The sequence below is a fragment of the Pseudomonas sp. SCT genome, assembly GCF_003864275.1.
Classification (GTDB): Bacteria; Pseudomonadota; Gammaproteobacteria; order Pseudomonadales; family Pseudomonadaceae; genus Stutzerimonas; species Stutzerimonas stutzeri_AE.
The window spans coordinates 168,616-224,082 of the sequence record NZ_BDJA01000001.1 but is presented as its reverse complement, the minus strand read 5'-3'; the positions used below and the strand labels follow the sequence as shown (position 1 = coordinate 224,082).

The window sequence follows — 55,467 nt, the reverse complement described above, 5'->3', positions numbered from 1 at the left end:
CTGCTCAACCTGGATGCCGACCTGCGCACCCAGGGCAACAGCGAGAAGGCCTGGATCGACAACCTCAACGGCAAGGTCGGCTTCATCATCGACAACGGTGTGCTGGTCGATGCCAACCTCGAGCAGCAGCTGTGCCGCGCCATCGCCACGCTCAATCGCAAGCCACTCGCCAGCGACCCACGCAGCAAGGACACGCCGTTCCGCGAACTCAAGGGCAACCTGACGCTACGCAACGGCGTGGCCAGCAACCCCGACCTCAAGGCCAGCATTCCCGGCCTGACCGTCAACGGCAAGGGCGATGTCGACCTGCGCGTGCTGGGCATGGACTACCGCGTCGGCATCCTCATCGAAGGCGACAAGGGCGCCATGCCGGACCCGGCCTGCCAGGTCAACGAGCGCTACGTCGGCATCGAATGGCCGCTGCGCTGCCGCGGCCCGCTGGAGCTGGGCGCCAAGGCCTGCCGCTTCGACAACGACGCGCTAGGCAAGGTCGCGGCGCGGCTGGCTGGGGAAAAACTCAACGAGAAGATCGAAGAGAAGCTCGGCGACAAGGTCAGCCCGGAACTCAAGGACGCGCTCAAGGGCCTGTTCAAGCGATGAGTCCGGAGCAGTTCGGCACAGCGGTCCTCGACTGGTTCGACAGTCACGGCCGCAAGGATCTGCCCTGGCAGCAGGGCATCACGCCGTACCGGGTGTGGGTGTCGGAGATCATGCTGCAGCAGACCCAGGTCAGCACCGTGCTCGGCTATTTCGACCGTTTCATGGACGCGCTGCCCAGCGTCGAGGCGCTTGCCGCCGCCGAGGAAGATGAAGTCCTGCACCTTTGGACCGGCCTCGGCTACTACAGCCGCGCACGCAATCTGCACAAGACCGCCAAGCTGATCGTCGTCGAACATGGCGGCGTGTTTCCGGCCGACGTCGACAAACTCGCCGAACTGCCTGGAATTGGCCGCTCCACGGCCGGCGCCATTGCCAGCATCAGCCTGGGCCTGAGGGCACCGATCCTCGACGGCAATGTCAAGCGCGTGCTGGCCCGCTACGTCGCCCAGCAAGGCTATCCCGGCGAGCCGAAAGTGGCCCGCCAGCTGTGGGAGGTGGCCGAGCGCTTCACCCCGCAGCAGCGCGTCAACCATTACACCCAGGCGATGATGGATCTCGGCGCCACGCTGTGCACGCGCAGCCGCCCAAGCTGCCTGCTCTGCCCGCTCAAGGACGGCTGCCGCGCCCATCTGCTCGGGCGCGAAACCGACTTTCCAGTGCCCAAACCACGCAAGGCGCTGCCGCAGAAGCGCACGCTGATGCCGCTGCTGGCCAATCGCGACGGCGCCATCCTGCTCTACCGGCGCCCATCCACTGGCCTGTGGGGCGGACTCTGGAGCCTGCCGGAACTGGACGACCTCGCCGCCCTCGATCCGCTGGCCGAACGGCATGCGCTGCAGCTGGAAGAGCGCCGCGAGCTGCCCGGACTGACCCACACCTTCAGCCATTTCCAATTGGCTATCGAGCCCTGGCTGATCAGGGTCAAGTCCGCGCCTGACGCCGTGGCCGAGGCCGACTGGCTCTGGTATAACCTCGCCACCCCGCCGCGCCTCGGCCTCGCCGCGCCGGTAAAGACACTGCTCAAGCGCGCCGCCGCTGAATTGCATGCAGGAGAAAACCCATGACCCGCACCGTGAATTGCCGCAAGTACAACGAAGAACTCCCCGGCCTCGAGCGCCCGCCATTCCCCGGCCAGAAAGGCGAAGACATCTACAACAACATCTCCAGGCAGGCCTGGGACGATTGGCAAAAGCACCAGACCATGCTGATCAACGAGCGCCGGCTGAACATGATGAACGCCGAGGACCGCAAGTTCCTTCAGGGCGAGATGGACAAGTTCTTCTCCGGCGAGGATTACGCCAAGGCCGAAGGCTACGTACCGCCGAGTGAATGACCTTCGGCTGCGCTAAGCGCCCGTCCGGATTAAATATTTTTCCGGCGCGCGCTTGACAGGCAAAAGGCAAATCCGTCTAATAGCGCCCCGTTGCCCAGGTAGCTCAGTCGGTAGAGCAGGGGATTGAAAATCCCCGTGTCGGCGGTTCGATTCCGTCCCTGGGCACCACCTTTCGTTTTCAGGTGGTGTCAGCACCACCCGAAAGCCCACAAGAAGCCCGCCCCGTGCGGGTTTTTTGTTGCCTGCAATTCCCTACCCTTCCCTTGTAAGCCCGAATTTTTAGGGGCATTCTTGGGGGCATTCGAGTTCGGTCGAATTTATGCCCCTACGAGGTGCGCCCCATGCCAAGGAAAGCCACGCCGCTGACGGACAGCGCGATCAAGGTAGCCAAGCCCAAGGACAGCCCCTACAAGCTGACGGACGGCCAAGGACTATATCTGGAGGTGACGCCCAACGGCTCGAAGCTGTGGCGCCTCAAGTACCGTTTCGATGGAAAGGAAAAGCGGCTGGCCTTGGGCGCTTACCCTGCCGTGTCTCTACAGCAAGCCCGCCAGCGCCGCACAGACGCACGCGAGCTGCTGGCCCAAGGGGCAGACCCCAGCGCAGAGAAAAAAGCCGCCAAACAAGCGCAACGGGCCGATGGCGTGACATTCGAGACGCTGGCGCGGGAGTGGTACGCCTACAACGCGCCACGCTGGGCCGAAAGCACCGCCTACAAGGCGAAGCTGTACATGGAAAACGACCTGATCCCCGGCATCGGTGCGCGCCCGGTTAAAGCCATCACCCGCCCGGAGCTGGTCGAGCTGGTGCGCAAGGTCGAAGCGCGGGGCACGCTGAACGCCGCTGGCAAGATTCGCCAATGGCTACACCAGATATTCCGCTTCGGGCTGGCGAGTGGCGTAGTCGAAGCCAACCCGGCCACCGATCTGGACGTGGTAGCCGCACCGCCGAAAGCCACCCGCCACCATCCGCACGTTGCTTTCGATGAGCTGCCGGGGCTGCTGGAAATCCTAGAAGTCACCAATCTAAACACTCTGACCCGCTGCGCCATCCGCTTGCTGGTGCTGACCGCCGTTCGCCCTGGTGAGCTGCGCCAGGCGCCGTGGTCCGAGTTCGATCTGGACGGCGCCACCTGGACCATTCCGAAAGCGCGCATGAAAGCCCGCCGCCCGCATGTGGTGCCCCTGCCCCGCCAGGCCGTTGCCATCCTGCGCCAGCTCAAGGAAATCACGGGCGATTACCCGCTAGTGTTTGCAGGCCAGCAGAACCCCGACCGGCCAATGTCAGAGAACACGATTAACAAGGCGCTGCGCCTGATGGGCTACGAAGGCCGCCAGACCGGCCACGGCTTCCGCCACCTGCTGAGTACCGAACTGAACGGACGCGGCTATAACCGCGACTGGATCGAACGCCAGCTAGCCCACGGCGACAACGACGAAATCCGCGACACTTACAACCACGCCACTTACCTGGAGCAGCGCCGGGAAATGATGCAAGCCTGGGCAGATTCGATAGACGCGCAATGTGGCGGCACAAACGTGGTGAGCATCAAGCGCAAGGCTTAACGGTTTTTGGCTGGCCTAGCTCGACGGAGCGAAAAGCGGATTTCCCACCCGCCTGACCAGCCGATTTATTCAGGATGGGAGCGCCTGGGAGGGCGCAATTATGGAGAAGGTATACCGGCTGCTTTATTGGTTAGACATGGCCCAAGCGATTGAATACCTGGAGTCGCTAACCAAGACCCAAGTTACCGAGCGCCTGTTGTTACAGCTCTGCGAAGCTCAGCAGTGTCGAGCATATGCAGATGTGGATGGCGTTTCAGGACGCACGTGGGAAAGTTTTGATCAGGCGATAGCCATAGGCATACATCTCGTAACGAACCCAATGGACGCTTTCGGCTCCGGCTGGTCGTCATCTCTATTAACCAAGGGCGACATTGTTGGCAGCACGGAAACCGAATGGATGGGGGAGTTGCCTGTCTGGAAGCGAGGCCCAATTTTCCAACCACGAGACATCGAGTCACTAGCTGGCATGTTGGGGGATGGCGAGAACCTTTCGAGCCAGAGCGAATTGATTGCTTTGCGCTGCCAACTGGAGCAAGAGCGAGATGCACGAGAAGCTGCGGAACTCCGCGCAATGCAAGCAGAGGCCGATGCCAGCAGCCTGCGCCAAGAAATCGAAGCCGCTTATTATGCGCAGAAGGCCGATGAAGAGCTTGCGGCGAGGGAGGCACACCAGCGATACATAGAAGGCGATCCTGCCTACCAACTATCTAATGCCATCGACGGCCTAATCTTTCCATATTCGACAAAACATTTAGAAGCCATGCGAGACGCCGCCGTTGAATTTTGGCAGGGGCATGACATTACGAAGCCAGCCCCATACGGCATACAGAAAACGGTTCAGAACTTTCTGGCAGCACGAACAGGCGAGAATGCGCGAAAACTCGCGGAATTGGCTGCTGCAATAAAACCGGACGGCTTGCCGAAGTCCTGACAACAACCATGACATAGCGACATGACGCTATGTCAGCTCTTTCTGACATAGCGCCTAGCTCGACAGCATTGCAACCGTTGATTCCTGACAACGCTTTGCACTGCCCTGGAGGGCTTAAACGATGGCCGCACATATCAACCCCACCCAACTTCCCCGCCGCTTTATCAAGCTGGCCAAGGTAAAGGACTACACCAGCCTTTCCACATCCGAAATTTACCGGCGCATTGCTGCCGGAACTTTCCCGGCTCAAGTCACCCTTGGTCCGAAGTCCGTTGCCTGGATCGAATCGGAAATTTTGCAATGGTGCGATTCGCTCGCCGCCCAACGTGGGGAGGCTGCATAAATGGCCGACACAAAAAAGGCCGACCAACAGGCCAGCCCCAAGAAAACGCCAGGCCATAGTACCAGCACCGAAGCGCAGCGCGCCCGCTTGCTCGCCAGGCTGAAGGCTGGCCCCGTCGACACCATCACGGCACGTCGAGAGCTAAACATCCTGATGCCGGCCGCACGCATCAAGGAGTTGCGCGAAGCGGGCTACCCTATCGAAACCCAGCGCATCACCTTGATTGACGACCACGGGCGCAACCACAGCGGCATTGCCCTGTACTACCTGCGAACCAACCCCGAAGCAGGGAGGGCCGCCGCATGACTGCCTCGACGCCCCTTCCCTGCCTTGCCAGCCAGCACCAGCGGCGCTATGGTTCGCCCGTCACGGTCAATCCCGTGGCCGGGTTTGGCGACCTGAACTTCAAGTTGGCGCACGTGCGCCCCAAGACCATTGCTGGCGCATTTTTTGTGCTCGCAATGCCGCTCTATGGTGGCCGTGCGCGGGAGACCGAAAGGTCTGCCGGGTGCCAACTTGCCCGGTTCGCCAACCTGCGCACGGCTGCCACCCTTAACCGTTTGGCGACGGTTCCTGGCAGCTCCGTTACTCAAGTTGGAGCACCACCCATGCAAACCACCCGCAATCCGTCCACCCATGCCGCTGCCTGGAAGGCCCGCGCCTTCGCCGCGCTGCGCGCTGATTCGTCCCTGTCCGTCCGTCTGCGCCGCTACAACGAAGCGATGGCCCGCGCCCGCTCCCTGGAAACCGTAGGGGGTGTGCAATGAAGCCTGTTTGCTGGGGACACCTGCTGCCCGATCCGATGGTTCTTAACGATTACTCGGATGACAAGCTCGAAGCCGTCGAGCGCACCGCCGATTGCGAGGTTCTGAACCTGACGCTAGGAATCGCCGCAATTGGCGAGCTGCTGGCCTTCACCGCCGACGCTGGCGAACTGGAGAAGGACACCGCCCGCAACATCGGCTGGCTGATTAACTCGCTGGGCAAGCTGTCCAGCCGGCTGGTCGATACCACGAACGGCGCGGTGGACGAACAACATAGCCGCAAGGCCGCCGCACCAAACCCGTCCGCAGAGGGCTAAACCATGACCATTCAAAACGGCGCCCGTGCGCCGAGGGGATCGGCTTGCCTGGAGAAAGCCGAACTGGCCTTCCGCGACGCCCTGCAAGCCACGTTCGGGGCGCTGGATTGGCTGCCAGTAGCAGACGGCACCATTCACCGTTTCCGCGTGCCAGACGACAATCCCGGCACGCTTAACGGCTGGTACGTCCTACACCTGGACGGCATCGCGTCGGGTGCGTTCGGTAGCTGGAAGGCAGGAGGTTCGAGCACCTGGAGCAGCCGCAAACCAGCCGACCCGATGGAGGCCGAATTGATCCGCCAGCGCGTCGAGCACGCCAGAGAGCAGCGCGAAGCGGACCAGACCCGGCGCCAGATTGCGACAGCCAGCTATGCGGGCACGCTATGGAGCGATGCCCAACCGGCTGCGCCCGGACACCCCTACCTGACCCGCAAGCGCATTGCCCCGCATCGCCTGCGCCAACGTGGTGACGTTCTGCTGGTGCCGCTGTACGCCGATGGCTACCTGTGCAACCTGCAACGCATCGCAGCGGATGGCAGTAAGCGCTTCCTATCTGGTGGAAGGGTGAAGGGCGCCTATTCGCCTATTGGCGTACTGGAGCCAGGCCAGCCTCTGTATGTCTGCGAAGGCTGGGCAACCGGGGCAACCATCCATGACGAAACCGGCGCCGCCGTGGCCTGCGCCATGAATGCGGGGAACCTGCTGGAAGTCGGGCGCCAGCTTCAACGGCACCACCCGGACAGCCCGTTGATTATCGCGGGGGATGACGACCGCCAGACCGAAGGCAACCCCGGACGCACCGCAGCCACTCAAGCCGCCGCCGTGCTGGGCTGTGGGCTGGTGCTGCCACCCTTCCCCGCCGATGCCCCGCTGGCGCTTTCCGACTTCAACGATCTAGCCAACTGGAGGGCCGCACAATGAGCGCAGCCATCGTCACCCCGCTTGTGCCGGAAGCCGTCGCGCCAGCCATCGAGCGCCCCTGTTATCGGGTGTATGAACACACCATCACACTGGACGGCGTGAAGCTGCGCCCCGGCGTCTGGTATCACGGGCAAAGCCTGGACAAGCAAAGCGGCGAGTATCTGCCGTTCGATGAATGGCTGTGCGGGCCGTTGCATGTCGAAGCCGTCACCCGCAACGAAGGCCAGGACGGCGATTACGGGCGCCTGCTGCGATTCCGCAACGCCGACCGCCGCGAACTGACCTGGGCAATGCCCAACGAGCTATTGGCGGGCAAGCCCGATTCGATCCTGTCCGTTCTGCTGGGCATGGGCCTGGACGTGGATTACCAGCGCCGCGCCAAGGTCTGCCAGTACATCGCCGCGCAATACCCAAAGGACCGCGTGATAGCGGCCACGTCTACCGGCTGGCACACCCGCGAACTTTTCATCATGCCGCGCCAGAACATCGGCAAGGGCAAAGCGATCTTCCAGAGCGAAGCCGCCAACGGTGACGATTACCGCCAAGGTGGAACGCTGGAAGGTTGGCAAGACAGCATCGGCGCCAAGTGTGAGGGGAACCCGCTGCTGGTGCTGAGCGTGTGCGCATCACTGGCGGGACCGCTGCTGTATCACGTCCAACGGCAAGGCGGGGGCTTTCATATCGTCGGCGATTCCAGCACCGGCAAGAGTTCCGCCATTCTGGCCGGGGCTTCGGTATGGGGGCACGGCGAGGACTTCAAGCGCACTTGGCGGGCTACCGGCAACGGCCTGGAAGGTATCGCCAGCCAACGCAATGACACGCTGCTGGCGCTGGATGAGATCGGCGAGGCCGACCCAAGGGAGATAGGCGCCGTGGTCTACGCAATGGCGAACGGCACCGGCAAGGCCAGAGCCACCCGCAACGGTTCGGCACGGGCTGCAAAGCGATGGCGCGTCATGCTGTTTTCATCCGGTGAGCTGGGGCTATCGGCGCTGATGGCCGAAGGGGGCAAGCGCAGCCGAGCCGGGCAGGAGATCCGCCTGCTGGATATACCCGCCCGCCGCGCCTTCGGAGCCTGGGACAACTTGCACGGCATGACCGGGGGCCGGGAGTTCTCCGACGCGATCCAGCGCGCCAGCGTGACCCACTACGGGCACGCCGGGCCGCAGTTCATCCGCAAGCTGCTGGAGCTTGGCGAGCAGGACGACTTGCCCGCGCTGCTGGCGCAACTCTGCAACCAGTACCCGAGCACCAGCGGACAGGAAAGCCGCGCTGCCGAACGCTTCGCCCTAGTGGCTATGGCGGGGGAACTGGCTATTAGCTTTGGCATTCTCCCCCTTCCGACTGGCGCCGCCCGCGACGCAATGCTGGGGCTGTTTGAGGTATGGCGGGCAGGCCGGGGGCAAGGCCCAAGCGAGGATCGGCAGATATTGCGCGCCATCGCTGACTTCATCGCCCGCCACGGTGACACCCGCTTTTCATCTGCCGATGACCCCGAAGGCGAAGCCAGGGACCGCGCCGGGTATTGGGAGGACAGCCCCACCGGACGCCTGTACCTGTTCAACCGCCCCGGCCTGGAGGAAGCCGCCAAGGGTTACGACCTGGGGCGCGTGGTGCTGGCGCTGGAGTCGGTCGGAGCGATTGCCAAGCGAGACACCGGCAAGCATCAAGCGCTAAAGCGGCTGCCAGATGGAAGCCGGCAACGGCTGTACTTCATAGACCCGGCCAAGCTGGAGCCGGAAACCTGATCGCAGTTTGCATTTTCGACGGGTGACAGAGGTGACACGGGTGACAGCCTAGAGCCACGGGGCTTGCAGCCGTCACCCCTGCAAAAGTGACACGGGTGACAGAGGTGACAGACCAGTGAGTTGTCACCCCTGTCACCCCGGCACAAAACCATCGGGTGACAGCTACAACCCGCGCCGTTCGGGCTTGTCACCCTTGTCACCCTTGTCACCCCGGCAAAACACGAAAGGGAAGCGATATGAGCGCACTTGCACAGCTTGCCGAACACCTGGGGCTATCGAGCGATCCGCGACCAGCACCAGCTACCGCACCCGTTCAACCCGCTGCCAACGATCCGCAGCAACCGACCAGCGCACCAGCACGACCAACCGAACCAGAGGCCACCAGCGAGCCGAAGCGCGCCGCCTGGAGGATCACCAGAGCAGGCCAGCCGATTGGCTACATGGTTGGCCAGCCAATGACCTATTCCGAAGCCATCGCCGCCGCTCGCTGGCGCTGGGCTGATGCCGAACTAGACGGCGCACCAAAGGAGCCGAACCCATGAAAGCCAGCCAGATTCGCACCCTCGCCAACATAGCCGACAAGCCAGGCGCCAGCGTGAGCGCGCAACTAATCGCAACGCGCCGGATATGTCGCATTTTTTGTCATGAGCGCGCAACGATCCACCAAGAGCGGCGCGCACTGAGACGCAAAGCCGCGAAACTGAAAGCCTTTCTGCCATTCACTGCCGCAGCCATTGCCGACCTGGAGCAGCAAGCCAGCGACCATCTAGCCGAATCGCTGGAAGGTATGAACCGGGCGCTGATCGGGATAGGCCGGGCCGTCATCCTGCAAAGCACCAGCACCACGGCGGCACTTGGCTTTGACCGGCTGTGCGATCTGCTGAGCGTGAACCCAGCGCATCGAGCGCAAGCGATCCGCGACGGCGACACCAACATTACGGCGCTGGTCTTTATTGCCTGCCTGGAGGACAGCACGACAGGGCACGGCGCAGCCTGGGGCAATGGCGGGCCACTGTATCAAGCCTGCCTACTGGCAATGGCCGACTTCATCCACCACGCACCAGAGGACGCACTACCCGATCCATTCGCACCCGGCGCCCCCTGCGGGCCGAAGCTACCGCCCGTGCTGCGCGTGGTTTGATCGCTGGCGCCACGGACGGCGCTACCCCACCCCCATTAGGTTCTTCCCCACCCCGGCACCCATCACGGGTGATTCGTGCCCCGCCTTTTCACTTCATACGGGCTTTTCCAGACAGCACCCGCTTCCGGTTCCGCTTTCCGCTGGAAGCCCCGCCAGCAAGCCCGCAACGATTAGCAGCCACACGGAAACGACCGGCGCAAGTTGGCCTATTGCCCAGCACCAGCGCGCGACCTGCGAAGCCTGGAGAGAGACAACGAAACAACAACCAACCCGCCAGCCAGCGCCGTACATAGCGAACGGTCACGGCACGAATCACCCGCAATGGGGGCGCCCCCTTGGGAGGACCCAAGACCACGGGGAGGGCCGGTTGAAAGTCTGAGCAAGCGCAATGCCCGAACGAAGGGGGGAGCCAGATTTTCGCGCCGTCATAATTCAGATTAGAAAACAGGCAATGCGGTGGTTAGTTCGCAAGCTGGTACGCACGGAAAGTACGCATTTCTCACGCGCACTTTTCACGCACTACCCCGTTTCGGGGAAACACCCCATGAACGCCGGTTTAGTGACCAGTACGCGCGCGACGCCGAAGGGTGATATCAGGGTTAGGCGGACGGCAAGGTTAGGGCAAGGGTGACCAGCCGCAGCGGTAGGACGGGGCGAGATTAGGGCGAGGCAACCCCAAGATCACCGCAAGGCGAGACGGTAAGGTCACGGTAAGGGTGACGGGGTGATTACGGGGAGGCACCCCAAGGTTGCCCCAAGGGGTGAGGCCGAAAAACAATCAACGCCTATCAAACGCCCCCACGGTTTCCAAAGTAGATCGGTTTAGATTCCGATCACCTGACAGCAGGCCGGAGCAGGCCACGAACCGTCACGCCGAAACCAGCCATTGAAGCCAGAACGGGGGTACTTTTCGTTTTGGGGGCATTTTTGGGGGCATCGGCAAATCAGCGAACCATATAAAGCCAGAAACTACGCGGCCTGTAGCGATTAGTTCGATTCCGTCCCTGGCACCACCTTTCGTTTTCAGGTGGTGTCAGCATCACCCGAAAGCCCACAAGAAGCCCGCCTAGTGCGGGTTTTTTGTTGCCTGCGATTTGTTCTCCTCTGGCGCCGCAACGCTCTACGTGACCGCCTGCCCGTTCGTTGAAGCAAGGCGAGCCATCTGAGACCTGGCTCCGGTCTGACGGAAAGGTGCGCTGTTACCCTCGCCTGCCTTTGAACCGCACGGACGCCATCATGCAGCGCTATCTGTTCGCCGCCTTGCTCATCACAACGATGCCCGGCAGCGCCGAGGTAATTACCTGTCGCGTGATCGGTATCGCTGATGGCAACGCCTTCAGCTGTCGCACCGCCGAAGGCCAAAGGCTCAGGGTGCGGATGGCGGAGATCGACGCGCCCGATCTCAAACAGCCGTACGGCAGCCAGGCCCGGCAAACGCTTTCAAGCCATGTATTCGGCAAGGATGTCTTTCTCACGATCAAGGGCCGCGACGATCAGGGGCGAACCCTGGCCCGCGTCAGAGCAGGAGACGTCGACGTCAATTCCGACATGGTCAGGACCGGCACGGCGTGGGCATACCGCGGCCAGCTGAATGACCGTACCCTGCTCGATCTCGAGGCTGTCGCAAGGGAGTTCAAGCGTGGCATCTGGTCCCTGCACAAATCGGAACAGCAGCCACCATGGGAGTGGCGCAAGCAAACACGCAGCGCCGCTCGTTAGCCACGCCTCGACGCTGCTCAAGGCGTCAATTTCAGCCGCACCGCATAGGCGTTTGCCACGCCCGGGTCGCGTTGCCGCCAGCGAAGCGCTAGCCTGGAACAATGACGGACAAGCGACCGCACCTGTCGCCGCTCGCCCTGGAGCTATCACCATGCCTGTACGCTGGACTGCGATGTTGCTGGCGCTCGCCCTGCCTGTCGGCTACAGCCACGCCGAACAAGTGCGATTCGTGACCGAGGATTTCCCGCCGTTCACCTTCGCAGCGACGACTGCTCCAATTGATACGCCTGCCGGCCCATTCGTCGACGTCATTGGCGCGGTATGCGCCCAGCTGCGAATCGACTGTCCGATCCAGCTGCTGCCCTGGCGCCGCGCACTGGCGCTGGCCGAGGGCGGCGAGGTGGACGGCATCTTCACTGTGATCCGCTCGCCGGAACGCGAACGCGCCTTCCACCTAACCCGCATGTTGGTCACCTCGCGCTATGGCGTCTATGCGCGCTCGGCCAGTCGCTTCGTGTTCCATCGCCCGGAGGATCTGGCCGGGCGTACCGTGGCGGCCTACGGGCCGTCCGGTACCTCGTTCGTGCTGGGCCAGCATCTGACGAAAGTGGCCGATGTGGAGCTCATTCTTGAATCGGACAACCGCCGGCTGATGCGCATGCTGCAGGCTGGACGCTTCGGCGAGCAGGGCGTGGCGGTGGTCAACCAGGACGTGGCCTGGCACCTGATCGAGCAGGAGCGGCTGGCGGATATCCACGAGGCAGGCGAACTGCAAGCGGTGTCCTATGCCATCGGGCTTTCTCGTGCAGCGGTGAGCGAAGCTGAGTTCAAGCGCTTCAATCAGGCCCTGGAGTCGCTGATCGCCGACGGCACGGTCGCCCGTATCCTGCGCCGCTACGGGCTGCAACCCGCCTTCTAGCGGCTACCGCCGGCCCGATCGACTACCCATCGCATCTTTTCGCTGAATCATTCCGTGCCTCTGGCCGTCTACCCAGAAGGCAGCGTTCGGGCAATCCGGAGGTTTCGCCGCGTACATCCCGCTCATCACCCGCGCAAACGGAGGCTGACCGCCCATGGACGCCGCTAGGAAATTGCCCAAGGCCATCATTCTGTTCCCCGTGTTCATTCCAGCAGTGATCGTCACACTGCTGCTGGTGATCGGAACCATCAGCAATCCGGAACTGGCCGGTGAAGTGTTCAGCTCGACGCTGGCTTTCATCACCACCAACTTCGGTTGGTTCTACATGCTCTCGGTGGCCTTTTTCCTGGTGTTCATCGTCGGCATCGCCATGACGCCCTGGGGCAGCATCAAGCTGGGCCCGGATCACGCCGAGCCGCAATACAGCTTTCCGGCCTGGTTCGCCATGCTCTTTTCCGCCGGCTACGGCATCGCCCTGCTGTTCTTCGGCGTGGCCGAACCCGTGCTGCACTACGCCTCGCCACCCGCCGGAGCTGGAGAAACCGTCGACGCGGCCAAGCAGGCGATGCAGATTGCCTTCTTCCACTGGGGCTTTCATATCTGGGCCATCTATGGCCTTACCGGTCTGGTGCTGGCTTACTTCTCGTTCCGCCACGGTCTGCCGCTGTCGATGCGCTCGGCGCTGTATCCGATCATCGGCGAACGTATCCACGGGCCGATTGGCCATGTGGTGGACATCTTCGCCATTCTCGGCACGCTGTTCGGTATTGCCACCACGCTGGGTCTGTCCGTTACCCAGATCAACGCGGGCATCAACTACCTCTGGCCGTCGATACCGATCAGCATCAACGTGCAGATCATCGCCATCGCGATCATCACCGGCCTGGCGATCTGCTCGGTGGTCGCCGGCCTGGACAAGGGTGTGAAGAACCTTTCGCTGTTGAACATGGTCCTGGCGATCGGCCTGATGCTCTTCGTGTTTCTGGTCGGGCCGAGCATCTTCATTCTCGAAACCTTCCTGCAGAACACCGGCAGCTACCTGAACAACATCATCGAGCGCACCTTCAACCTGCAGGCTTACAGCCGCAGCGACTGGATCGGCAACTGGACGCTGTTCATCTTCGGCTGGACCATCGCCTGGTCGCCCTTCGTCGGCCTGTTCATCGCCAAGATCAGCCGTGGCCGGACCATTCGCCAGTTCGTGTTTGGCGTGATGTTCGTGCCGACCATCTTCACCTTCCTCTGGTTCTCGGTGTTCGGCGACACCGCACTGCACATGATCATGGTCGAGGGCTATACCTCGCTGATCTCGGATGTGCAGGCGGACAACGCCATCGCGCTGTTCAAACTGTTCGAACTGCTGCCGATGACGTCCATCGCCTCGTTCCTCGCGGTGGTGCTGATCATCACCTTTTTCGTCACCTCGTCGGACTCCGGCTCTCTGGTGATCGACTCGCTGGCCGCAGGCGGCGCGCTGCACACGCCAGTATGGCAACGAGTGTTCTGGGCCAGCATCGAGGGCATCGTGGCCTCCGCCCTGCTCCTGGCCGGCGGCCTCAGCGCGCTGCAGACCATGACCATAGCCAGCGCGCTGCCCTTCGCGATCATCATGATGATCGCCGCGCTGGGCATGTGGCGCGCACTGGTCATCGAAGGCCACCACGAAACCAGTCTGCAAAGCCACATGCAGGGCAGTCGGCTGGCGAGCAACGCCGGACCCGGGCTGTGGAAGAAGCGCCTGGCTGGGATGGTCAGCTTCCCCAGCCGGGAAGAGGTCGACGGCTTCATGAACACCACGGTGCTGAAAGCCATGCGCCGCGTGCAGCGCGAACTCAGCGGCCAGGAATGGGCTGCCGAAGTGCACACCGATGAAGCCCATTCGCGGCTCTACCTGGAGGTCATCAAGGACGACCAGGTGGACTTCATCTACGAGATCCGCGCGGTCGGCTACGCGATGCCAGCGTTCGCGCTGACCGAGGATCCGGAGACCGACGAGCAGTACTACCGCGCCGAAGTGTTCCTGCGCCGCGGCGGTCAGCATTACGACGTCTACGGATACGACCAGGCGGACATCATTAGCGACATACTCGATCAGCTCGAGAAGTATCTGCACTTCCTGCACATCTCGCCGGGGAGCTTGCCGTGGAAGATGGCCGAGCACGACGAAATGCTTTCCGACGAACAGGACGCGCCGAAGCCGGAAGCGAGCTGAGACCGTTTCAGCTTCCGCCCGCACAGAACGGGCCGATCCTGCCATTTGCGCCACGCGCCGGAGTGCGCCTGCGCGTGCAGCGTCGATTTCATCTATACAGATGGAGTCGCATTGTTGGCCAGGGAAACGTGACCGATCGGTCATACCGCTCAACGCCGCATCGCGCTTGGCGCATGCCGCATCGCATGCTAGGTTTGCGCCTCGCCAGGACGGCGAGCAGTTCGCGCGGAGCGCACCATCAGATATCTAGACCATGGCGGCCTTCGCCGGTCTGTAAGAGGACCCCTCATGGCCGAGGCCATCCCTGCACTGGAAATCCGCAACCTGCACAAGCGCTACGGCGATCTGGAAGTTCTCAAAGGCATCTCGCTGACCGCCCGTGACGGCGATGTGATTTCCATCCTCGGCTCTTCAGGCTCCGGCAAGTCCACCTTCCTGCGCTGTATCAACCTGCTGGAAAACCCCCACGAGGGCGAGATTCTGGTGGCTGGTGAGCAGCTCAAGCTCAAGCGCGACAAGCAGGGTGACCTGGTCGCCGCCGACGGCAAGCAGCTCAACCGGATTCGCAGCGAGCTGGGCTTCGTGTTCCAGAACTTCAACCTCTGGCCACACATGACCATCCTCGACAACATCATCGAGGCACCGCGCCGCGTGCTAGGCCAGAGCAAGGCCGAAGCCACCGAGGTGGCCGAAGCCCTGCTGGCCAAGGTCGGCATCGCCGACAAGCGCCACGTTTACCCCAATCAGCTTTCCGGTGGCCAGCAGCAGCGCGCGGCGATCGCCCGCACCCTGGCGATGCAGCCCAAGGTGATCCTGTTCGACGAGCCCACCTCGGCGCTGGACCCGGAAATGGTACAAGAAGTGCTTGCAGTGATCCGGTCGCTCGCCGAGGAAGGCCGGACTATGCTGCTCGTCACCCACGAAATGAATTTCGCCAAGCAGGTGTCCAGCGAAGTGGTATTCCTCCACCAGGGTCTGGTCGAGGAACAGGGAACGCCCGAGCAGGTATTTGACAATCCTCAATCGGCGCGCTGTAAACAATTCATGTCCAGCCATCGCTAAATGGAGCAACACCGCATGAAGAGCTATAAGAAGATCCTGCTGACCGCTGCTGCCTCGCTGATCATCGGCACTCAGGCATTCGCGGCGGAAAAACTACGGATTGGTACCGAAGGCGCCTACCCACCCTTCAACCTGATCGACGCCAGCGGCAAGGTGGTCGGCTTCGACCTGGATATCTCCCACGCCCTGTGCGCCAAGATGAAGGTCGAGTGCGAAGTGGTCACTTCCGACTGGGATGGCATCATCCCTGCGCTGAACGCCGGCAAGTTCGACTTCCTCGCTGCTTCCATGTCGGTCACCGAGGAACGCAAGAACGCCGTCGACTTCACCGACCATTACTACACCAACAAGCTGCAGTTCGTGGCGCCCAAGTCCACCGACTTCAAGACCGACGAGGGCTATCTGAAAGGCAAGGTGATCGGTGCGCAGCGCGCGACCATCGCCGGCACCTGGCTGGAAGACAACCTGGACCGCGTCGTCGACATCAAGCTCTACGACACCCAGGAAAACGCCTATCTGGACCTGGCCTCCGGTCGCGTCGACGGCATCCTCGCCGACACCTTCGTGCAGTGGGAATGGCTCAAGAGCGACGCCGGCAAGAACTTCGAGTTCAAGGGCGAGCCGGTATTCGATGACGACAAGATCGCCATCGCCGTACGCAAGGGCAACGATGAACTGCGCGAACGGCTGAACAAGGCGCTGGCCGAGATCATCGCCGACGGCACCTACAAGCAGATCAACGACAAGTACTTCCCGTTCAGCATTTACTGATCCAACCGAACCGAAGCCCGATCGCCAGCCTGCTGGCCGATCGGGCTTCGGTGTTTGAGTTCCTATGATTCCTGACCTTCACGGATTCGGTCCGGCCCTGATCGCCGGCACCTGGATGACCATCCAACTGGCCCTCGCCTCCCTGGCGCTGGGGCTGGTGCTCGGTCTGCTCGGCGCACTCGCCAAGACCTCGCCCTACAGCGCGCTGCGCTGGCTGGGCGGTACCTATTCGACCATCGTGCGCGGTGTACCCGAACTGCTCTGGGTGCTGCTGATCTATTTCGGCACCATCAGCATGATTCGCGGCATCGGTGAGCTGTTCGGCATCGAGAACCTCGCGCTCAGCCCGTTCGCCGCCGGTACCATCGCCCTGGGTCTGTGCTTCGGCGCCTACGCCACCGAGGTGTTCCGCGGTGCACTGCTGGCCATTCCCAAGGGCCACCGTGAAGCCGGCCTGGCGCTGGGCCTGGGCAAACGGCGCATCTTCACCCGCCTGATCCTGCCGCAGATGTGGCGCCTGGCCCTGCCGGGCCTCGGCAACCTGTTCATGATCCTGATGAAGGACACCGCGCTGGTCTCGGTGATCGGCCTCGAAGAAATCATGCGTCGCTCGCAGATCGCGGTGACGGCCAGCAAGGAGCCCTTCACCTTCTTCCTGGTGGCGGCCTTCATCTACCTGTGCCTGACCATCGTCGCCATGGTCGGTATGCACTTCCTTGAAAAACGTGCCGGCCGCGGCTTCGTGCGGAGCGCAGCATGACCTGGGAAATCTTCATCAAGTGGCTGCCTAGCTTTATCGACGGCGCCTGGCTGACTCTGCAACTGGTCGGTGTATCGGTCATCGCCGGCCTGATCGTCGCCGTGCCACTGGGCATAGCCCGTTCATCCCGGCACCTGGCGGTGCGTGCATTGCCTTACGGCTACATCTTCTTCTTCCGCGGCACGCCGCTGCTGGTCCAGCTGTTCCTGGTCTACTACGGCATGGCGCAGTTCGACGTGGTGCGCCAGAGCGCGCTCTGGCCATACCTGCGTGATCCATACTGGTGCGCGATCATCACCATGACGCTGCACACCGCAGCCTATATCGCCGAGATCATCCGCGGCGCGATCCAGAACGTGCCCCATGGCGAAGTCGAAGCCGCCCGCGCGCTGGGCATGTCGCGCAGCCAGGCACTGCTGCACATCATCCTGCCGCGTGCCACGCGCATCGGCCTGCCGGCCTACAGCAACGAAGTGATCCTGATGCTCAAGGCCAGCGCGCTGGCCAGCACCATCACCTTGCTGGAACTGACCGGCATGGCGCGCAAGATCGCCGCCCGCACCTACCTGCACGAGGAAATGTTCCTCACCGCCGGCCTGATCTACCTGCTGATCGCCTTTATCCTCATGCAAGGCTTCAAGCTGCTTGAGCGCTGGCTGCGAGTCGACGCCTGCCAGGGACGCTGACTCCCGCACTGCTTCCTGCGCAAGGAGGCAGTGACCCTTTGACCGCTCCGGCTGAATCCCGCCTTCACTCTGCGGTCAGACGCAAATCCGAACCCTTACGAGATTCCCCATGCCTGTCGATATCCAACGCATCGAAATGAACCAGCTTGCCTGCTGGCGAGTACGTCGCGGTGAGGACGAACTGCTGATCGCCGAACAGGGCGCGCAGATCCTCAGCTATCGCCAGGGCGATGCGCCGCCGATCATCTGGCTCAGCGAAGAGGCCGCCTTCGAACAGGGCCAATCGGTACGCGGCGGTGTGCCAGTGTGCTGGCCATGGTTCGGCGATCTGGGGCGCAACCCGCAAGCCGTGCAGGCGAATTACAGCGGCGAGCAACCTGCGCCCTTCCACGGCCTGGTACGCGCCCTACCCTGGCAACTGCGGGAACAACGCAGCGAAGGCGATACGGCGATTCTCGAGTTCCACTGCTCGCAGGCGCTCGGCGCACTGCCGGACTGGCCACACCGGGTCGAACTGACGCTGCAGATCCGTCTGGCCGATGAGCTTGAGCTCAGCCTCAGCAGCCGCAACGTCGGCGCGGAGGCGATCAGTATCAGCCAGGCCCTGCACAGCTACTTCGCTGTCAGCGACATCCATCAGGTGCGCGTAGAAGGCCTGGCCGGCTGCCCCTACATCGATACGCTGCTGGATTGGCAACAGCGCCAGCAGCAGGACGGCGACCTGGCGTTCAACGGCGAAACCGACCGCATCTACTTGCAGCTTCCGGCAACCCTGCAGCTCATCGACCCGGCATGGAAACGCAGCATCCGGCTGACCACTCGCGGCTCGCGCTCCGCCGTACTGTGGAACCCGTGGATCGACAAGGCCAAGCGCCTGTCCAGCTACGCCGACGACGCCTGGCAGCGCATGGCCTGCATCGAGACGGCCAACGTGCTGGACGACGTGGTGGTATTGCAGCCAGGTCAGCAGCACCTGTTGAGCGTGTCCATCACCGCAGACCCCGCGCACTAACCAGCCGCCGCTATCGGCTATAACACTACCAATCATCTTTCTGTGATCGAGTAGATAGTTGCATGTAAGTGATGACTTACATGCAACTGGGTTATTTCGCACACGCTTAAATAGATCGCCGAGGCAACTTTCCCTGCACTTTTGAATTAGTTCCGTCGATAGTCAGCTAATATTTCTCACTGCAACAGAGATCACACTTCTCGCCTTGAATGAGGCATACCCCCCGTCTAGGATGCCCACCCCATAAGGGCCTGTGCAATTAGTTGCGCAGGGAAGGTGCGCAAGAAGTTGCGCACTCCTTTCTCGAAACATGCTGTTCTTATTAGTTACGGCTGTTTCAAAAGTTCACGGATCGAACTTGAGCGTCACGGAAGACTCAATGCACGCCAGCGCACTCAGCAAGCATTATCTGGAACTTGCCAGAAAGCCGGTCAATGACAGCAATTTCGCTGGCGACGATATTCGTTACAGCAGCGAGTTCGAACTGCTGGAAACCGAGCTGGCCAAGGCCGGGGCGCTGCACCAGACCACCGGTATCGACTGGCAGAAGGTCCGCGAAGGCAGCGAGATGCTGCTCACCTCGCTGTCCAAGGATCTGCGCGCCGCCGCTTGGCTGACCTGGAGCCTGTTCCAGCGTGAATCCTTCGCCGGTTTGCAGGCCGGTCTAAGCGTTCTGCAGTACCTGTGCAGCAATCACTGGACCGAGCTGCATCCGCGCAAGCCACGCACCCGTGCCGCCGCGATCAACTGGTTGCTGCCGCGTCTCGAACAGACCTTTTCCGAAGACGTCCCGGTCGGCGAGCAGCTACCGCTGTTCCGTGGCCTCGCCGAGCAGCTGCATGCACTGGAACAATGCCTGTCCGGCCATCTGGGCGAAGACGCACCGCTGCTGCTGCCGCTGTGCCGCCAGCTCGACGGCATGGTCAAGCGCGCCAGTCAGGGGCAGGCCCAGCCCGGACCGGTAGGCGCGGCCCTCGCCCAAGTCAAGCAGGTCGCCAGCCAGGTCTTCGCTCCCGGTTCACCGATCGAGAATGACAAGGAAGCGCTCAAGGCCGTGCGCAATCTGCAGGAGCAGGCGCGCCCGCTGACCGCCTGGTGGCTCAAGCAGCGCACCAGCGATCTGCGCCCGCTGCGCCTCTCACGCACGCTCCTGTGGCTGAGCATCGACAGCCTGCCGGAGCACAACGGCGAGCAGATCACCGCCCTGCGTGGGATACCTGCCGACAAGCTGGCCAACTACCGCGAACGCTTCACCCAGGGCCTGTACGCGGACCTGCTGGTGGATCTGGAGAACAGCACCGCGCGTGCCCCGTTCTGGCTGGACGGTCAGCGCCTGGCCTGGGAGTGCCTGCAGGAGCTGGCGGCCGAACAGGCCATGCGCGAGGTGGAGATTCAGCTCGCGCTGTTCCTGCAGCGGCTGCCGCGCCTGGAGGAGCTGCGCTTTCACGACGGCATCCCGTTCGCCGACGCCGAAACCCGCGCCTGGATCAGCGGCCAGGTCATGCCCCATGTGCAGCCGTCCACAGCCGCCAGGCAGGACGAGCCGCCTGCTGCTGGCGGCGTGCAGCCGAGCTGGGAGCTGGCATTGCAGGAAGCGCTGCCGCTGTTGCGCAAAGAGGGACTCAAACCCGCCGTGCAACAGCTCAAGCAGGGCCTGGCTCGCGCCCGTGGCGGCCGCGAGCGCTTCTTCTGGCAGCTGAGCCTCGCCCGCCTGTGCTACCAGGCGAAGAAATACGAGCTGGCCAAAACCCAGCTCGAAGCACTCGACCAGCAGCTCGAGGCCAGTGGCCTGGGCAGCTGGGAACCCGATCTCGCCCTCGAGGTACTGCGCCTGCTGCACAGCTGTTGCGAGCTGCTGCCGCAGAACCACGCCGTGCGTGAAAGCAAGGATGAGATTTACCGCAGGCTGTGCCACCTCGATCTCGAAGTGGTGCTGGATTAACGCAAAGGAGAACACCATGGCCAAAGAAGGCTCGGTTGCACCCAAGGAACGCATCAACGTCACGTTCAAGCCGGCCACCGGCAACGCTCAGGAAGAGGTCGAGCTGCCCCTCAAGCTGATGGTGCTGGGCGATTTCACCCAGCGCGCCGACGACCGCAAGATCGAGGACCGCAAGCCCATCGCCATCGACAAGAACAGCTTCGACGAGGTCCTGGCCAAGCAGGAGCTGAACCTGACCTTCGGCGTGCCGAACCGTCTGCAGGACGAGCAGACCGATGACGAGCTGGCCGTGCAGCTGCGCATCAATTCGATGAAGGACTTCAACCCGGCCAATCTGGTCGAGCAGGTTCCGGAGCTGAAGAAGCTGATGGAACTGCGCGACGCCCTGGTCGCCCTGAAGGGCCCGCTGGGCAACGCCCCGGCCTTCCGCAAGGCCATCGAAAGCGTACTCGCCGACGATGATTCGCGTGACCGCGTACTCGGCGAACTGGGCCTGGCGGCCAAAGAGAAGCTGGACGCCTGATATCACCGACAAGGAAGCAGATTCATATGACCACTAGCGCAGCCGCCGTCGAGCACGGCACCCCCCTCGCCGAAGGCGGCATCCTCGACCGCATCATCGCCGAAACCCGCCTGACCCCGGACGACGAGGCCTACGACATCGCCAAGCGCGGCGTCTCGGCCTTCATCGAAGAACTGCTCAAGCCGCAGAACGAAAACGAGCCGGTTAAGAAGGCCATGGTCGACCGCATGATCGCGGAGATCGACGCCAAGCTCAGCCGGCAGATGGACGAGATTCTCCACCACCCGCAGTTTCAGGCGCTGGAATCCTCCTGGCGCGGCCTCAAGCTGCTGGTCGATCGCACCAACTTCCGCGAGAACATCAAGCTCGAGCTGCTCAACGCCTCCAAGCAGGACCTGCTCGACGACTTCGAGGATAGCCCGGAGATCGTACAGTCCGGCCTGTACAAGCACATCTACACCGCCGAGTACGGCCAGTTCGGCGGCCAGCCGGTAGGTGCGCTGATCGCCAACTACTTCTTCGACCCCAGCGCGCCCGACGTCAAGACCATGCAGTACGTCGCCAGCGTCGCCAGCATGTCCCACGCGCCGTTCATCGCTGCTGCTGGCCCGAAATTCTTCGGCCTGGAAAGCTTCACCGGCCTGCCGGATCTGAAGGACCTCAAGGATCACTTCGAGGGCCCGCAATTCACCAAGTGGCAGAGCTTTCGCGAACAGGAAGATGCCCGCTACGTCGGCCTGACCGTGCCGCGCTTCCTGCTGCGCAACCCCTACGATCCGGAAGACAACCCGGTGAAAAGCTTCGTCTACAAGGAAAACGTCGCCGGTAGCCACGAGCACTACCTGTGGGGCAACACCGCCTACACCTTCGCCAGCCGCCTGACCGACAGCTTCGCCAAGTTCCGCTGGTGCCCGAACATTATCGGCCCGCAGAGCGGCGGCGCAGTGGAAGACCTGCCGCTGCACCACTTCGAGAGCATGGGCGAGATCGAGACCAAGATCCCGACCGAGGTGCTGGTTTCCGACCGTCGCGAGTACGAGCTGGCCGAAGAAGGCTTTATCGCCCTGACCATGCGCAAGGGCAGCGACAACGCCGCGTTCTTCTCCGCCAACTCGGCGCAGAAGCCGAAGTTCTTCGGCAACAGCGAGGAAGGCAAGACCGCCGAGCTGAACTACAAGCTCGGCACCCAGCTGCCCTACCTGTTCATCGTCAACCGCCTGGCTCACTACCTGAAGGTGCTGCAGCGCGAGCAGATCGGCGCCTGGAAGGAGCGCACTGACCTCGAACTGGAACTGAACAAGTGGATCCGCCAGTTCGTCGCCGACCAGGAGAACCCGAGCTCCGAAGTACGCAGCCGTCGTCCGCTGCGCGCCGCCCAGGTCAACGTCAGCGACGTCGAGGGAGAACCGGGCTGGTACCGCGTCAGCCTCAGCGTGCGCCCGCACTTCAAGTACATGGGCGCGGATTTCACCCTGTCGCTGGTCGGCAAGCTGGACAAGGAATAAGCACTTGAACGGATATGGCAGCCTTTTCGAACGCCTCGGCGGCGACGCCGCGCGGCGTTCCGGCTGGAGCCGCGAAGTCGCGGCAATGGCCTCGGTGGCTGCCCATCTGGCGAAGATGCTCAGCACCCGGGCGGGCAGCGTGCAGACGCTGCCCGACTACGGGTTGCCCGATCTCAACGATATGCGCCTGTCGCTGCACGACTCGCTGCAGCAGGCGCGTATCGCCATCGAACGCTTCATCGAAGCGTACGAACCCAGGCTGACCCAGGTGCGGGTGCTGTCACTGCCGCGAACCCACGACCCACTGAGCCTCGCCTTCACCATTGAAGGCCTGCTCGAAGTAGATGGTCTAAAACGTCAGGTCAGCTTCTCCGCCAGCCTGGATGGCAGCGGACAGGTCAAGGTCCAGTAAGGAGACAACGGATGTCCGGCAAACCCGCAGCCCGCCTGGGCGACCCCACAGCCTGTCCGAAGACAGGCCATGGCACCAACCCCATTGCCGTCGGCTCACCCGACGTGCTGTTCGACGGCCTGCCGGCCGCGCGCCAAGGCGACGCCTCCGCCTGCGGCGGTGCGATGGCCAGCGCGGTGATTCCCAACGTGCTGATTGATGGCAAACCAGCGGCGGTGGTGGGCAGTGTGGGGAACCACGGCAATGTCGTCACCGCAGGCTCGGGGACGGTGATCATCGGCAGCGGTCACAGCCCGGCGCCTTTCCTCGCACCCGAAGCGCTTGGCATTGCGACCGCTGCAATTGCTGCGGCAACCAGCGCGGTCAAGTCCCTTCTTCCGGCCACACCGCTAGCCCGCGCCTGGCAGGAAGAGCCGGGGGACCTCGCGCCTTTGGGCCTGGAAGAAGAAGACGAGGAAGAGGAACTGGTCGAGCAGCCGCAGCAACAGGCGCGCCAGGCCATTACTCTCCGTATCGGCGTGTTCTTCGATGGCACCGGCAATAACTTGGCCAACGCCGCCGTCACCGCGCAATGCCGCCAGAACGATCTGCAGTTGGTGGGCGAGCGCACCCTGCAGGAAGTCATCGACTATTGCCAGAGCCATGGTTTCAGCGACAGCAACGGTGACGGCTATTTCACCCAGGCTCCCGACGGCAGCTACGGCAATGCGCCGAGCAATGTGGCACGGTTGTATGGGTTGTATCGGGACGATACCGACCAACCTCTAGCAACCAATGCCGAATCCGCTGTTGTCCGTATCTATATGGAAGGTATCGGCACCAGCAGTGGCGAAGCCGACTCGCTTTATGGGCAGATCACCGGGCGGGGCGACACCGGAATACCGGCGCGAGTGATAAAAAGCCCCGATGAAATCGTCAAGCAACTGCGCCGCTTGTTGGAAAACACCCCCGACCTGCAAATCGACACTCTTGAGTTCGATATCTTCGGTTTCAGTCGCGGTGCAGCGGCGGCCCGGCATTTCGCCAACGAACTGCTCAAGCCCGGAGGCGGCGTACTGGCTGGCACCCTGCGACCCGGCCAGTTCGGCTTGGTCGACAACTTCGATTGGGCTGCCCATGCCCGTATCAACTTTATCGGCCTGTTCGATACGGTGGCTGCCGTTATCGACCCGCTGAAAGGCGACTATGATCCAGCCAACCACCTCAACCCCGGCATCAACCTTTATCTGCCGCCCGGCTGCGCACGCAAGGTGCTGCAACTGACCGCCCGCGACGAGAAGCGCTGGAACTTCGCCCTCAACAGGGTCGCCCCGGATCACCAGGAAATCTGTCTGCCCGGCGCGCACTCGGATATTGGCGGCGGCTACCGCCCCCTGATGCTCGAGCGGCTGCTGCTGAGTCGCCCGCTCAGCTCCACAGTGCCGGCCAATACGCCGCCCGAACAGACCCATGCCTCGCGCGAAACCTGGCGGCAATATCACCACTGGAAAGCCCTCGGCCTGCCCGACGAAGCGCTGAAAGAACCCAAGGTCTGGCCCAGCCGTAAACCTGTCTTTTACGAGCGCGGCTTCAAGCGGCCGCCGGAGGACGTGGTCTACGGCCTACTGTTCATCGAACGCCAGGTTCGTGGCGAGTTGTCACTTATCTATCTGAGAATAATGCGAGAGCTGGCTGTGCAATACGGCGTTCCGTTCGATTTTATCGACGACCAGGAAAGCACAACCGCAATACCCGCTGAGCTTCAAAAGATTGCCAGTAACCTGTTGGCCTATGCCCAAGGGAGCCGGTACGGCCTGGACGAAGAGGACGAGCGCCTGCTCTGGTCACGCTATATCCACCTTTCAGCTCACTGGACACCCAGCAGTGGTCTGCTGATCAGCAAGCCCGCGCCCAACGTCCGCCTGAGCTACAACAACATGCCGCAACAGGATTATCCCGAATGAGAACCTTCCTCCTCGTCTGCGCAGTGTTTCTACTCGGCGGCTGTGCCACCAGCCAGGGCCAGCCCGAACTGCCATTTAATGCTTGGTACGTTGGGCTGCTGGCGCCCAACTATATGGAAGTCTGGGTGGAAAGCGTGGACGTGATCGACCGCCGAGGACTGGCCTATGAACAAGTGCATAGCGGCATCGTGGCAATCCAGTCCCCCTCCAACAACAGCGGCAATCCACGAGGCTGGCCAAAGCGCGTAGGTAGCGGCGCCGGCAAGAACCTGCCGGGTATCGACCTGCCTGAAATCATCTTCGTACGCTGGCAATCGCTGGTCGAGCCGCAGACCTACAACGTGCGTATCAACATCCCCGAATGGGTACGCGAAGAAATGCTCGAGCAGCATTCCTCCTATTGCCAGGGGGACAAGCGGATGATCGACGGTTTGTACCGACACGACATCACCATAGGTCTGGCACCCGGCGGTATCGCCAAGGCCTGGGTCGGTGGCCCCTGCCTGGAGCCCATCGAAATCGGTCGCTTCGAGGCAGCGATCAGCAAGGCCGGACCATACGGCGGCACGTCCAACGGAGAACATCGCCCCCTTTCCGATAAAGCCAAGGCCTATATCGGGCAACATGGGGTGCCCTATGGCTCGTGGTAAACCCTCCTCACGCTGCGCCCGCCTGGCGCTGGTTGTCCTAGCGCTGACTTTGGCCGCCTGCACCAACACTTCCCCGCCGCCGCGCGAACTGGCCGGGCGCTACGAACTGGTCGGCGTGGTGGAAATGGGCTCGCAGCTGCTGCTCCATGAGCAAGGAACGTTCGAGGCGGTGCTCTACTACGGCAGCCTCGACATCCAGGGTCGAGGACGCTGGGCGATGTTGGACGGGCAGATCGAGTTGAGCGAACGCGGTCTGAGGGCGTTTTTTGACGGGATGAGACTCGTGCCAAGCGGCAACTGCCTGCTCGTGGACATGGATACCTCCACGGGATGCTACCGCCGACGCTAGACGCAATCCGCGCGAGCGCCGGACACGGAACGACAAGGATGAATCGTTAGACATGTCTTTCAACCATTACTACCAGAGCGAACTGACCGCCCTGCGCCAGCTGGGCAAGCGCTTCGCCGAGCGCAGCCCGGCGCTGGCGCCGTTCCTCGGACAGGCCGGGCGCGATCCGGATGTCGAGCGGCTGCTCGAAGGTTTCGCCTTTCTCACCGGGCGGCTGCGGCAGAAGCTCGATGACGAGCTGCCGGAACTGACCCACTCGCTGATGCATCTGCTCTGGCCGAACTACATGCGCCCGCTGCCGGCCTTCAGCATGCTGCAGTTCGATCCGCTGAAGCGTCCCGGCCCGGCGCTGACGGTGCCGCGCAATACGCCGGTGGAATCCAATCCGGTGCAGGGCGTCAGTTGCTGCTTTCGCACCGCCTACGCCACCGAGGTACTGCCGCTGGCATTGCAGGCGCTGGAGTATTCGGTCAAGGGCACCGGCGCGATGCTCAGTCTGCGCCTGCAGATGAGCGCCGATGGCCATCTCGGTGAGATCGGACTCAGCCATCTGCGCCTGCATCTGGCGGGCGAGCCCTATATCAGCCAGCTGCTCTACCTCAGTCTGTTGCGCCACCTTGGTGGCATCGAGCTGGTGCCGCTGAACGAGCAGGGCCACCCGCTGACCGGTCCCGATGGCCGACCGCTGACGCCCTTGCAGCTCAACGCCAAGCAGGTCGAACCGGTGGGATTCGCCGAGGATGAGGCGCTGATCCCCTACCCGCTCAATACATTCCGCGGCTATCGCTACCTGCAGGAATATTTCGCCTTCCCGGACAAATTTCTCTTCGTCGACCTCAAGGGTCTGGAGGTCATCCAGCGCATCCCCGAGGATTTACTCAAGCAGGCCCGCGGCCTGGAGCTGCGCTTCGACATTCACAAGGCCGGCGTGCAGCGCATACGTCCAACGCTGGACAACGTGCGCCTGTACTGCACACCGGTAGTCAACCTGTTCCCGCACGATGCCATCCCGATCCGCCTGGACGGCAAGCAGGACCAGTACCTGCTGTTACCCGCCGAGTACGATTCGCAGCAGTGCGGCGTGTTCTCGGTGGATCGGGTCACCGGCTGGAAACCCGGCGGCATGGGCTACGAAGAATACGTGCCGTTCGAATCCTTCGAACATGACGCCAGCTTCGATGTGCCGGTGGCGCGTCCGCACTACAGCGTGCGCCAGCAACCTTCGCTGCTCGGAGAAGGGCAGGAAACCTGGCTCAGCTTCGGCCTGCGCAACCTCGACCAGCACGAGACGCTGTCCATCGAGCTGACCTGCACCAACCAGAACCTGCCGCGCCAGCTGAAGCTCGGCGACATCTGTAGGCCCAGCGAAGACACGCCGGAGTTCCTCAGCTTCCGCAATATCTCGGCGGTCACCCCGAGCTACGCACCGCCGCTGCAGCGCGACTATCTGTGGAAGCTGATCAGCAACATGTCGCTGAACTACCTGTCGCTGGCCAACGTCGAGGCGCTCAAGGTGATCCTCGAGACCTACGACCTGCCGCGCTATTACGACAAGCATGCCGAGAACGTCAGCCGGCGGCGCCTCGGCGGCCTGACTCATATCGCCCACCAGCACGTCGATCGCCTGCATCGCGGGCTGCCGGTGCGTGGCGTACGTACCGAACTGACCATGAACCAGGACGGCTTCATCGGTGAGGGCGATCTGTTCCTCTTCGCCTCGGTGCTCAACGAATTCTTTGCCCTCTACGCCAGCCTCAACTCGTATCACGAGCTGCGCGTGCAGAGCACACAGGGAGAGGTGTACCAATGGACGCCGCGCATGGGTCAGCAACCGCTGCTCTGAAACCGCTCAACCGCGGCATCCGCGAGTACAGCCTGTTCCAGGGCGTGCTGCTGGTGCTTGATCACCTGCGCCAGCTCAACCCTGGCCTCGACGACGAGGCGCTCTACGAGCGGCTGGAGTTCCAGGCCAACCCGAGCCTGGGCTTTCCCGGCAGCGATATCGAGCAGGTGCAGTTCTTCCAGGAGCAGAGCGAGTGGCGGGCGCGCCTGCGCATCAACCTGGTCAGCCTGTTCGGCGCCGGCTCGCCGCTGCCAGCCTTCTACGGCGAACAGGCACTGGGCGACAGTGAGGACGGCAACCCGACCCGCGACTTTCTCGACCTGTTCAACAATCGCCTGCAGCGCCTGCTGCTGCCGATCTGGCAGAAGTACCGCTACCGAGCCCGCTTCACCAGCGGCGCCCATGACCCCTTCTCGGAGCAGCTGTTCGCTCTGGTCGGACTCAGCGGCGAGGCCATCCGCAACGCGCCGGAGCTGAACTGGAAGCGCCTGCTGCCCTATCTCGGCCTCCTGAGCTTGCGCGCGCACTCGGCGGCACTGATCGAATCGGTGCTGCGCTACTACTTCAAGCACGCCGAGCTGAACATTGAGCAATGTCTGGAGCGCCAGGTGGAAATCCTCGGCGAGCAACGCAACCATCTCGGCCAGGCCAACAGCCAGCTGGGCGAAAGCCTGGTGCTCGGCGAGCGGGTCCGCGACCGCAGCGGCAAATTCCGCATCCATATCCGCCAGCTGGACTGGAACCGCTTCCACGAATTCCTGCCCATCGGCAGCGGCTACCAGCCGCTCTGTGCGCTGGTGCGCTTCACCCTGCGCGATCCGCTGGATTACGACCTGCGCCTGGAACTTCGCCCGGACGAGATCCGTGAACTGCGCATCGGCGCCGACAACAACTGCCGCCTCGGCTGGACCAGCTGGCTCGGACGCGACTGTGCCGACGGCCTGGTCACCTTGGGCAGCAAGACTCATTAAGGAAGATGAAAATGATCAATGTCGATCTGCAACAGCTGGTACAGGCGCTGGATGCCGAAACCAAGCACGATCTGGAAGGCGCAGCCCAACGCTGCGTGGTACGTGGCGGCAGCAAGGTTCTCGTCGAGGACCTGCTGCTCGGCCTGCTCGAGCGTTCCGATGGATTGCTCAAGCGAGCCTTGCTGGATGCCGAGGTGGACGCCGGCGCACTGGCGCAGGCGCTAAAACCGCGAGGCGAGCGCAGCGAGTCGCGCAACCCGGTGTTTTCCACCGAGCTGGTGCAATGGCTGCAGGATGCCCTGCTGGTGGCGAGCCTGGAACTCGGCCAGAGCCAGATTGACCAGGCCGCGCTGATCCTCGCCCTGCTGCGCAATCCGCTGCGCTATGCCGGCAGCCATTACCAGCCATTGCTGGCCCGACTGGATGCCGAGCGCCTGCGCGACTTCGCCCTCAGCCAGCAGCCGCAGACTGCGAACGGCAAGCCGGCCGCCGGTGGCGAGTCGAACCTGTCACGCTTTACCCACAACTTCACCCAGCAGGCCCGCGACGGCAAGCTCGACCCGGTGCTCAGCCGCGACTCGGCAATCCGCCAGATGATCGACATCCTCGCCCGACGGCGGAAGAACAATCCGATCGTGGTCGGCGAGGCCGGGGTCGGCAAGTCCGCCATCGTCGAAGGCCTGGCGCTACGCATCGCCACCGGCGAAGTGCCCGTGGCACTCAAGGGCGTCGAGCTGCTCTGCCTGGACCTCGGCCTGCTGCAGGCCGGTGCCAGCGTGAAGGGCGAATTCGAACGCCGTCTGCAGGGCGTTATCGACGAAGTGAAAGCCTCACCCAAGCCGATCATCCTGTTCATCGATGAGGCGCACACCCTGATCGGCGCCGGTGGCCAGGCCGGCAGTGGCGATGCGGCCAACCTGCTCAAGCCGGCCCTGGCACGCGGCGAGCTGCGCACCATCGCTGCGACGACCTGGAGCGAGTACAAGAAATATTTCGAGAAGGACCCGGCCCTGGCCCGGCGCTTCCAGCCGGTGCAACTGCACGAGCCGAGCGTTCCGGAAGCCGTCACCATTCTGCGCGGGCTGGCGCCGGTCTATGAAAAGAGCCACGGCATCTACCTGCGCGACGATGCGGTCGCGGCCGCCGCCGAGCTATCGGCTCGCTACCTAGCTGGCCGACAGCTGCCGGACAAGGCAGTGGACGTACTGGATACCGCCTGCGCACGGGTGCGCATCAGCCTCGCCGCCGCGCCCGAGGCGCTGGAACGCCTGCGTGGCGAGGTCGCCGAAGGCGAGCGTCAACGTGAAGCCATGCGCCGCGATCTGGCCGTCGGCCTGCCGGTCGACGCGGCCGCCCTCGAGCGGCTGGAGCAGCGCCTGATCGCGGCGGGGGACGAGATCGAGCAGCTGGAAACCCGCTGGGCCAAGCAGCGCCTGCTCGCCGAGCGCCTGCTCGACCTGCGCAAGCGCACGGCCGAAGCCCGCAGCGCTGCAAACGAGGACGGCGAGGTCCCATCGCTCGATGAGCTGGAGACCGAACTGCGCGCCGTACAGGCCGAACTTGCCGCAGCCCAGGCCAAGCAGCGACTGGTCAGCCATGAGGTCTGTCCGCGCCTGGTGGCCGAGGTGATCAGCCACTGGACCGGTGTGCCGCTGGCGCAGCTGGCCCGTGAACACAACGCGCAGGTCGCCAACTTCGCCGCCGACCTGCGCGCCCGCGTGCGCGGGCAGGAACAGGCTGTGGAAGCGCTGGATCGCGCCATGCGCGCGGCAGCGGCCGGGCTGAACAAGCCCGACGCTCCGGTGGGCGTGTTCCTGCTGGTCGGCCCCAGCGGCGTCGGCAAGACCGAAACCGCCCTGGCGCTGGCCGACCTGCTGTACGGCGGCGAGCGCTTCCTCACCGTGATCAATATGTCCGAGTTCCAGGAGAAGCACAGTGTTTCCCGCCTGATCGGCGCACCTCCGGGTTATGTCGGCTACGGCGAAGGCGGCATGCTCACCGAAGCGGTGCGGCAGAAACCCTACTCGGTGATCCTGCTCGACGAGGTGGAGAAGGCCGATCCGGATGTGATGAACGTCTTCTATCAGATCTTCGACAAGGGCGTGGCGAATGACGGCGAAGGCCGCGAGATCAACTTCCGCAACACCCTGATCCTGATGACCAGCAACCTCGCCAGCGAGCGCATCGCCAGTTTCTGCACCGCCGGGCAGCGGCCGACTGCCGAGGACCTGGAACTGGCGATACGCCCACAGCTGTCGCAGCACTTCAAGCCGGCGCTGCTGGGGCGCATGCGGGTGGTCCCCTACTACCCTATCGCTGGCGCGGTGCTCGACGAATTGGTCGCGCTCAAGCTTGTGCGCTTCGGTGAGCGGTTGCAGCGGCGCCAGCTGCAGTTCAGCCACTGCCCGGCGCTGGTCACGCACCTCTCCGAGCGCTGCGGCGCCAGTGACAGCGGTGCGCGACTGATCAACCATCTGATCGAGCAGCACCTGCAACCGCTGGTTGTGGACCGCCTGCTCGATGCCATGGCCAGTGGCGAGCCGCTGCAGCGGGTGCACGCCACGCTGGATGGCGACGGCGCGCTGATCTGTGAGTTCGCCTGAGATGTCCGCGATGTTCAATCAGGTACCGCAACCACTGCGCTATGCCGAGGCCCTGCTCGGTCGCTTCGCCGGTCTGGCACGCGCGGCGAACGCCGACAGCCTGCTCGGCGGGCTGGTGGAAACCGCCGCGCAGCTGAGCGATTGCCAGCTCAGCCAGCTCTATCTGCTGGATGCCACCCATACCCGCCTGACGCTCTCGGCCGAGTGGCACAACGGCCTGCTGCAGCCACGCGAAGCCACCAGCCTGCCGAGTGATTACGACGGCGAACAGCTGTTGCAGTACTGCCTGTGCCAGAACCAGACCCTGTGCCTCAGCGAACTGGACAGCAATCTGCACGCTTCGGGCTTCCTGCCGGACAGCCCGGCCCCCTGGCGCAGCCTGCTCTGCCTGCCGCTGCAGGACGAGCAGCAGCGCGTCGCCGGCCTGCTGCTGACGGCCAGTACCGAGTCGCGCGAGCTGCACGGCTTCAGCGGCTCGCTGGCCCAGCTCGGCGCCTTCGGCCTCGCCCAGCTGCATCTGCTCCAGCGCCTGCGCGCGCCCGGCAGCACCGCGCCTCCCGCCGCACCGGTCAGCCCCTGCGCCAGCGGTTACGGCCTGATCGGCGACAGCCCACGCATGCGCGCGGTCTACCAGTTGATCGGCAAGGTGCTGCACAGCCCGGTCAATGTGCTCCTCACCGGAGAAACCGGCACCGGCAAGGAACTGGTGGCGCGCGCCATCCATGACTGCGGTTTCCGCCGTAGCAAGCCCTTCGTCGTGCAGAACTGCGCTTCGCTGCCTGAGCAGCTCTTGGAAAGTGAACTGTTCGGCTACCGCAAGGGCGCCTTCACTGGCGCCGACCGCGACCGCAGCGGCCTGCTCGATGCGGCGAACGGCGGCACGCTGTTTCTCGACGAGATCGGCGACATGCCACTGCTGCTGCAGGCCAAGCTTTTGCGCGTGTTGCAGGAAGGCGAAGTGCGCCCGCTGGGCTCCACCGAGACCCACAAGGTCGACGTGCGCATCGTCGCCGCCACCCATCGCGACCTGCGCAGTCAAGTCGAGAACGGCCTGTTTCGCGAGGACCTGTTCTACCGCCTCTCGCACTTCCCTATCGAACTGCCGCCGCTGCGCGAGCGTGACGAGGACATTCTGCGCCTGGCCCGGCATTTCGCCGACAAGGCCTGCGCCTTCCTGCAGCGCGATCTGTGTCGCTGGTCCGACGCCGCGCTCGAACGTCTGGCAGGCTATGCCTTCCCCGGCAACGTGCGGGAATTGAAGGGGCTGGTGGAGCGCGCCGTGCTGCTTTGCGAGGGCGGTGAACTGCTGCCGGAGCACTTCAATCTGCATGTGGAGGCGAGCCTGGACAGCAGCCTGAACCTGCGCGAACGCATGGAGCGGGTCGAACGCAGCCTGCTCATGGATTGCCTGCGCAAGAACGGCGGCAACCAGAGCCAGGCCGCCCGCGAACTCGGCCTGCCGCGGCGAACGCTGCTGTATCGCATGGAACGGCTGAATATCAGCCCGGCCGATCTCTAAGGAAGGAAAGACGCCATGTTCAACCCAGCCAACCAGGCCCACTTCACGCTTTCCCTCGAAGGCGTCGAGCACGACTTCAAGGTGCTCGAATTCCAGGGCCGCGAGGCCATCAGCCAGCCCTACCGCTTCGACCTGGAACTGGTCAGCGAACACCCCGACCTGGATCTGGAACGCCTGCTGCATCGCCCGGCCTTCCTCGCCTTGGCGCCGGACGGCAGCGGCATCCATGGGCTGGTACATCAGGCTGCGCAGGGTGAGTCCGGCCAGCGCCTGACCCGCTATCGGCTCACGCTTGTGCCGCAGCTGGCCTATCTCGCCCATCGCACCAACCAGCGCATCTTCCAGCACCTCAGCGTGCCGCAGATCGTCGCCCAGGTGCTCGAGGAACACGGCATCCAGGCCGATGCCTACCGCTTCCAGCTCGGCCCGGTGATTTACCCGCCGCGCGAATACTGCGTGCAGTACGACGAATCCGACCTGCACTTTATCCAGCGCCTGTGTGAGGAAGAGGGCATCCACTATCACTTCCAGCACGGCGCGAACGGCCATGTGCTGGTGTTCGGCGACGACCAGACCGTCTTCCCGAAGCTCGCTGCCACCGCCTATCAGCAGGACAGCGGTCTGGTCGCCGACCAGCCGGTGATCAAGCGTTTCGGCCTGCGCCTGGAAACCCGCACCAGCCGCGTCACGCGCCGCGATTACGATTTCGAGAAGCCACGTCTGAGCATGGAGGCCGCCTTCCACAGCGACTTCCAGCCCGACCTTGAAGACTACGATTACCCCGGCCGCTTCACCGAGCGCGCCCGCGGCAAGCACCTGTCGCAACGCGCCCTGGAGCGCCACCGCCACGACTACGAACTGGCCGAAGGCGAAAGCGACCAGCCGCAACTTGCGAGCGGGCACTTCCTCCCGCTCGGCGAACACCCCCGCAGCGACTGGAACCAGCTCTGGCTGCTGACCGAGGTGCTGCATGAAGGCAAACAGCCGCAGGTGTTGGAGGAGTCGGTCACGAGCGATAGCCAGTCACGTGACGGCTTCACTCAGGGCTACCGCAACCACTTCACCGCCACGCCCTGGGATATCCCTTTCCGCCCGGCCCTTCGCCATCCGAAACCGAAGGTGCTCGGCAGCCAGACCGCCGTGGTCACCGGCCCGGCCGGCGAAGAAATCCACTGCGACGAGTACGGCCGAGTACGCGTCCAGTTCCACTGGGACCGCGAAGGCCAGGCCGACGACAAGACCAGCTGCTGGCTGCGCGTCTCCTCCAGCTGGGCCGGCGACCGCTACGGCGGTATCGCCATCCCGCGGGTCGGCATGGAAGTGCTGGTGACCTTCCTCGAAGGCGATCCCGATCAACCGCTGGTCACCGGCTGCTTGTATCACAAGGAACATCAGGTCCCCTACGACTTGCCGGCGAACAAGACCCGCACGGTGCTCAAGACCTTGAGCTCACCGGGTGGCGGCGGCTACAACGAGCTGCGCATCGAAGACCGTAAGGGCCAGGAACAGATTTATATCCACGCCCAACGCGACTGGGACGAGAACATCGAGCACGACCAGAAGATCCGCGTCGGTCACGAACGCCACGACACCGTGGAAGCCAACAGCTACAGCGAGTTCAAGGCCGAAGAAAACCGCACCACCCACGCCGACCGCAAGACCGAAATCCGCGCCAACGACCACCTCACCGTGGGTAACAGCCAACACCTGAAGATCGGCACCGGGCAGTTCATCGAGGCGGGCAACGAGATCCACTACTACGCCGGCAGCAAGGTCGTCATCGACGCCGGCATGGAACTCACCGCCTCCGGCGGCGGCAGTTTCCTCAAGCTCGACCCCAGCGGCGTGACGCTGAGCGGCGCAACGATCCGGATGAATTCGGGTGGCGCACCGGGTAAGGGGGCGGGTCTGAAGATTCTGGCACCGGTAATGCCATGGCTGGCTGCCAGCGCCGTTGCCGGCAGCCTCACCTTGCCGGCCTTGATCAACATGTCGCGGCAACTCAAGCAGGCCGCGGCCGCCAAGCTGCTGTTGGTCAAGCAATGCGGAATGCAAGCCGATGGCTCATGCCAGTTGGAGGTTTGCCCATGCGGCAAGAACGCGAGCACGGCCTGATGCAGGCTGTAGAAGAACCGGACATCGAGCGGGACGACCTTTACCTGCTGCTCGATGGTGCTGCATTACCGGCTCTGCAGATCATCTACCAGCACGACGACGCACCCCGTCTGGAGCCGCTGTACCGAGGCACGCGCCATGAGTCCATGCTGGAATGCAGCCCCGTCCTGTACAGCCTCGCGGGGCAGCATCTGATGTGGCAGAACCGGGAGCGCTGGCAATCGGCAGGGCTGCTGTTGGAAAGCGCCGCAAGCATCAATGACCTGGCGAACCATTTGCGCAGCCTGCTGAGCGTCAGTCTGCCCTCCGGTGAACTGGCGTTCTGCCGATTCTACGACCCGGCCTTGAGCGAACGCTTCTTCGACAGCCTCACGCAAGAGGAGCTGAGCGCTTGGCTCGGCCCTGTCAGCGGCATCTTGCTGACCACCGAGCAGAGCGAATGGCGAGGTTTCACCACAAACCAGATTTCTCCCGGCAGACCTGCTGACGACGAGGGCTGGTTTTCGATCCATCCCGAGCACTTCGCTCATTGGCAACAACAGGAGCGACAGCGCTTCAACCAGCGCCTGGTAAACCACTTCTCTGCAGACGACTTTCATGGAAAGTCGGCCTCCGAGCTGGATGTGATCGTTGATCAGCGCGTAGCGGAAGCTGAGACGCTCAGCATCAGCTCCGAACAGCAGCTGTTCGCCTACGTTGAGTTGGCGCTGCAATTTCCTGAGGCCATCGACAGTCCTGAGATACGCACCGGACTGGCCAACATGGAAGAACCTGCCGAGCACCGGCTGGCTCGAATCGAAGCCAGCTTGCTTGGACTGCATGGATAAAGCGAATGGAATACACGATACAGAGGGGCGACACCCTGACCCGGATCGCCAGCGATCACGGCACCACCGTCAGCAGCCTGCTACGCCTGAACCCGCAGATTGAAGACCCCAACCAGATCCAGGCTGGCCAGATGTTACGCATGCCTGCAACGAGCAGCCCGGCGCGCCCCGGCTGCACCGCGGGACAGATCATGCAGGACAGCCAGTGCAGCGGGGCTGCATTCGACGTCGCCTTCTACTGGAACGAAGAGGTGCAGAGCCGCCAATCGATCTATGAGGCGATCTACGGACGTGAAATGCACTTCCTCCACCGCTCGTTGTTCCAGCGAAACAACGAGCATCTCAACGAGACGGTACTGCCTGGAGAGATCGTCATCATCTCCAACATGCCGCGCACCGACGCCGACCGACATCGCCTGGAAGCCCTCAGGGAACAGGCGCGGCTTGCAAGTGAAGGCATCCAACAGCTGACACCCGCCGAAGCCATGACGGTCAAGCGACATCTGGAAGTTCTGGACTACGTCTCGTTGGAAACCGTCGCATCCCACCAGAGCACCGCGCTGGGTGTACTGAGTGCCGCAGCCGGACGCCAGCTAGGGAACGTCAGGAGCACGCTGGAAAAGATCAACGTCGCGTATGTCGACGAGCTCAGCCGCACCGGAAACCCCAACCGATTTTCGCCGGAGTTCTATGCGAAGCGCCAGCAGCTATTCGGCCAGCTGAATCATTCCCTTGGCCGCCTGACCCTTTCAACTATCAATATCCGTAATTACGACAGCATCAAGACCACACTCGGACTATCTACAAAATCGATCCTGCATAACGCTTCTGCGATTACTGAAAGAGGCGAAGTTCCGCAGCTTGGGCAACGCATCAATACGGTTTCGAATTGGGCGAAGGGTGCTAGCCGCTTAGGTTATTTGGGCATCGCCATCGACGGAGGCGTTCGATTGAATGCGATTCAAGAAGCCTGCACGGTGGGCAATGACCAAGTCTGTACTCAAACTAGCTTCAAGCAGGTAACCGGATTCTTTGGCAGTGCGGGAGGGGGTGCCGTAGGAGGTTTCGCAGGTGCCAAAGTAGCGACTGCCGTGGTGGGAGGAATTGCACTTGCGTTCGGTGTCACGATTGGAGCTCCTGTCCTCGCAGTGATCGCAATCGCTGGCGCCGCTGCCGGCGCCTATTACGGAGGGTCTGAAGGCGGCAGTTTTGGCGAAGAGGTGGGCACTATTATTTATCGGGGAATTTACTGATATGAACGCAGCCTTGGTGCTTGAGCGAATCTTATATCTCGGATGGCTGCTACTATTCGTAGCCGGAGGCATTAATGGCATTTATATCTGCTTCCACGGAATTCGTCGGCTCGACCCGTACTTCTCTCGGCTGCCCAATGTCAAGTGGGAATCCTATAGTCCGTTTGATACCTTCTGCCGAATGCACCGATATAGTTTTCTTTACGCATTCGGTGTGACTCGACCAAAGGTAAGCCGCCCTATAACTGCTTGGCTTTACTTCACCTGCATAACACTTACCGTGTACTGGATCAGTATGTTTATCGGCTTCCTTCGTCATCAATTCGATATAAATATTATCTCCTGATTGCAAACTGCATTCGATTGCAATCCTTTTTGGCCTACAAATAAGCCAACTGGCAATGAGCGGGATGTAGTGGTGTTGTCACCACCGCTCACTAACCGTTCGGCAGAGAAAAGCGCTCGGGCGATGAACGGGCAGGGATTAAGCCTTTCAAAGTGACAAAATGACATCACAGCTGCGGGGTGCAGCTCTTCCGATGATCAGAGTCACTTTCATGTCCGCCAATCGCCGCTATTCCATCATCCTCGAACACACCGGCCAGGTCCTGCTCGAGCAGGCCTCGCTTGAGCAGGTCGAGGCGTTCTGGGACGCCAATGATGCCCTTTACTTCGGCCTGCACATCGAAGATGCGCAGAGCGATCACGCTCGCGTGTTCGTCACCGATGAGATTCCCGAAGATGAGGACGTCGTGCCTGCCTGACGTGGCGATTCAAGGCCGGCGCTAGCGAATTCCCCACAGGTGATCGAGCGAGAGCCGGCCGGCGCCACGCCCTATCAGCAGTAGCAGCAGCGCCGCCCAGCTCAAATGGGTCGACCAGGCGTCGGGGTAGACGAACAGCTGGATCACCAGTGTCATCAGCAACAGCGCCAGCGCCGACAGCCGCGTGAATAGGCCAAGCACGAGCAACAGCGGGAACAGGTGCTCTGCGTAGGTCGCCAGGTGCGCCGCGATAGGCGGCGGTAGCAAAGGCAATGCGTATTCGCTGCGAAACAGCTCGAACGTGCCCGGGGTGATGTCCAACACGCCGCTCACCTTGGTGCGCCCGGAGAGCAGGAAGATCGCCGCGATGGCCAAGCGTGCCAGCAGATGCAGCAGCGAATCGCCGAGCAATTGCTGCATCCGCTGCGCGACCCCGTTCCATTGTTGACGCAAACGCAGCGGCAGGTTGTGCATGACGTTCATGTCAGCTTCCTCATGTGGATGGCGTCGTCGGCGCCAAAGCGGCGAACGCGCCTGCCGCCAGCAGCCGGCCTAGCAGGTCGTTGAAGTCGAGCTCCGGCTGGACCGCCAGCGCGTGTTCCGAGGCCTGCTGCAGCGAGCGGCCAGCGGCACAGGCGTCGAGAAAGGCACAGCCGCCGCGTTCGAGTGGCTGCCAGCCGATGCAGCTGGCGCTTCGGCTCAGCAGTGCTCCTTCGCCCTGCCAGACCAGCGTCGTCGGCACCTCGCGCTGCTCGCGGGTGCAACTCCAGATGCTGTACACCGGCAGCTCGGCGAACCACCGCCAGCGCAGCGCCGCGCGCGGCACCAGGGCCTGCCGGGCCAGCTGCTGCGGGGTTTGTGTCGCCAGGGCAGCGAGCGCAAGGACCGGTTGCTCCACGGCGCTGAATACCTCGAGCCAGAGCCGGTCCAGCTGCGCAACGCCGCCGAGATAGGGCAGCGCTCGCGCCGGCTCGAAACCCTGCAGAAACGCAGAAAAATCCTCCCCGTATTCAAGCAACGGGCCTCCGCGCGGCGGCTCCGCGCGCGCGTACAGCGCCGCAGCGGCGGCGAACCACTCATCCCCCACCAGTCGTTCGACAGAAGGGAAATTGGCGCGCAGCGCATCAACGCAGCCCTTGAGCAGCGTATTGCGGTACACCGCAAATCCAGGCTGCGCGGCCAGCGCAGCGACCTCGCCCGCCGCACTGCCGGGCGCGCCGGTCAGCGCCGCGACGAAGGCATCCTGAAATGCCGCCAGCGAGCCGCTCATTGCCAGCCCCCCACGTCATCGAGCGTCTGCTGGGCACGAGCGCGCTCGTCCATTAGCGTCTCGAAAGCCGGCAGCTGGTCGTCGCGCTCGATCAACGTCGGGCGCGGGCCGATACGCTCGATCAGTTGCCGATAGAGCGCCCAGACCGCCGCGTCCACCGGCGCATCGTGGGAGTCGATCAGCAGCGAAGACGCGTCATCCCGGCTGTGCCCGGCCAGGTGGATCTCCATGATCGGCGCGGCCGGAAAACGCCGCAGGTAGGCAGCCGCATCGAAACCCAGGTTGTGTGCGCTGACCTGCACGTTGTTGACGTCCAGCAGCAGGCCGCAGCCGGTGCGCTGGCTGAGTTCGGCGAGAAAGTCGATCTCGTCCCACTCATGTTGCTCGAAGCGCAAATAGTGGCTGGGATTCTCGATGGCGATGCGCTGCCCAAGCACCTCCTGGGTCCACTCGATGTTCGCCGCGATTCGTCTCAAAGCCGCCGTCGTCCGTGGAAATGGCAGCAGGTCGGGATGGTAGTTGCCGCGCCAGCTCGACCAGGCCAGGTGTTCGGAGATCAGCGCCGGCCGCACACGCTCGGCCAGCGCCTTGAGTCGCTGCAGGTGCGTCTCGTCCGGTGCACAGTCGGCAGCCAGCGACAGCGACACACCATGCAGCGACAGCGGGTGCCGTGCCCCCACCGCCTCCAGCCAGTCGAGCCGCGGGCCACCGCCGACCATGTAGTTTTCCGGATGGACCTCGAACCACAGCCCCTCCGCCACGCTGGCACAGGCGTCCGCGTAATGCTCGGGTTTCAGCCCTAGTCCTGCTCCGAGGATCTGCATGGCCGGCACGCTAGGCTCAGCGCTCGACCGGCGTCAGCGAGCCCATTCCCTTGGGCGTCTCGATCGAGGTGCAGGTACCAGCGGGCACCAGTTTCCAGGCGTTGCCCTGGTAATCGCGCTTGGAACTGCCGGCGCAGCTGGTGCCGGCACCAGCCTTGCAATCGTTCTGTCCGGCCAGCGCGACGCCGTAACATTTTTCCATGTCGCCTTTGTCGCTTTCGCCTGCCTGAGCGCCCACGGCGATCGAAGCCAGGGCAATAGCGGCAGCCGCAAGGTTGAGAGCCTTCATGTTGGATTCTCCGCAATCGTTGAGTGGCCATCGGCGAATCTGCAGATGGCTCGTGAGGTAATTCGCTGCGTCAGTCGTGGTGGTTACAGCCAGCGAAAAATTATTTTGAGATTTTCTCGCGACGTCCCTACCGTGACCCTGGCCGACGGGCGGCGGACATTTCGCGGTTCCACCTGTAACCAGAGCAGCCGATGGAACGAACTACCTCTCAGGAGACACTCCAGGCCCGCGAGAACGAGCTGCGCGCGCTGCTGCTGCGCGGGCTCGATGGCGATGCGAGGGCCTATCGGGCATTCCTTGATCAGCTCGGCGGCCATCTGCGCGGTTTTCTGCGTCGCCGCCTGTCGCAGTCGAGCGAGCTGGAAGACGTTCTGCAGGAGGTACTGCTGGCGGTGCACAATGCGCGGCAGACCTATCGCGCTGAGCAGCCGCTGACGGTCTGGGTGCAGGCGATCTGTCGCTACAAGCTGGCCGACCACTACCGCACCCGTGGCCGTCAGGCCGCGCAGACGGACTGGCTGGATGAGGCCGACGAGTTGCTCGCCGTACAGGACAACGCGCAGGCCGAGGCCCGCCGTGACTTGGGCAAGCTGCTAGAGCAGCTGCCGCCACGCCAGCGGTTACCCATCGTTCACGTCAAACTGGAGGGCCGCTCGGTGGAAGAAACTGCGCGTCTGACTGGGCTTTCCAGCTCGGCGATCAAGGTCGGCATCCATCGCGGGCTCAAGGCCCTGGCGGCGAAGATTCGAGGTGGCGCATGAAAACCGATGACCTGATTGCCCTGCTCGCCAGCGAGGTTGCGCCGGTAGACCGGCACGTCGTCGCCAAGCGCTTCGCCACGGCGCTGCTGTGCGGCCTGGCCGTCGCGCTGTTGCTGATCGTGACCGCTTATGGCATTCGCGCCGACCTGGCGGTGATCGCCACCACGCCGCTGTTCTGGGCCAAGCTGGCACTGCCGGCGACCCTGTTCTTCGGTGCGCTGTTGCTGACCACACGACTGGCGCGCCCCGGCACGCGGGTGGGTCACAGCTGGGCGCTGCTGGCGGCACCGGTGGTGATCGTCTGGGTCGCCGCACTGACGATTCTGATTACCGCCCCGGCCGACGCACGCATGCCGCTGCTGCTCGGCAACACCTGGCGCGAGTGCCTGGCGAACATCGCGCTGCTGTCGATCCCCGCGTTCATCGCCGCGTTCTGGGCGTTGCGCGGGCTGGCACCGACACGCCCGCATCTGGCCGGCGGCGCTGCCGGTCTGCTCGCTGGCAGCGTCGCTGCGCTCGCCTACAGCCTGCACTGCCCGGAGATGGCGGTGCCGTTCTGGGCGCTCTGGTACCTGCTCGGCATGTTGCTGCCCGGCGTGCTCGGCGCCCTGCTCGGGCCGCGCCTGCTGCGCTGGTGAGGCGCCGCAGTGCGCGCCCGTCCGGCATAATCGTCGACCCGCCCGCGGAGCAACGGCCATGCAGATCGACGAAGAACTGACCCTGAAGAAGCTGGAAGTGTTTCTGGCCTTCATGCGCAGCGGCAATCTGGGCAAGGCCGCGGTGGAGCTGAACACCAGCAACGTCAGTGTGCACCGCGCCATCCATTCCTTGGAAAGCGCGCTGCGCTGCCCACTGTTCAAGCATGAGGGGCGCAACCTGATTCCGCTGGAAAGCGCCTATGTGCTGGAAGAGCGCGCCCAGCAGCTGGTCAAGGACGTGCTCGAGACGGTGCGCCAGACCCGAGAGGCGGCCGGTTTCTCGGCCGAGCGCTTCAAGCTCGGCGCGCTGTATTCGCTGACGGTGAAGACCGTGCCGCAGCTGATCATGGGTCTGAAACTGCGCCGCAGCGAACTCAACATCGACCTGATCCTCGGCTCCAACGTCGACCTGCTCTACAAGCTGAAGAACATGGAGCTGGACGCCATTCTGGTGTCGCTCAACGAAAGCGTGGCCGACCCGGACTGCGCCCAGGTGCAGCTGTTTTCCGACGACATCTTCCTCGCCGCGCCGGCCGACTCGCCCTTCGCCAATCAGAGCGAGGTGGACCTCAGCGACCTGCGCGACGCCACCTTCATCACCCTGTCGCAGGGCTTCGCCACCCACCAGGACGGCAACCGGGTGTTCCAGCTGGCGGGCTTCGAGCCGCAGGTGGCGATGCAGGTAAACGACATCTTCACCCTGCTCAGCATGGTCAATTCCGGGGTCGGCTACGCGCTGCTGCCGGGGCGCGTGGGCATGGTCTACGAATCGCGGGTGCGGCTGATCCCGCTGCAGGCGCGTTATCACTTGCAACAGCATATCGGCGTGGTGTTCCTCAAGGCCAAGGAGCGCGACCCCAACCTGCTGGCGCTGCTCGCCGAATGCCGGATGTACAGCCTGAAACACCCGAGCTGAAGCGGTGTAGGGAAATCCGCGCAGCGGCTTTCCACGCATCGGCATATGGCCAGACGGGCCGGGATGATCGTCGCAGCAGTGGTGGAAGAGGCTTCGCCGTCTTCCACCCTACGACCTCTGTGTTTGGCGCAACGTAGGGTGGATAACGCGAAGCTTATCCACGCAGTCTTTTACGCCGCCGGATTGCATGCGCCCAAGCCTCACGCGGACACTAACGGCACGCCGGAACGCAGATGCCTGCGCCTCGCGTGAAGCTGCCCATGGCACTGCGCCGATCTGGCACGCAGCGGTGGAAGAGGCTTCGCCGTCTTCCACCCTACGGCCGACTGCGTTATGCGACGGCTGTCTGCCCGGACGTTACCGGTGCCGGGCGGCCCAGACCTTGCGCCACAACGTTACCGATCATGTCCGCGGTGATCGCACTCAGCGTCCAGCCCAGGTGGCCGTGACCGGTGTTGTAGAACACACATGGCGCGCTGCCGCGGCCGACCTTGGGCATCATGTTCGGCATCATCGGCCGCAGGCCGGCCCAGGGCACCACGCTGCGGGTGTTAACGCCGGGGAAGCACTGGTTGACCCAGTCCACCAGCGGACGGATGCGATCGGCACGGATGTCGCGGTTGTAGCCATTGAACTCCGCGGTGCCGGCGACACGGAAACGATCATCACCGAGGCGGCTGCTGACCAGCTTGGTTTCGTCGTCGAGCAGGCTGACGATAGGTGCAGAGGCGCGACTGACTTCGTCGGTCAGGTTGACGGTGATTGAGTAACCCTTGACCGGATAGATGTTCACCCGGTCGCCGAGCTGCGCGGCCAGTGCACGGCTGGCAGTGCCGGCGCAGATCACCAGGCCGTCGAACTCCAGGCGCTCGCCACCGGCAGCGCCACCCAGCGTCACGGTCGCGCGCTTGCCGTCAGTGGCCACCGCCTGCACGTCCTCGCCATACAGACAACGCACGCCGAGTCGCTCGATCGCCATAGCCAAGCCATGGGTGAACTTGTGGATGTCGCCGGTGGAGTCGCACTCGGTAAAGTAGCCACCGTAATAGGTGCCGGCCAGGGTCGGCTCGATGGCACGCATTTCCTCCGGCGTCACGCTGCGCCGAGGTAGGCCGCCTTCGGCGAGCAGGCGTGAGACCAGCCCCGCATGCTCGAAGCCGGCCTTGTCGCGGTAGATGTGCAGGATGCCCTTCTTCTTCAGGTCGAAGTCGATGCCTTCGGCCTCGGCCCAGGCAAACAGGTGCTCGCGCGCGGCGATGGCCAGGCGTGCGGTCTCAACGGTGTTCTGCCGATAATTGGGAATCGAGCCGATGAACTCGGCGAACCAGGAGAGCTTGTGCCAGCTGGGCTTGGGATTGACCAGCAGCGGCGCATCGCTCTTGAGCATCCACTTGAGACCCTTGACGATGGTCGACCAGTGGTTCCAGACCTCGGCATTGGAGGCCGACAGCTGGCCGCCGTTGGCGAAGGAGGTTTCCATCGCCGCGTAGCGGTGCTTTTCCAGCAGGGTGACCGAGAAGCCGCGCTTGGCCAGGGCATAGGCGGTGGTGACGCCGGTGATACCGCCACCGATGACTGCGATTGTTTTCATTGTTGTCGCTCCAGAACGTCAAGGGGGTCATAGCCCGTGCGCCCAACGCGCGGCGGGCGCCCCCTCTGTTCTGGACCTGAGAGATTCACGAGCGCGTGACGGCTCGCTTGCTCCTTCGGTGCGCCCGGCGACGAAAACCGGGCGGCTCTTCAGAGTTTCAGCAGTGATAGCGGTCCTTTTGCCTGAGAGTTTCCGGGGCGGTTGCTCCTTCGGCGCTGCCTAGCGGCAGTCTCTCCCGCAATCACATCGATTCGCGTCAGCGCCAGTTGCGGCATTCTGTCGCGATTCGAAGCCTACCCTGCCAGAAAATGCCAGCGCTGTAACCCCCACGTTTGGATGACGCGGACGGGAGGCTCGTGGCATCCATCGAACGCGCTGCGGAACAGCGCTCGCCTGGAGCGGCAGGGCCGGGCCCGGCCGCTCACCGGCGCAACGGTTAGCCCAACAACCCGCGCATCACGAAGAACAGCAGCGACGGGCCAAGCAGGCAGCCCAGTGCGGTATAGAACGCGGCCGTCAGACAGCCGTAGGGCACCAGCTTCGGATCGGTGGCCGCCAGACCGCCGGCAACACCACTGGAGGTGCCGATCAAGCCGCCGAAGATCACCGCCGAACGCGGGTTGTTCAGCCCGATGTAGGGCGCGACGAAGGGCGTGGCGACCATCACCACGATCGCCTTGACCAGGCCGGCAGCGATGGACAGCGCCATCACTTCCGAGCTGGCGCCGATCGCCGCGCCGGTGACCGGGCCGACGATGTAGGTCACCGCGCCCGTGCCGATGGTGGTCAGGCTTACCGCATCGGTGTAGCCGAACGCCATGGCCACCGCCACGCCCGCTACGAACGAGGCGAGCACACCGATGAACAGCGCCAGCACGCCGACCATGCCGGCCCGTTTGAGCTCGTCGACACTGACACCGAAGCCGGTGGCGACGATGGCGAAGTCACGCAGCATGGCTCCGCCAAGCAGGCCAATGCCGGAGAACAGCGCGATATCCACCAGGCCCTTCTGCCCGCCGGTTACCACGCCACCGATGTACGACAGCAACAGACCGATGAGGATGGCCACCGCCGATCCATGCAGGCGACCCTTGGTGAGCTTGTCCGACAGCCAGTAGGAGATCCACATGGTTGCGCCGATGATGGCGAAGCCGCTGATCAGGCCGTAGCCGCTGATCACTTTCATGAGCGATTCGTACATGGCCGTTACCCCCGTGTGCTGCTGGTGAGCGGCTTGGCTGGATCAGCCGGCAGTGTCGGGTCGGCCTCAAGCTTTTTTCGGCCAATCCGGTCCAGTACCGGGACCAGCATGAAGGCCAGCGCGACGGCCGCGACGCCGGCAAGAATCGCCATTGGCCCGCCGGCAAGAGCGCCGTAGACGTTCTGTTGCGCGGCCATGGCGACCACGATCGGGATGTACACGGCGCTCCAGAACTTGATGCCCTGCTCCGACTCCGGATTGAACAGGCCGCGCTTCTTCAGATAGCTGCCGATGAGGATCAGCAGCACCATGGCGATACCCACGCCGCCGACGTTGGCCGGCACGCCGATCGCCTTGCCGAGCAACTCGCCGACGAAGATGCCGGTGAGGGTACACAGGGCCAGAAAGGCCACACCAAAGATGATCATTGTTATTGTCCTTTTGGTTGCGCTGCAGCCTGCAGAGGGCTGGGCGCGTGTTGTCGAGTTAGTTGTTTTTATCCATCGATCAGTCGGCGAGTTAAGGCTGGCTCGCGCTGAATGTGCACGCGGTCTATCGGCTCTGGCTGCCCTCCTGACGCAGCAAGGCGTCCAGTGTGTCGAGCCGGGCGCCGTCGAAGGCGACCAGCGTACCCTGTTCAAAAACCCGCCGCGCCAGCCCGGTCAGCACCGAGCCGGGGGGCAGTTCGATATGCAAACGCACGCCGCGCTCGTAGGCGGTGCGCAGGGTGCCGTGCCAGTCGACGACGCGGCACATGTTGAAGGTCAGGTCGTCGCGCAGGCGTTCGGCGTCGAACACCGGCCGCGCGGACGAGCCACTGAGATAGCGAATGCGCGGCGCACGCAGGTTGATCTTGGCGAAAGCCTCGGCGAGCTGCGTTGCCGGCGCCTGCAGCAGCGCGCAATGCGACGGCACGCTCATCGCCAGGCGCCGCGCGCAGGATGCGCCGAGCGCTTTGGCCTGAGCAGCGACCGCGGCCATGGCGGCATCGCTGCCGGCAATGACGAGCTGGTTTTCGGCATTGATATTGGCCAGGTAGGCCGGCCCCTCGGCTTCGGCCAGCAGCGCCTCCACCGCGCCCAGCGACAGGCCGAGGATCGCCGTCATGCCGAAGCCTTCGGGATAGGCCTGCTGCATCAGCTCGCCACGCAGGGCGACCAGCCGCAGGGCATCGGCGTAATCCAGCGACTCGGCGACCACCGCCGCGGCGTAGGCACCGATGGACAGCCCGGCCACGTAGTCCGGCCGCTGGCCATCGCGCATCAGCAGGCGCGCCCCGGCGACCCCGGCGATCAGCAGGCAGAGCTGCACGGCACGGGTCGATTGCAACGCCTCGGCCGAGTCGAGCAGCAGCGCATCCTCGCCGAGCACCGCACTGGCCTCGGCCAGGGTCGCGGCGACTTCCGGCGACTCGGGCAGACGCTGCAACATCCCGGGCTTCTGCGCGCCCTGGCCGGGAAAGGCGAACAGGCTGCTCATGCCGCACGCTCCGCGGCCCAAGGATCGGTTACCAGGCGCGGCCCGCCGGCGGTCTTGACCAGCACCCGCATGGCGTCACCGGCCCATTCCCTGAGCGCCACACCACCGAGCGGGGTTTCCAGCTGCAGGTCGACGCGGCAGGCGCGGCGTTCGAGCAGCTGCAACAGCGGGCGCGCCTCGCTGCGTGGCAGCGGGCGCTCGGCTCTGAGCAGCAGATCCAGATCGCTGTCCGGGTGCGCCGCCGACAAGCCGGTGGCGAGCTGGAAGCCGGCCGAGCCGGTGACACCCCAGGCATGGCCGAGGGCATCGAGCAAGGGGCGCAGTTCGGCGAGCCCGCGGAACACCGGCAGGTCTTCGCTGGCGCGACGATCGAGCAGCTGCTCCGGTGTCAGCCGATGGCTGATCGCCTCGACCGGCATCAGCGCGGCCAGGCGCTGGTCTCGCGTGGCCCCGCGCAGGCCGACCGCCACCTGCCCTGGCGCGACGACGGCACGCCGCACCACCACTGGCTGGCCAGCGGCGAGCACAGCGACCGCCCAGGCGGGCGCATCGGCCGGCAGCTGCTCGGGACGCATGCCCCAGAGCAGGTCGTGGGGGCGTGGAGTGTCGTGCATCTACAGCCTCCTTGTGATTGTTGTTGTCGAGTCGCTGACGGGTTCGGCGGATACGCCCGCTTCAGGTGTCCGCTACCACTGCGCGCGCAACAGCTCGCGCACCCGCGACGACGCTTCGCGATTCGGCGCGCCGAGGCGGCCGCGCAGGTCGCTGCTGCTGCCGATGTCCGCGACGGCCTTGTTCAGGCAGTCACGCACACGCTGCAGGTCGGCCGCCGCGGGCTGCTCGATGCTGTCCACGGCGAGGGTTTCCCAGAGCAGGCCGAGGGTCGCGTAGTTGTCGATGTCGTAGGCCATGGGCGGCACCGATTCGGCCAGGGCTTCCAGCTCCTCGACGCTGCGCAGGGTGATGCGCGCCGCTGCGGCCTTGCCCATGGCGTGCACCATCACGCCCGGATCGCGCAGGGCGATGATCCGCTGGGCCTGATAGCCGTGGGCGAGAAAGGCGCCGGACATGGCCTTGCCCACCAACAGTGCGATCACCGGATGCCCGGCCAGCCGCGCACGGGCATAGCCGTCCACCGCACCGGCCAGCGCCTGATGAATGCCCAGCGCTTCTTCACGACGGCCGTAGGCCTGGCTCGGCACATCGACCACCGCGACCAGCACACGCCTGTCGGCCCTGTCGCGATCGGCGGCGATCACCTCGTCCAGCGCCTGGCCCAACGCCCAGCCTTCGAGCAGACCGACTTCGCCGTTGCGGGCACGCGGGAAGGGATTCTCGGCATCCGGCACCACGGCGATATAGCGGGCGGTGCGCTCACCGAGCGTGCCGTCGACCACCTTCACCGAGGCCGGATAGCCGGCCTGCGCCTGACCGCCGGCCAAGGCTTGCAACCAGTTCAGTCCACGGTTCATTGGGCATCTCCTTCATAGAGGGCACGCACGGCGGCGGCATCGAGCTGCGTGCGGGTATCGACATCGGCCAGGCGCTGGAGGAACCAGGCGTGGCGGCGGCTGCGCGGTTGCACCGGCTTGCCGAGGGCGAACAGTTCGTGCAGCTGCGCACGGATGGCGTCGGTGTCGTCGGCGACATAGGCGTCCACCAGACCCGAGGCGTAGCGCTGCTCGCCACCGGTCAGGCTCCAGATGAACGGGCGGTCGCGGGAGTCGTACTCGTCGAGGCCGGCTTCCTGCTCGATCACCTGCGGGCCGTTGAGACCGACGCGGGCCTCACGGGTAACGACCAGGTAGCTGCACAGCCCGGCGGCAATCGACATGCCGCCAAAGCAGCCGACCGAACCGGCGACCACGCCGATCACCGGCTGGTACTCGCGCAGCTCGACAATGGCGGCCTGGATCTCGGCGATGGCCGCCAGGCCGAGGTTGGCTTCCTGCAGACGCACGCCGCCGGTTTCCAACAACAGTACGGCACGGGTCGGGATGCCGTTGCGGTTGTCTTCGGCAGCCAGTTCCAGCGCGCCGGCGATCTTCGCGCCGCCGACCTCGCCCATGCTGCCGCCCTGGAAGGCGCCTTCGATGGCGGCGATCACCGCCGGCTGGCCGTCAATGCTGCCCTTGGCCACCACCACGCCGTCGTCGGCCTGGGTGACGATGCCCTGCTTCGGCAGCCAGGGCGAGGTGACGCGGTCGAACGGATCGAGCAGTTCGCGGAAGCTGCCTTCATCCAGCAGCGCGCGAGCGCGCTGGCGGGCGCCGAGTTCGACGAAGCTGCGCGACTCGAGTAAACGGGCCACGGTGTTAGCGGACACATCAGTCATGGCCGACCTCCTCCAGTCCCTGCTCCAGGCGCAGACGCACGACGCCCGGTGTGGCCCCAAAATCGTGAATATCGATGTTCAGTGCCGGCAGGTTCTGCTCGCGGAACATCCGCTCGAACAGATTCTTCCAGCGCTGCTCGGCGCCATTGACCGAGGTGACCACCTGGATCGCCAGCTTGCCGGCCTGGCCGGGTTCCAGCAGCACTTCCAGATCGCCCGAGCCGACCACGCCGACCAGGGCCTTGCCGCGGGCGGGTTGCCCGGCGGCGAATTCGAAAGACAGGGTTTCCATGTTCAGTTGCTCCCAGTCGGCGCCGGCGCATGCGGCGCCAGACGGTCGAGGAAAAGGGTGGCGGCAAGCAGGTCGGCGGCACCGCCCGGCGAGGCGTTGAGGGCGAGCATGTCGCGATCGAGCAGGCGCAGCTGGCGGCGACCGGCGAGGCTGGCGGCACCACCGGCTTCGAGTACGGCGCGGGCACCGACCTGCATGCGGGTCAGCCCTTCAAGACCAGCGCGATGCAGCACGCAGGTGTCGCTCAGACTGCTCATGATCGCCAGCAGCGCATCGAGCCTGGCGTTCTGCTCCCCGGCACCGGCACGGCGACTGGCCAGGAGCTGCGGCAAACCGTGCTCGATGACCGCGGGAAAGCCGTATTGGGCCTGTTCGCGCGCGCCGAGTACGCCGTAGCGACGGCAGACCCGCGCGCCGTGGCTGTCCGGATTGTGCGGCGCGGCCGGATCGTCCAGCCGCGCCAGGGCGGCGGCGCTTGCAGCGATTCGATCGGCCGCCGCGCCGCTTTCCAGCATGGCCGCTGCGCTGAGCAGCCCCAGCGCCCAGATCGCGCCGCGATGGGTATTCACGCCGTTGGTGACGCGCAGCATTTCCGCTTCGCCGTCGCGACCCAGTTGGCCGAGAGATTCACGCAGCGCCTGGCTGACCTGGCCCTCGGCTCGCGCCGCATCGGCCATGGCGGCGAAGGCCGGCCACAGCGACTGCGCCGAGGCGTGCATCAGACCCAGATGCAGATCGTCGTGCGCGCCGTTGCCACGCCGGTCGACCAGCCCCGGCTTGGGCGACAGGTCGGCCTCGTCGATCAGCGCCTGCACCGCCAGGTCTGCCAGGCGCTCGGCCAGTGTCGGCTGCGCCTGTCTTGCAATGAGTGCGCTCATCACCAGCTCCTGAACTTGGCAGGCGGGTTGTAGAGGCCGCCGGACCAGTCGACCAGTTCGGCGATGCTCTTGGCGGCGAGCAATTCACGAGACGCGTCATTGCGGCGGATGCCGAGGTCTTCCGGCAGCGCGATCAGCCCTTCGCGGCGCATGCGCTCGGTGTCCTTCGGGTTGTGCCGCAGGCCGATGCTGGTAACGCCGGCCACCGCGGCGATCATCGCCTGGCGCTCTTCCAGCGAGCGCGCCTTGTACAGGTAGGCGATGCCTTCCTCGGTGAGCAGGTGGGTGACGTCGTCGCCGTAGATCATGATCGGCGCCAGCGGCATGCCGCTCTTCTTCGCCACCTCGATGGCGTCGAGCTGCTCGACAAAGGTGGGTTTGCCGCCTTCCTGGAAGGTCTCGACCATCTGCACCACGAGCTTCTTGCCGCGCTCGAGCATGGTCACCGGGGCCTCGCCGCCGGGCATGGCCATATCCAGCCAGGCCGGGGTCGGATGGCGGCGACCGCGTGGGTCGTGGCCCATGTTCGGCGCACCGCCGAAGCCCGCCAGGCGGCCACGGGTCACGGTGGAGGAATGCCCATCACCATCGACCTGCAGGGTGGCACCGATAAACAGGTCCACGGCGTACTGCCCGGCCAGCTGGCACATCATGCGGTTGGAGCGCATCGAGCCATCGCGACCGGTGAAGAACACGTCCGGGCGCTGGGCGATGTAGTTCTCCATGCCCAGCTCGGTGCCGAAGCAGTGCACGCTTTCCACCCAGCCGGTCTCGATCGCCGGGATCAGCGTCGGGTGCGGGTTGAGCGTCCAGTTGCGGCAGATCTTGCCTTTCAGGCCCAGCGACTCACCGTAGGTCGGCAGGATCAGCTCGATGGCGGCGGTGTTGAAGCCGATACCGTGGTTGAGCGACTGCACGTTGTGTTTTTCGTAGATGCCGCGGATCGCCATCATCGCCATCAGCACGTGCACGGGTTTGATGTGGCGCGGGTCGCGAGTGAACAGCGGCTCGATGTAGAACGGCTTGTCGGCGACGACGACGAAATCCACCCAGCTGGCCGGGATGTCCACGCGCGGCAGCTCGTCGACGATCTCGTTGACCTGGAAGATCACGATGCCATCGCTGAACGCGGTCGGTTCGACCAGCGCCGGGGTGTCTTCAGTGCTCGGGCCGGTGTAGATGTTGCCGTGGCGGTCGGCCTGGAAGCCGGCCACCAGCGCGACGTTGGGGATCAGGTCCACCAAGAGGCGCGAATAGAGTTCGATGTAGGTGTGGATGGCGCCGACTTCGAGCAGGCCGTCTTCGAGCAGCTGGCTGATGCGCAGGCTCTGCGGGCCGGCGAAGGAGAAGTCGAGCTTGCGGGCGATCTGCCGCTCGAACAGATCCAGGTGCTCGGCGCGGCTGACGCTCGGCATGATCATGTGCAGGTCGTGCAGCTTGCCGGGGTCGGCCTTGGCCAGGGAGCGGGAGAGGAAGTCCGCCTGCTTCTGGTTGTTGCCCTCGAGGACCACGCGATCACCGGGGGCGATCAGCAGTTCCAGGGCCTCGACGATCCGCTCGCTGGGCAGCACCACGCCATCGGCGAGGCTGCGCACCTGGTCGAGACGACGGGCTTTTTCAGCGCGACGACGCGACCACTGCGGCGGTGGGGAGATTGTTGTTGTCATGGCGACTCCACAGTTTTTCCGCTTGTGGAGCGCACAGTAGGGATGTGACCGAAGGGTCATCAATCAAGCAGCGGACGCAATCGTTACGTTTGGGTTAACGATATGTCTGGACGGCCGGTTTGCTGGGGATGCAGCAGGCGCGGCGCGTTGCACGCCACGCTTATTGGAGCCGATTACTTGTCGCGATCGATGTTGAACGGCGACCAGGCCTGACGCGTCGGCATCACTTCCAGGCGGTTGATGTTGATGTGGTCCGGCAAGGTGGCGACGTAGAAGATCTGCTCGGCGATGTCCTCGGCGGTCAGCGGGGTAGTGCCGCGGTAGAGCTTGTCGCTGGCGGCCTGATCGCCCTTGGTGCGGACCAGGGTGAACTCGGTCTCGGCCATGCCCGGGGCGATGTCGGTGACGCGCACGCCGGTGCCGAGCAGGTCGCAGCGCAGGTTATAGCCGAACTGCTCGACGAAAGCCTTGGTCGCGCCGTAGACGTGGCCACCCGGATACGGCCAGTGGCCGGCCACCGAGCCGATGTTGACGATGCTGGCACCCTTGCCGGTGGCGATCAGCGTCGGCAGCAAGGCATGGGTGACGTTGACCAGGCCGGTGATGTTGGTGTCGATCATGGTGTGCCAGTCGGTCAGATCGACCTGCTGCGCCGGCTGTGGCGCCAACGCCAGGCCGGCGTTGTTGACCAGGCAATCGATCTGGCTGAACTCGGCGGGCAGCTGCTCGACCACCTCCTTCACCGCGCCGGCATGGCGCACGTCGAGGGTGGCGATGTGCACCGGCACCTTCGCCGACAGCTCGCTTTGCAGCTCTTCCAGGCGCTCGCTGCGCCGCCCGGTGAGGACCAGCGCCCAGCCGGCCTCGGCGAAGCGGCGAGCGGTGGCACGGCCGAAGCCGGAGGTGGCGCCGGTGATGAATACGATCTTCTGTTTCATGCTCTTCCTCTTTCTCTGAAATGCCGGCGTCGTGTAGGCGACGCGGCACGCGGGCGCTGTAACGGCGTTCAGCTTAGGGCGCCGGCTCGCCGAGGCAAAGCGCCGCGTGCGCTGATCGCGCGCCAAGCGGCCGCCGCTGCGCTGACCATCGAAGCTTCACCGAACGGTCATCGCAGGTTCATCGACGCTTAGTCGGACTGCAACAGAGCCTGGCTACCTTCTCGTCTAGACAAGTTGGCCGACCTCCCCGGCCGCGCAGACGAGAGGGCAAGACGATGAATGCGGCTATTCGAGTCGAGCGACTGAACAAGACCTTCGCCGGCAAGCAGGCGCTGTTCGACCTGGGCCTGGCGGTACAGCCCGGTGAAATGGTGGCGCTGATCGGCGCGTCCGGTTCCGGCAAGTCCACGCTGTTGCGCCATCTGGCCGGACTGGCCTGCTGTGACAGCTCAGCCGGCGGGCGTATCGAGGTGCTCGGCCGCGAGGTGCAGGCCACCGGCCGTCTGCATGGCGAAGTACGCCGCCTGCGCGCCGACATCGGCTACATCTTCCAGCAGTTCAACCTGGTCACCCGGCTCAGCGTGCTGGACAACGTCCTGCTCGGCTTTCTCGGCCGCATGCCGCGCTGGCGCGGATCGCTGGGCATGTTCAGTGACGAACAGAAGCGTCAGGCCATGGCCGCACTGGAGCGCGTTGGCCTGGCCGAGCGCGCCGCGCAGCGCGCCTCGACGCTCTCCGGCGGCCAGCAGCAGCGGGTGGCGATCGCCCGTGCGCTGACCCAGCAGGCCGAGGTGATCCTCGCCGACGAGCCGATCGCCTCGCTCGACCCGGAGTCGGCGCGCAAGGTCATGGAAATCCTCGCCGACATCAACCGCCAGGACGGCAAGACCGTGGTGGTAACCCTGCATCAGGTCGACTACGCCCTGCGCTACTGCTCGCGCGCCGTGGCGCTCAAGGGCGGCCGCATCCATTACGACGGCCCCTCGGCGGCGCTCAGCGACCGCCTGCTCAACGATCTCTACGGCGCCGATCTGGACGCCAGCCTGCTGTTCTCCGACCGAGCCCGTAGCGCCGAGCCGCGCCAGTTGCAGCTGGTCAACGGCTGAGCCGCCCGCCGACCCGACAACCAACGCCACACCCAAGGAGTGACCTCCATGTTGAAACGCTTCAGCCGCGCCCTCGCCGCCTCCACGCTGCTCGCCGGTGCGATGTTCGGCACCGCCCAGGCCGCCGAGACCATCACCTTCGGCATCATTTCCACCGAGTCCTCACAGAACCTGCGCAGCGTCTGGGACCCCTTCCTCGCCGACATGAGCAAGCAGACCGGCTACGAGGTGAAGGCCTTCTTCGCACCCGACTACGCCGGCGTAATCCAGGGCATGCGCTTCGACAAGGTCGATCTGGCCTGGTACGGCAACAAGTCGGCGATGGAAGCGGTGGATCGCGCCGGCGGCGAAATCTTCGCGCAGACCGTCGCCGCCAACGGCAGCCCGGGCTACTACAGCCATCTGATCGTGCACAGGGACAGCGCCCTGAACTCCGTCGAGGACGTGCTGAAGAACGCCAAGAGCCTGACCTTCGCCAACGGCGACCCGAACTCCACCTCCGGCTACCTGGTGCCCGGCTATTACGTGTTCGCCAAGAGCAAGGTCGACGCCGGCCAGGCCTTCAAGCGCAGCCTCAACGGCAGCCACGAAGTGAACGCGCTGTCGGTGGCGAACAAGCAGGTCGACGTCGGCACCTTCAACAGCGAAGGCATGGAGCGTCTTGAGATCACCGCGCCGGACAAGGCCGCGCAACTGAAGATCGTCTGGACCTCGCCGCTGATCCCGGCCGACCCGCTGGTGTGGCGCAAGAACCTGAGCGACGAGCAGAAGAACAGGCTGCGCGAGTTCTTCATGAGCTACGGCGCCAAGCCGGCCGAGAAGGAAATCCTCGCCGGCCTGCAGTGGGCACCGTTCCGCGCCTCCGACAACGACCAGCTGCTGCCGATCCGCCAGCTGGAGCTGTTCAAGAAGCGCAGCGAAGTCGCCGCCGACAGCAAGCTCTCCGACAGCGACCGCCAGGCGCAACTGCAGGGCATCGACCAGGAGCTGGCCAAGCTGGAGCAGCGCATGGCCGAGCGCGAGCAGAAGACAGCGACCGCCAAGGCCAGCTGAGCAACGCCGGGCGCGGCGCGCTGGCGCCACGCCCCCGTCCGTGCCGTTTGTGAGAACCGAACATGACCACTCTGAGCACTACACCGCCGTTGGCGGGCAACGACAAGCGCAGCTGGTTGCGCCTGCTCGGCTGGGGCCTGTGCCTG

57 protein-coding genes, 1 tRNA gene and 1 riboswitch (2 of these 59 cut by a window edge) are annotated in these 55,467 nt (G+C 64.1%); of the genes, 43 read left to right on the top strand and 15 right to left on the bottom strand.

Annotated features, from left to right (window positions below; genetic code table 11):
* The 37 genes from BHD08_RS01130 to BHD08_RS00945 all read left to right on the top strand — a co-directional run.
* Window positions 1–600, top strand: partial view of an AsmA family protein gene (locus BHD08_RS01130; RefSeq protein WP_015275166.1) — the end only. Its footprint begins 1,626 nt before the window's first position; 600 of the gene's 2,226 nt are visible here — the last part of the coding sequence; its start codon lies off the left edge, out of view; the stop codon is at window positions 598–600.
* Window positions 597–1,664 carry an A/G-specific adenine glycosylase gene (gene mutY, locus BHD08_RS01125; RefSeq protein ID WP_015275165.1) on the top strand — a complete coding sequence of 356 codons (1,068 nt, stop codon included), beginning with the start codon at window positions 597–599 and terminating at the stop codon, window positions 1,662–1,664. Before BHD08_RS01130 ends, mutY begins: the two co-directional genes overlap by 4 nt.
* Window positions 1,661–1,933: an oxidative damage protection protein gene (locus tag BHD08_RS01120; RefSeq protein WP_017244178.1), complete on the top strand. Its 273-nt coding sequence runs from the start codon at window positions 1,661–1,663 to the stop codon at window positions 1,931–1,933. Before mutY ends, BHD08_RS01120 begins: the two co-directional genes overlap by 4 nt.
* A 92-nt stretch (window positions 1,934–2,025) precedes the next feature.
* Window positions 2,026–2,101, top strand: a tRNA-Phe gene (locus BHD08_RS01115).
* 173 nt (window positions 2,102–2,274) lie between these two features.
* Window positions 2,275–3,498, top strand: a complete 1,224-nt coding sequence (locus BHD08_RS01110) for an integrase arm-type DNA-binding domain-containing protein (RefSeq protein WP_125020526.1) — start codon at window positions 2,275–2,277, stop codon at window positions 3,496–3,498.
* A gap of 100 nt (window positions 3,499–3,598) precedes the next feature.
* Window positions 3,599–4,429, top strand: coding sequence for a hypothetical protein (locus BHD08_RS01105; protein WP_125020525.1), 831 nt, complete (start codon window positions 3,599–3,601; stop codon window positions 4,427–4,429).
* 121 nt (window positions 4,430–4,550) lie between these two features.
* Window positions 4,551–4,772: an AlpA family transcriptional regulator gene (locus BHD08_RS01100; protein ID WP_125020524.1), complete on the top strand. Its 222-nt coding sequence runs from the start codon at window positions 4,551–4,553 to the stop codon at window positions 4,770–4,772.
* A complete protein-coding gene (locus BHD08_RS01095) occupies window positions 4,773–5,078 on the top strand; it encodes a helix-turn-helix domain-containing protein (RefSeq protein ID WP_125020523.1) in 306 nt (101 codons plus the stop codon). It abuts the gene before it with no gap.
* Complete coding sequence (locus BHD08_RS01090) at window positions 5,075–5,539, top strand: hypothetical protein (RefSeq protein ID WP_125020522.1); 465 nt, start codon at window positions 5,075–5,077, stop codon at window positions 5,537–5,539. Before BHD08_RS01095 ends, BHD08_RS01090 begins: the two co-directional genes overlap by 4 nt.
* A complete protein-coding gene (locus BHD08_RS01085) occupies window positions 5,536–5,853 on the top strand; it encodes a hypothetical protein (RefSeq protein ID WP_125020521.1) in 318 nt (105 codons plus the stop codon). Before BHD08_RS01090 ends, BHD08_RS01085 begins: the two co-directional genes overlap by 4 nt.
* A gap of 3 nt (window positions 5,854–5,856) precedes the next feature.
* On the top strand, window positions 5,857–6,774 hold the full coding sequence (locus tag BHD08_RS01080; protein ID WP_125020520.1) for a toprim domain-containing protein: 918 nt from the start codon (window positions 5,857–5,859) through the stop codon (window positions 6,772–6,774).
* Window positions 6,771–8,522 carry a DUF927 domain-containing protein gene (locus tag BHD08_RS01075; RefSeq protein ID WP_125020519.1) on the top strand — a complete coding sequence of 584 codons (1,752 nt, stop codon included), beginning with the start codon at window positions 6,771–6,773 and terminating at the stop codon, window positions 8,520–8,522. Before BHD08_RS01080 ends, BHD08_RS01075 begins: the two co-directional genes overlap by 4 nt.
* A gap of 236 nt (window positions 8,523–8,758) precedes the next feature.
* Entirely contained in the window at window positions 8,759–9,064 is a 306-nt protein-coding gene (locus tag BHD08_RS01070) for a hypothetical protein (protein WP_125020518.1), read from the top strand.
* A complete protein-coding gene (locus BHD08_RS01065; RefSeq protein ID WP_125020517.1) occupies window positions 9,061–9,663 on the top strand; it encodes a hypothetical protein in 603 nt (200 codons plus the stop codon). The genes BHD08_RS01070 and BHD08_RS01065 overlap by 4 nt, the downstream gene beginning before the upstream one ends.
* A gap of 1,236 nt (window positions 9,664–10,899) precedes the next feature.
* Window positions 10,900–11,382: a thermonuclease family protein gene (locus BHD08_RS01060; RefSeq protein ID WP_125020516.1), complete on the top strand. Its 483-nt coding sequence runs from the start codon at window positions 10,900–10,902 to the stop codon at window positions 11,380–11,382.
* Window positions 11,383–11,533: 151 nt separating this feature from the next.
* The gene (locus BHD08_RS01055) at window positions 11,534–12,301 is read left to right on the top strand and encodes an ABC transporter substrate-binding protein (protein ID WP_125020515.1); all 768 of its coding nucleotides are present in this window, start codon (window positions 11,534–11,536) and stop codon (window positions 12,299–12,301) included.
* Window positions 12,302–12,455: 154 nt separating this feature from the next.
* Window positions 12,456–14,513: a BCCT family transporter gene (locus BHD08_RS01050; protein WP_125020514.1), complete on the top strand. Its 2,058-nt coding sequence runs from the start codon at window positions 12,456–12,458 to the stop codon at window positions 14,511–14,513.
* A gap of 288 nt (window positions 14,514–14,801) precedes the next feature.
* The gene (locus tag BHD08_RS01045) at window positions 14,802–15,575 is read left to right on the top strand and encodes an ABC transporter ATP-binding protein (protein ID WP_003281313.1); all 774 of its coding nucleotides are present in this window, start codon (window positions 14,802–14,804) and stop codon (window positions 15,573–15,575) included.
* 15 nt (window positions 15,576–15,590) lie between these two features.
* Complete coding sequence (locus tag BHD08_RS01040) at window positions 15,591–16,346, top strand: ABC transporter substrate-binding protein (protein ID WP_058065371.1); 756 nt, start codon at window positions 15,591–15,593, stop codon at window positions 16,344–16,346.
* 64 nt (window positions 16,347–16,410) lie between these two features.
* The gene (locus BHD08_RS01035; RefSeq protein ID WP_003281309.1) at window positions 16,411–17,106 is read left to right on the top strand and encodes an ABC transporter permease; all 696 of its coding nucleotides are present in this window, start codon (window positions 16,411–16,413) and stop codon (window positions 17,104–17,106) included.
* The gene (locus BHD08_RS01030) at window positions 17,103–17,792 is read left to right on the top strand and encodes an ABC transporter permease (RefSeq protein ID WP_125020513.1); all 690 of its coding nucleotides are present in this window, start codon (window positions 17,103–17,105) and stop codon (window positions 17,790–17,792) included. Before BHD08_RS01035 ends, BHD08_RS01030 begins: the two co-directional genes overlap by 4 nt.
* Window positions 17,793–17,901: 109 nt before the next feature.
* Entirely contained in the window at window positions 17,902–18,804 is a 903-nt protein-coding gene (locus tag BHD08_RS01025) for a D-hexose-6-phosphate mutarotase (protein WP_125020512.1), read from the top strand.
* A 379-nt stretch (window positions 18,805–19,183) separates the two neighbouring features.
* Window positions 19,184–20,746 carry a type VI secretion system protein TssA gene (gene tssA / locus BHD08_RS01020; protein WP_125020511.1) on the top strand — a complete coding sequence of 521 codons (1,563 nt, stop codon included), beginning with the start codon at window positions 19,184–19,186 and terminating at the stop codon, window positions 20,744–20,746.
* A 16-nt stretch (window positions 20,747–20,762) separates the two neighbouring features.
* Window positions 20,763–21,269 (top strand): type VI secretion system contractile sheath small subunit, encoded by a 507-nt coding sequence (gene tssB, locus BHD08_RS01015; RefSeq protein ID WP_008567243.1) that lies wholly within the window; start codon window positions 20,763–20,765, stop codon window positions 21,267–21,269.
* 26 nt (window positions 21,270–21,295) lie between these two features.
* Complete coding sequence (tssC, locus tag BHD08_RS01010; RefSeq protein ID WP_125020510.1) at window positions 21,296–22,774, top strand: type VI secretion system contractile sheath large subunit; 1,479 nt, start codon at window positions 21,296–21,298, stop codon at window positions 22,772–22,774.
* A 4-nt stretch (window positions 22,775–22,778) separates the two neighbouring features.
* Window positions 22,779–23,186 carry a type VI secretion system baseplate subunit TssE gene (gene tssE, locus BHD08_RS01005; RefSeq protein WP_125020509.1) on the top strand — a complete coding sequence of 136 codons (408 nt, stop codon included), beginning with the start codon at window positions 22,779–22,781 and terminating at the stop codon, window positions 23,184–23,186.
* Window positions 23,187–23,197: 11 nt separating this feature from the next.
* Window positions 23,198–25,129: a PAAR domain-containing protein gene (locus BHD08_RS01000; RefSeq protein WP_125020508.1), complete on the top strand. Its 1,932-nt coding sequence runs from the start codon at window positions 23,198–23,200 to the stop codon at window positions 25,127–25,129.
* A complete protein-coding gene (locus tag BHD08_RS00995) occupies window positions 25,126–25,779 on the top strand; it encodes a DUF2931 family protein (protein ID WP_125020507.1) in 654 nt (217 codons plus the stop codon). Before BHD08_RS01000 ends, BHD08_RS00995 begins: the two co-directional genes overlap by 4 nt.
* Complete coding sequence (locus BHD08_RS00990; RefSeq protein ID WP_125020506.1) at window positions 25,766–26,128, top strand: hypothetical protein; 363 nt, start codon at window positions 25,766–25,768, stop codon at window positions 26,126–26,128. The genes BHD08_RS00995 and BHD08_RS00990 overlap by 14 nt, the downstream gene beginning before the upstream one ends.
* A gap of 52 nt (window positions 26,129–26,180) precedes the next feature.
* Window positions 26,181–27,971 (top strand): type VI secretion system baseplate subunit TssF, encoded by a 1,791-nt coding sequence (tssF, locus tag BHD08_RS00985; RefSeq protein ID WP_125020505.1) that lies wholly within the window; start codon window positions 26,181–26,183, stop codon window positions 27,969–27,971.
* Complete coding sequence (tssG, locus tag BHD08_RS00980) at window positions 27,935–28,942, top strand: type VI secretion system baseplate subunit TssG (protein ID WP_125020504.1); 1,008 nt, start codon at window positions 27,935–27,937, stop codon at window positions 28,940–28,942. Before tssF ends, tssG begins: the two co-directional genes overlap by 37 nt.
* A 5-nt stretch (window positions 28,943–28,947) precedes the next feature.
* Entirely contained in the window at window positions 28,948–31,545 is a 2,598-nt protein-coding gene (tssH, locus tag BHD08_RS00975; RefSeq protein ID WP_177412615.1) for a type VI secretion system ATPase TssH, read from the top strand.
* Between the two features lie 10 nt (window positions 31,546–31,555).
* Window positions 31,556–33,064: a sigma-54-dependent Fis family transcriptional regulator gene (locus BHD08_RS00970; RefSeq protein ID WP_125020502.1), complete on the top strand. Its 1,509-nt coding sequence runs from the start codon at window positions 31,556–31,558 to the stop codon at window positions 33,062–33,064.
* 15 nt (window positions 33,065–33,079) lie between these two features.
* Entirely contained in the window at window positions 33,080–35,179 is a 2,100-nt protein-coding gene (locus tag BHD08_RS00965) for a type VI secretion system tip protein VgrG (RefSeq protein WP_125020501.1), read from the top strand.
* Window positions 35,152–36,006, top strand: a complete 855-nt coding sequence (locus BHD08_RS00960) for a DUF4123 domain-containing protein (RefSeq protein ID WP_125020500.1) — start codon at window positions 35,152–35,154, stop codon at window positions 36,004–36,006. Before BHD08_RS00965 ends, BHD08_RS00960 begins: the two co-directional genes overlap by 28 nt.
* A 5-nt stretch (window positions 36,007–36,011) precedes the next feature.
* Window positions 36,012–37,259 carry a LysM domain-containing protein gene (locus tag BHD08_RS00955; RefSeq protein ID WP_125020499.1) on the top strand — a complete coding sequence of 416 codons (1,248 nt, stop codon included), beginning with the start codon at window positions 36,012–36,014 and terminating at the stop codon, window positions 37,257–37,259.
* Between the two features lie 557 nt (window positions 37,260–37,816).
* Complete coding sequence (locus BHD08_RS00945; protein ID WP_125020498.1) at window positions 37,817–38,023, top strand: hypothetical protein; 207 nt, start codon at window positions 37,817–37,819, stop codon at window positions 38,021–38,023.
* Window positions 38,024–38,044: 21 nt separating this feature from the next.
* Here the strand turns inward: BHD08_RS00945 and BHD08_RS00940 are convergent, their stop codons facing one another.
* The 4 genes from BHD08_RS00940 to BHD08_RS00925 are packed head-to-tail and all read right to left on the bottom strand — an operon-like array spanning window position 38,045 to window position 40,406.
* The gene (locus BHD08_RS00940; RefSeq protein ID WP_125020497.1) at window positions 38,045–38,506 is read right to left on the bottom strand and encodes a DoxX family protein; all 462 of its coding nucleotides are present in this window, start codon (window positions 38,504–38,506) and stop codon (window positions 38,045–38,047) included.
* A 10-nt stretch (window positions 38,507–38,516) separates the two neighbouring features.
* Window positions 38,517–39,293: a DNA-binding domain-containing protein gene (locus BHD08_RS00935; RefSeq protein ID WP_125020496.1), complete on the bottom strand. Its 777-nt coding sequence runs from the start codon at window positions 39,291–39,293 to the stop codon at window positions 38,517–38,519.
* On the bottom strand, window positions 39,290–40,117 hold the full coding sequence (locus BHD08_RS00930; protein WP_125020495.1) for a DUF692 domain-containing protein: 828 nt from the start codon (window positions 40,115–40,117) through the stop codon (window positions 39,290–39,292). The genes BHD08_RS00935 and BHD08_RS00930 overlap by 4 nt, the downstream gene beginning before the upstream one ends.
* 16 nt (window positions 40,118–40,133) lie before the next feature.
* Entirely contained in the window at window positions 40,134–40,406 is a 273-nt protein-coding gene (locus BHD08_RS00925; RefSeq protein WP_125020494.1) for a DUF2282 domain-containing protein, read from the bottom strand.
* Window positions 40,407–40,597: 191 nt separating this feature from the next.
* On the opposite strand from BHD08_RS00925, the gene BHD08_RS00920 reads away from it, so the two are divergent.
* The 3 genes from BHD08_RS00920 to BHD08_RS00910 are packed head-to-tail and all read left to right on the top strand — an operon-like array spanning window position 40,598 to window position 42,781.
* The gene (locus BHD08_RS00920; protein ID WP_125020493.1) at window positions 40,598–41,167 is read left to right on the top strand and encodes a sigma-70 family RNA polymerase sigma factor; all 570 of its coding nucleotides are present in this window, start codon (window positions 40,598–40,600) and stop codon (window positions 41,165–41,167) included.
* On the top strand, window positions 41,164–41,805 hold the full coding sequence (locus BHD08_RS00915) for a DUF1109 domain-containing protein (protein WP_125020492.1): 642 nt from the start codon (window positions 41,164–41,166) through the stop codon (window positions 41,803–41,805). Before BHD08_RS00920 ends, BHD08_RS00915 begins: the two co-directional genes overlap by 4 nt.
* Window positions 41,806–41,863: 58 nt before the next feature.
* The gene (locus tag BHD08_RS00910; protein WP_125020491.1) at window positions 41,864–42,781 is read left to right on the top strand and encodes a LysR substrate-binding domain-containing protein; all 918 of its coding nucleotides are present in this window, start codon (window positions 41,864–41,866) and stop codon (window positions 42,779–42,781) included.
* 331 nt (window positions 42,782–43,112) lie between these two features.
* Here the strand turns inward: BHD08_RS00910 and BHD08_RS00905 are convergent, their stop codons facing one another.
* The 11 genes from BHD08_RS00905 to BHD08_RS00855 form a co-directional block, all read right to left on the bottom strand.
* Window positions 43,113–44,372, bottom strand: a complete 1,260-nt coding sequence (locus tag BHD08_RS00905) for a D-amino acid dehydrogenase (protein WP_125020490.1) — start codon at window positions 44,370–44,372, stop codon at window positions 43,113–43,115.
* A 160-nt stretch (window positions 44,373–44,532) separates the two neighbouring features.
* Window positions 44,533–44,620: riboswitch (glycine riboswitch) on the bottom strand.
* 188 nt (window positions 44,621–44,808) lie between these two features.
* Window positions 44,809–45,573, bottom strand: coding sequence for a malonate transporter subunit MadM (gene madM, locus BHD08_RS00900; RefSeq protein ID WP_125020489.1), 765 nt, complete (start codon window positions 45,571–45,573; stop codon window positions 44,809–44,811).
* Window positions 45,574–45,578: 5 nt separating this feature from the next.
* The gene (gene madL / locus BHD08_RS00895; RefSeq protein ID WP_125020488.1) at window positions 45,579–46,001 is read right to left on the bottom strand and encodes a malonate transporter subunit MadL; all 423 of its coding nucleotides are present in this window, start codon (window positions 45,999–46,001) and stop codon (window positions 45,579–45,581) included.
* A gap of 124 nt (window positions 46,002–46,125) precedes the next feature.
* Complete coding sequence (gene mdcH / locus BHD08_RS00890) at window positions 46,126–47,052, bottom strand: malonate decarboxylase subunit epsilon (RefSeq protein ID WP_125020487.1); 927 nt, start codon at window positions 47,050–47,052, stop codon at window positions 46,126–46,128.
* Window positions 47,049–47,666 carry a malonate decarboxylase holo-ACP synthase gene (locus BHD08_RS00885; protein WP_125020486.1) on the bottom strand — a complete coding sequence of 206 codons (618 nt, stop codon included), beginning with the start codon at window positions 47,664–47,666 and terminating at the stop codon, window positions 47,049–47,051. Before BHD08_RS00885 ends, mdcH begins: the two co-directional genes overlap by 4 nt.
* Before the next feature lie 72 nt (window positions 47,667–47,738).
* On the bottom strand, window positions 47,739–48,524 hold the full coding sequence (gene mdcE / locus BHD08_RS00880; protein ID WP_125020485.1) for a biotin-independent malonate decarboxylase subunit gamma: 786 nt from the start codon (window positions 48,522–48,524) through the stop codon (window positions 47,739–47,741).
* Window positions 48,521–49,387: a biotin-independent malonate decarboxylase subunit beta gene (locus BHD08_RS00875; protein WP_125020484.1), complete on the bottom strand. Its 867-nt coding sequence runs from the start codon at window positions 49,385–49,387 to the stop codon at window positions 48,521–48,523. The genes mdcE and BHD08_RS00875 overlap by 4 nt, the downstream gene beginning before the upstream one ends.
* The gene (locus BHD08_RS00870) at window positions 49,380–49,679 is read right to left on the bottom strand and encodes a malonate decarboxylase subunit delta (RefSeq protein ID WP_015275131.1); all 300 of its coding nucleotides are present in this window, start codon (window positions 49,677–49,679) and stop codon (window positions 49,380–49,382) included. The genes BHD08_RS00875 and BHD08_RS00870 overlap by 8 nt, the downstream gene beginning before the upstream one ends.
* Before the next feature lie 2 nt (window positions 49,680–49,681).
* Window positions 49,682–50,557: a triphosphoribosyl-dephospho-CoA synthase gene (locus BHD08_RS00865; protein ID WP_125020483.1), complete on the bottom strand. Its 876-nt coding sequence runs from the start codon at window positions 50,555–50,557 to the stop codon at window positions 49,682–49,684.
* Window positions 50,557–52,224 (bottom strand): malonate decarboxylase subunit alpha, encoded by a 1,668-nt coding sequence (gene mdcA, locus BHD08_RS00860; RefSeq protein WP_125020482.1) that lies wholly within the window; start codon window positions 52,222–52,224, stop codon window positions 50,557–50,559. The genes BHD08_RS00865 and mdcA overlap by 1 nt, the downstream gene beginning before the upstream one ends.
* Before the next feature lie 173 nt (window positions 52,225–52,397).
* Window positions 52,398–53,162, bottom strand: a complete 765-nt coding sequence (locus BHD08_RS00855) for an SDR family oxidoreductase (protein WP_015275128.1) — start codon at window positions 53,160–53,162, stop codon at window positions 52,398–52,400.
* A gap of 275 nt (window positions 53,163–53,437) precedes the next feature.
* Between BHD08_RS00855 and phnC the strand changes: the two genes are divergently transcribed.
* The 3 genes from phnC to phnE form a co-directional block, all read left to right on the top strand.
* Window positions 53,438–54,268: a phosphonate ABC transporter ATP-binding protein gene (gene phnC / locus BHD08_RS00850; protein WP_015275127.1), complete on the top strand. Its 831-nt coding sequence runs from the start codon at window positions 53,438–53,440 to the stop codon at window positions 54,266–54,268.
* Window positions 54,269–54,316: 48 nt separating this feature from the next.
* Complete coding sequence (gene phnD, locus BHD08_RS00845) at window positions 54,317–55,321, top strand: phosphonate ABC transporter substrate-binding protein (RefSeq protein WP_015275126.1); 1,005 nt, start codon at window positions 54,317–54,319, stop codon at window positions 55,319–55,321.
* Window positions 55,322–55,383: 62 nt separating this feature from the next.
* Window positions 55,384–55,467, top strand: the beginning of a protein-coding gene (gene phnE, locus BHD08_RS00840) for a phosphonate ABC transporter, permease protein PhnE (RefSeq protein WP_015275125.1). The gene runs 711 nt beyond the window's last position; the window shows 84 of its 795 coding nt (coding positions 1–84); its start codon is at window positions 55,384–55,386; the stop codon falls past the right edge of the window.

Excerpts from the sequence above, each read along its gene's own strand:
- BHD08_RS00995 (WP_125020507.1), top strand. The coding sequence starts at position 25,126 with ATGAGAACCTTCCTCCTCGTCTGCGCAGTGTTTCTACTCGGCGGCTGT.
- BHD08_RS01065 (WP_125020517.1), top strand. The coding sequence starts at position 9,061 with ATGAAAGCCAGCCAGATTCGCACCCTCGCCAACATAGCCGACAAGCCA.
- mdcH (WP_125020487.1), bottom strand. The coding sequence starts at position 47,052 with ATGAGCAGCCTGTTCGCCTTTCCCGGCCAGGGCGCGCAGAAGCCCGGG.
- BHD08_RS00920 (WP_125020493.1), top strand. The coding sequence starts at position 40,598 with ATGGAACGAACTACCTCTCAGGAGACACTCCAGGCCCGCGAGAACGAG.
- BHD08_RS00990 (WP_125020506.1), top strand. The coding sequence starts at position 25,766 with ATGGCTCGTGGTAAACCCTCCTCACGCTGCGCCCGCCTGGCGCTGGTT.
- BHD08_RS01050 (WP_125020514.1), top strand. The coding sequence starts at position 12,456 with ATGGACGCCGCTAGGAAATTGCCCAAGGCCATCATTCTGTTCCCCGTG.
- BHD08_RS00940 (WP_125020497.1), bottom strand. The coding sequence starts at position 38,506 with ATGAACGTCATGCACAACCTGCCGCTGCGTTTGCGTCAACAATGGAAC.
- BHD08_RS01000 (WP_125020508.1), top strand. The coding sequence starts at position 23,198 with ATGTCCGGCAAACCCGCAGCCCGCCTGGGCGACCCCACAGCCTGTCCG.
- madL (WP_125020488.1), bottom strand. The coding sequence starts at position 46,001 with ATGATCATCTTTGGTGTGGCCTTTCTGGCCCTGTGTACCCTCACCGGC.
- tssC (WP_125020510.1), top strand. The coding sequence starts at position 21,296 with ATGACCACTAGCGCAGCCGCCGTCGAGCACGGCACCCCCCTCGCCGAA.
- BHD08_RS00865 (WP_125020483.1), bottom strand. The coding sequence starts at position 50,557 with ATGAGCGCACTCATTGCAAGACAGGCGCAGCCGACACTGGCCGAGCGC.
- BHD08_RS01025 (WP_125020512.1), top strand. The coding sequence starts at position 17,902 with ATGCCTGTCGATATCCAACGCATCGAAATGAACCAGCTTGCCTGCTGG.
- BHD08_RS00945 (WP_125020498.1), top strand. The coding sequence starts at position 37,817 with ATGTCCGCCAATCGCCGCTATTCCATCATCCTCGAACACACCGGCCAG.
- BHD08_RS01055 (WP_125020515.1), top strand. The coding sequence starts at position 11,534 with ATGCCTGTACGCTGGACTGCGATGTTGCTGGCGCTCGCCCTGCCTGTC.
- BHD08_RS01095 (WP_125020523.1), top strand. The coding sequence starts at position 4,773 with ATGGCCGACACAAAAAAGGCCGACCAACAGGCCAGCCCCAAGAAAACG.
- tssG (WP_125020504.1), top strand. The coding sequence starts at position 27,935 with ATGGACGCCGCGCATGGGTCAGCAACCGCTGCTCTGAAACCGCTCAAC.
- BHD08_RS01030 (WP_125020513.1), top strand. The coding sequence starts at position 17,103 with ATGACCTGGGAAATCTTCATCAAGTGGCTGCCTAGCTTTATCGACGGC.
- BHD08_RS01060 (WP_125020516.1), top strand. The coding sequence starts at position 10,900 with ATGCAGCGCTATCTGTTCGCCGCCTTGCTCATCACAACGATGCCCGGC.
- BHD08_RS01075 (WP_125020519.1), top strand. The coding sequence starts at position 6,771 with ATGAGCGCAGCCATCGTCACCCCGCTTGTGCCGGAAGCCGTCGCGCCA.
- BHD08_RS01035 (WP_003281309.1), top strand. The coding sequence starts at position 16,411 with ATGATTCCTGACCTTCACGGATTCGGTCCGGCCCTGATCGCCGGCACC.
- BHD08_RS00910 (WP_125020491.1), top strand. The coding sequence starts at position 41,864 with ATGCAGATCGACGAAGAACTGACCCTGAAGAAGCTGGAAGTGTTTCTG.
- BHD08_RS00955 (WP_125020499.1), top strand. The coding sequence starts at position 36,012 with ATGGAATACACGATACAGAGGGGCGACACCCTGACCCGGATCGCCAGC.
- BHD08_RS00965 (WP_125020501.1), top strand. The coding sequence starts at position 33,080 with ATGTTCAACCCAGCCAACCAGGCCCACTTCACGCTTTCCCTCGAAGGC.
- BHD08_RS00960 (WP_125020500.1), top strand. The coding sequence starts at position 35,152 with ATGCGGCAAGAACGCGAGCACGGCCTGATGCAGGCTGTAGAAGAACCG.
- BHD08_RS01120 (WP_017244178.1), top strand. The coding sequence starts at position 1,661 with ATGACCCGCACCGTGAATTGCCGCAAGTACAACGAAGAACTCCCCGGC.
- BHD08_RS00925 (WP_125020494.1), bottom strand. The coding sequence starts at position 40,406 with ATGAAGGCTCTCAACCTTGCGGCTGCCGCTATTGCCCTGGCTTCGATC.
- BHD08_RS01045 (WP_003281313.1), top strand. The coding sequence starts at position 14,802 with ATGGCCGAGGCCATCCCTGCACTGGAAATCCGCAACCTGCACAAGCGC.
- BHD08_RS00915 (WP_125020492.1), top strand. The coding sequence starts at position 41,164 with ATGAAAACCGATGACCTGATTGCCCTGCTCGCCAGCGAGGTTGCGCCG.
- BHD08_RS00875 (WP_125020484.1), bottom strand. The coding sequence starts at position 49,387 with ATGACTGATGTGTCCGCTAACACCGTGGCCCGTTTACTCGAGTCGCGC.
- BHD08_RS01105 (WP_125020525.1), top strand. The coding sequence starts at position 3,599 with ATGGAGAAGGTATACCGGCTGCTTTATTGGTTAGACATGGCCCAAGCG.
- mdcE (WP_125020485.1), bottom strand. The coding sequence starts at position 48,524 with ATGAACCGTGGACTGAACTGGTTGCAAGCCTTGGCCGGCGGTCAGGCG.
- mdcA (WP_125020482.1), bottom strand. The coding sequence starts at position 52,224 with ATGACAACAACAATCTCCCCACCGCCGCAGTGGTCGCGTCGTCGCGCT.
- phnC (WP_015275127.1), top strand. The coding sequence starts at position 53,438 with ATGAATGCGGCTATTCGAGTCGAGCGACTGAACAAGACCTTCGCCGGC.
- BHD08_RS01100 (WP_125020524.1), top strand. The coding sequence starts at position 4,551 with ATGGCCGCACATATCAACCCCACCCAACTTCCCCGCCGCTTTATCAAG.
- phnD (WP_015275126.1), top strand. The coding sequence starts at position 54,317 with ATGTTGAAACGCTTCAGCCGCGCCCTCGCCGCCTCCACGCTGCTCGCC.
- BHD08_RS00930 (WP_125020495.1), bottom strand. The coding sequence starts at position 40,117 with ATGCAGATCCTCGGAGCAGGACTAGGGCTGAAACCCGAGCATTACGCG.
- BHD08_RS01070 (WP_125020518.1), top strand. The coding sequence starts at position 8,759 with ATGAGCGCACTTGCACAGCTTGCCGAACACCTGGGGCTATCGAGCGAT.
- BHD08_RS00970 (WP_125020502.1), top strand. The coding sequence starts at position 31,556 with ATGTTCAATCAGGTACCGCAACCACTGCGCTATGCCGAGGCCCTGCTC.
- tssH (WP_177412615.1), top strand. The coding sequence starts at position 28,948 with ATGAAAATGATCAATGTCGATCTGCAACAGCTGGTACAGGCGCTGGAT.
- mutY (WP_015275165.1), top strand. The coding sequence starts at position 597 with ATGAGTCCGGAGCAGTTCGGCACAGCGGTCCTCGACTGGTTCGACAGT.
- BHD08_RS01080 (WP_125020520.1), top strand. The coding sequence starts at position 5,857 with ATGACCATTCAAAACGGCGCCCGTGCGCCGAGGGGATCGGCTTGCCTG.
- BHD08_RS01040 (WP_058065371.1), top strand. The coding sequence starts at position 15,591 with ATGAAGAGCTATAAGAAGATCCTGCTGACCGCTGCTGCCTCGCTGATC.
- BHD08_RS00935 (WP_125020496.1), bottom strand. The coding sequence starts at position 39,293 with ATGAGCGGCTCGCTGGCGGCATTTCAGGATGCCTTCGTCGCGGCGCTG.
- BHD08_RS00885 (WP_125020486.1), bottom strand. The coding sequence starts at position 47,666 with ATGCACGACACTCCACGCCCCCACGACCTGCTCTGGGGCATGCGTCCC.
- tssA (WP_125020511.1), top strand. The coding sequence starts at position 19,184 with ATGCACGCCAGCGCACTCAGCAAGCATTATCTGGAACTTGCCAGAAAG.
- BHD08_RS00855 (WP_015275128.1), bottom strand. The coding sequence starts at position 53,162 with ATGAAACAGAAGATCGTATTCATCACCGGCGCCACCTCCGGCTTCGGC.
- tssF (WP_125020505.1), top strand. The coding sequence starts at position 26,181 with ATGTCTTTCAACCATTACTACCAGAGCGAACTGACCGCCCTGCGCCAG.
- tssB (WP_008567243.1), top strand. The coding sequence starts at position 20,763 with ATGGCCAAAGAAGGCTCGGTTGCACCCAAGGAACGCATCAACGTCACG.
- madM (WP_125020489.1), bottom strand. The coding sequence starts at position 45,573 with ATGTACGAATCGCTCATGAAAGTGATCAGCGGCTACGGCCTGATCAGC.
- BHD08_RS00905 (WP_125020490.1), bottom strand. The coding sequence starts at position 44,372 with ATGAAAACAATCGCAGTCATCGGTGGCGGTATCACCGGCGTCACCACC.
- BHD08_RS00870 (WP_015275131.1), bottom strand. The coding sequence starts at position 49,679 with ATGGAAACCCTGTCTTTCGAATTCGCCGCCGGGCAACCCGCCCGCGGC.
- BHD08_RS01110 (WP_125020526.1), top strand. The coding sequence starts at position 2,275 with ATGCCAAGGAAAGCCACGCCGCTGACGGACAGCGCGATCAAGGTAGCC.
- BHD08_RS01090 (WP_125020522.1), top strand. The coding sequence starts at position 5,075 with ATGACTGCCTCGACGCCCCTTCCCTGCCTTGCCAGCCAGCACCAGCGG.
- BHD08_RS01085 (WP_125020521.1), top strand. The coding sequence starts at position 5,536 with ATGAAGCCTGTTTGCTGGGGACACCTGCTGCCCGATCCGATGGTTCTT.